Below are 53666 nucleotides of genomic sequence, written 5' to 3'. Positions count from 1 at the left end.
AGCCCGAAGCCCACCCACCCGACCTGCAGGAGCGCGACGCCGCCGGCGTAGCGCAGCGCGGTGGTGCGGGAGCCGCCGCGCTCGCCGCGCGCCGCTCGGAGCCACTGGGTGGTCAGCGCCAGCCGCATGACCACGTAGCCGACCAAGACGATGGAGTAGTCCGCGCGGTCGAAGGCCCGTGGCACGCCGGCCGCCAGGATGAGCGCGCCGACGATCTGGACCAGCGTGACGAGCCGGTAGGGCACGTCGTCGGTGTCGTAGGCCGTGGCGAACCAGGTGAAGTTCATCCAGGCCCACCAGATGGCGAAGAAGATCATGGCGTAGCCGAGGATCCCGTGCCCGGCATCCCCCTGCGCCACCGCGTGCACCAGCCTGCCGCCGACCTGCGCGACGGCGACCACGAAGCACAGATCGAACAGGAGCTCCAGCGGTGTGGACGCGCGGTGCGCCTCCCCGGGATCGCGTCTGGCCATGACCTGCGACAACGGTCCCGGCAGCCCGCGGTCCGTGGGACCGCCATCGCGTTCGGTCATGGTCCCTGCTCCTTTCCTGCGGCGGGCCGATGGGTTTCCGGCACCAGCCCGCGCCCGCGCCTGCCGCTGCCTCAGGTGCGACGTTCCGGCGGCACGTACTCGAACGTCAGACCGGCGGTCATGCCGTCGCCGTCGGGCATCTTCACGAGCTTCTGCGCCTGGGCCCGAAGCTGGTACATCACGCCGACGGAGTCCTTGAGCTGGCTCGGGTCGCCGTTGAAGGCCTGCTCCAGCAGGTAAAGGAGCAGACAGTAGGTCTGGTCGAACTCCTGCTGGGCCACCCGGATCGGGCTGCCCTCCGGGTGGTCGGCGGACCGGGGATCGCGCCGCATCGGCTGCACCGCGTCGAAGTCCACCACGATCGCCTCGCCGGTGGGACCGGACTGCGGCGTGTCCCCGGCCTGGAAGCGGTGGCCGAAGCGGAGCTCCTGGAAGCGGTAGAAGTGCGCGACCTCGTCACGCTCGGGATGGAAGACGTCGACGTCGCCGTCCCACACGTCGGTGCGCGCCGCGCCCTCGCCCTGCTCGATGATCTCAGCGAGCGCGACCTGGGCGGACTTCAGATCGTGGACCGGGATGACCTCCCCGCCTCCGCCAGACAGATGCATCTGGCCGATCTGCCGCCGGGGATCGCCGCAGAAGACGGCCTCCTCCCCCAGCTGGTCGCACAGGGTACGGAGGCCGGCGTCGATGGCGGCGTAGAACTGCCCGATCGTCCCGTACCGGTCGGCCTGGGGTGGGGCGTCCGCTGAGGCGGGCTGCTCGATCCGCAGGAACAGGTCGAGGGCTTCGGGTCCGAAGGGGACCAGGTGGATCTCCACCGATCCGTCGCTGTACGGCAGCGGATGCGGGTAAGGCGGCAACAGCTCGGGGGTGTCCAGCTTCGGCGTGCCGCCGACCGCGTTGAGCAGGTTCGCGGCCAGCGCCAGATGCAGCATCTCCTCGGTGAGCACGGTGCTGATCACCTGCGCGGCCTCGGCATTCTGCCCGGGGTCCAGCGAATACAGCGCGCACATGTAGGGCGGGATGGTCGAGTGCTCCAGCTCGATCGCCCACTGCAGGTGGCGTCGCAGATCGTCCAACGTGTCGATGACGTGGGCGTCCCTGTTCTCCATGGTGATACCTCGGTTCGGCGGGGCGGTTTACATCAGCTGAGACCGGGACCCGCCGCGTTTTGTGACACGCCCGGCCACCTGACCGGAGACCAGAGGCCGAGCGAGCGCGGGAGTGGTGTCACAGACCCCGGTGTCATCCGGTCCTTGATCGTGGCGGCCCGTCTGGCCGCCAGGTCCGGCCGAGTCGCGAGATAAGAGCGGGAGCACCGGGTTTCAGACGGCCGTTAGCGGTATGCGTCAAGCAGAGCGTGGCTGGTCCCACCCGCCGCCGGACCTACGTCAAGGACAGCATCTCGGGTCGCCTCTGCGATCCGCTTCCCTGAGGAACCGCGCGCGGCGACGCGAGGGCGACGAAGCACCTTGATGCGCTCCCGGTCGGTCATGCCGCCCCAGAACCCGTGTTCCTCACCGATCGACAGTGCGAACCGGGCACATTCGACGCGCACGGGGCAGCCGTCGCAGATCTCGCGAGCGCGGTTCTCTCGCCTTCTGCGCGCTTCGCCGCGCTCGCCCGGCGGCGAGTAGAACACTGAGGGGTTCGCGTGGCGGCATGCCGCAGACTCCTGCCATACCCACAAGGCGGCGATGGGCCGTGGTTCTGATCCGTTCACAGTCGTCAGCTCCTCAGCTACCGTCGATCGGGAATCCCCTCAGCCGACCGGCCGGGGAGCCCGCAGGTGGGACCGCTTCTCCAGCTCGTCCTCGTCGACCAGCTCGAGCATGGGTTTCCCGGGCGCGCACAGCATGGTGACCGTGAACCGCGTCCGGGCATCCGTCAGCGCGTTGCCGTCCTGGTAGTGGATGACATCGCCGCCCGGCTCCCAGAACGTCCCGCCGGCCTCGACCACCCGCTCCGGCTCCCCCTCCAGCTCGAAGCGGACAGCTCCCTCGATGACGTAGCCGAACGCCGGACCCGAGTGCCGGTGCGGCGGCGAACCGGGGTCCCCGGGCTCCCACTCCACGAGAATGGTCATGGCCGAGGCCCCTGGCGGAACGACGATCGGCGAGGCGTCCTGCAGCAGCTTCGCCGCCTTCGTCCAGCTCGGGGAACCGTCGTCCGGACCGGCCCCGTGCGCGTGCGCCGAGTTGTGGTGTGTCATGGTGATCCGCCTTCCGTGTGTCAACTGTCCGACACTGTTGACCGGAAGCCCCGCGGTTCTGTGACAGTCTCGGGCCTCGCGTAGTCTCGAAATGGAGACACGATGACAAGCAGCCGAGCGCCGGAACTCCTCATCGGACGGCGAACCGAGTGCGAAGCCCTGAACGACCTCCTGGCCGGGGTCCGGGGCGGTCGAAGCGCGGCGCTCCTGGTGCACGGCGAGGCCGGCATCGGCAAGACGGCGCTGCTGGAGTACGTGCTGCGCAACGCGGACGACTGCCAGGTCAGGCGGGTCACCGGCGTCGAGTCCGAGATGGAGATCGCCTTTGGCGGACTGCACCAGCTGTGCGCGCCGTTCCTCGATCGTGTTGACCGGCTGCCTGTCCCCCAGCGCGACGCCCTCGGGACGGTGTTCGGCATGAACGCGGCGCCGCCGCCGGACCGGTTCCTGGTCGGGCTGGCGACGCTGAGCCTGCTCGCCGAGGCGTCCGCGGAACGGCCGCTCATCTGCCTCGTCGACGACGCCCAGTGGCTGGACGAGGTCACGGCACAGATCCTGGTCTTCGTCGCACGACGCCTCCTCGCCGAACGGATGGCACTGGTGTTCGCGATGCGCGATACGAGCACCGACCACGGGTTGATGTCACTGCCGCGGCTCGAAGTGGCAGGCCTGAACGGCCATGACTCCGGCGAGCTCCTGGACTCGGCGGCGCAAGGACCGCTCGACGAACGGATCCGGGGCCGGATCCTCGCCGAGGCCCATGGCAACCCCCTCGCCCTGTTGGAACTGCCGCGGACGCTGACAGCGGCGGAGCTGGCCGGCGGGTTCGGCAGGCCCGACGCCCGCCCGCTCGCCAGCCAAATGGAGGAGGGGTTCCTCCGCCGGATCCAGTCGTTGCCACCGGCGACCCAACGCCTGTTGCTCATCGCCGCCGCCGAGCCGGTGGGCGACGTGACGGTGGTGCGGCAGGCCGCGCGACGCCTGGGAATCGCGGCGGACGACGCGGTGGCCCCGGCCGAAGCCGCTGGGCTGCTCGCCTTGGACACCTGGGTGCGATTCCGGCACCCGCTGGTCCGTTCGGCGGCCTACCGCGCGGCGCCCCCACGCGACCGGCAGATCGTGCACCAGGCCCTTTCGGAGGCGACCGACGCCGCGTCCGACCCGGACCGTCGAGCCTGGCACCTGGCCTGCGCGACGGTCGGACTCGACGAGTCCGTCGCCTCCGCGCTGGAGCGCTCCGCAGACCGAGCGCGGGCGCGCGGCGGTGCCGCGGCCGCCGCGGCATTCCTGGAGCGCGCCGCACAGCTCACCCCCGACCCGGCCCGCCGCGGCGCCCGCTCCCTGGCGGCGGCGCAGGCCAAGCATCAGGCCGGCGCGTTCAGCGAGGCGCTCGCGTTGCTGGACGCGGCCGACCTCAACCCGCTCGACGAGCTCGCCCGCGCCCAGTCGATCCTGCTGCGCGGCCGGGTCATGTTCGCCTCCCGCAGCGCCAGCGCCGGCCTGCCGGCCCTGCTCGACGCCGCGAAACTCCTCGAACCGCTCGACGCCGACCTGGCCCGCGCGACCTACCGCGACGCGATCTACGCGGCGCTCACCGCAGGCCGGATGCCAGGCGACGAAGCCATCGAGAAGGTCGCCAGGGCCACCCTCACCATGGCGCCCAGCCCGGACCCGAAACGAACGGGTCTGCTGCTCGAAGGCCTGGCGCGGGTGACGACCGAGGGGTACGAGACAGGCGTTCCGCTGCTGCGCGAGGCACTGACCGCTTTGCGGAACGCGGAGCTCACCAAGGACGAAGGGCTCGGCTGGCTCCCTCTCGCCTGCCGCATGGCGCACGACGTGTGGGAGTTCGACATCTGGTCCGTCCTCTCGGCCAGGCTGGTCGAGCTGGCACGCGATACCGGTGCCCTTTCCGTTCTGCCCTCGGCGCTGCTGTTGCGACTGTCCAACCGGGTCTACGCCGGCGATCTCGCTGAGGCGGCCGCGCTCGTTGCTGAGGCCACGACGATCGGTGAGGCCACCGGCAGCGGCTTCTTCGCCCACTACGGCGCGATGGTCCTCGAACCGTGGCGCGGCGCGGAGGCCGAGACGCGCCGGGTGATCGACGTCATCACCCACGACATGCTCTTGCGCGGAGAGGGAAAGGTACTCACCGCGACCGGGTGGGCGGCGGCAGTGCTCTACAACAGCCTGGGCCGCTACGAGGAGGCGTACGCCGCCGCCCTGCGCGGTTCGCAATACCCGCAGGAACTGGGGCTGTCGATAGGGTCGACAGTCGAGCTGGTCGAGGCCGCGATACGAACCGGCAGACCAGCGGAAGCGGCCGCGGCAGCAGACAGGATCAGCGCGATGGCGCGGACGAGCGGTACCGACTGGGCCCTGGGCACCGCAGCGGGAGTGGCCGCCGAGGCGAGCGAAGGGCACGAGGCGGACGAGTTGTACCGGGAGGCCGTCGAGCGGCTCGACCGTGCCGGTGTGCGGATGGAGGCTGCCCGGTTCCGGCTGCTCCACGGCGAGTGGCTGCGTCGCACAGATCGCCGCGACGACGCACGCGAACAGCTCGGCCTCGCCTACGAACTGCTGGCCGAGATCGGCGCTGCGGCGCTCGCCGAGCGTGCGCGGCGTGGGTACGAGGCGACCGGGGCGACGGTTCGCAGGCGGAACGTCGAGACGCCCGCGTCACTCACCCCTCAGGAGGCACAGATCGCACGGCTCGTCCGTGACGGGCTGACCAACCCGGAGATCGGTGCGCGGTTGTTCCTCAGCCCACGAACCGTCGAATGGCATCTGACCACCATCTTCGCCAAGCTGGGCATCACCTCGCGCAGACAGATACGCACCACGCTGACCGACTGAGGTCGGTCCGGTCGCGGTCGTGCCCCGCTCTCAGTGGTGCCCGCGACGTCGGCGCTCCTGACGTCGGCGCCCGTGACGTCGGCGCCCGTGACGTCGGCGCCCGTCAGTGATCGACCAGTGCGCGTCAGTGGTCGACCAGCGCAGCACGGAGTTTCCTGCGCGAGTCGATGCCGAGCTTGGTGTAGACCTTGCGCAGATGCCATTCGACGGTGCGCGGGCTGATGAACAACTCGGCGCCGATCTCGGGGTTCGTCCTCCCCTCCCCGGCGAGGCGGGCGATCTGTGCCTCCTGCGCGGTGAGGGCGTCACGCGCCTCGACCGTACGCCGCCGTACCGTCTCGCCGGTGGCCAGCAGCTCGCGGCGGGCACGATCGGCGAATGCGTCGGCGCCGAAGCGGTTCAGCATCTCGTAGGCGGTGCGCAGTTGCTCGCGCGCGTCGCGGCGCCGGTTCTCGCGGCGCAGCCATTCGCCGTAGACCAGGTGGGTGCGGGCGAGATGGACGGCGACGCGGCTGCGTGCGAGGTGCTCGATGGACTCGCGGTACAGCCGTTCCGTGGCCGGGCCGTCGCCGAGTAGCGCTCTTGATCGGGCCAGCACGCCGAGTGCCCAGTCCGTGCCGCTGGCGTTGGCTCGTTCCTCCAGTTGGCGAAGTGCCGCCGCGGCCGCATTGGCGGCGGCGGCGCGGGTACCGGCCTCCACAAGCTCGCCGAGAGCGAATCCGAAGAGCCCCGGATCGTCGTACTCGCACGCCTGCTGCGCGCTGGACAGCGCGGCCTGGTACTGGCCGGTGCCGTTGTACAGCACCGCGTTCAAGTAGTGGCGCCCGCCGATCGCGCGCCCCTCGTTCCAGCTGCTCGCCCACTCGGCGCCGGCCGCGACCGCCGCCGGTGTCGCGGCGTCGCCACGCCAGGCCTGGAGCAGCACTCTGGCATAGCCGAGATGCGAGTTGCCGGTGACCTTCAAAATCGCATTGGACTCCTCAACCAGAGCCGCAGCCTCCTCGAACTCGCCGCAATAGACGTGCACGACAGCACGGCAGGTGAGGGCCAGGGGAAGGAAGTTGAGCGCGCCGGCCTCGCGTGCCCCGCGGACGGCGTGGGTGGTCAGTTCAAGCCACGTCTCGTCGTCCCACATATCCGCCGCCGCCAGCCACGCCGGCCAGAACCAGCGCATGATGTCCTCGTTGGCTCCGGCCTGCTGCCGGATCGCCAGCAAAGCGTGCTTCAACAGCGGCGCACCTTGGACGTAGCCCTCGGCGAACGACGTCGCCAGGCCGTCGAGAAGAGTGTCCACCAAGCGGGGCGGCTGTGGTCCCGGCGGAACGGCGCGCGCCGCCACGGCCACCTTTCGGAGTGCGCCGCGTTCGCCCAGCCGACCGGCGGCAACCGCCGATCCGATCGCTTCGAGGTACGCCTCACGCGCCTGTCCGTCGTCGACCCCTGCCAGCCGGTCGGCCGCGTCGAACAGCAACGGCATGGCTTCGCCGCCGCGTCTGCGCGCGAACGCGATCCGGCCGCGGAGCCGGGCCAGCAAACCGTGCTGAAGCTCGTCCAGAGGCCCCATCTTCGCGGCGGCGATGAGCTCCATCGCCGCATCGGGGTCTCCGGCTTCGAAGGCGGCCCGGGCCGCGGCCACCGCTCTCGCGGCGCGTCGGGCGGGGTCAGGCGTCAGTTCCGTCGCGCGCCTCAGGAACGCGGCCGCCGCCGCGACACCCCCGCGGGCCTGGGCTTGATCAGCGCAGCGCGCCAGCTCCCCGGCCACGCCCTCGTCAGGTTCGGCTGCCGCGTGGGCGCGGTGCCAAGCTCTGCGTTCCGCGTCGGATTCGGGATCGGTCGCCTCGGCGAGTGCACGATGCACCTCCCGGCGCTCGAAGGGGTCCGCCGCGCGATAAACCGCTGAGCGCACCAGCGGATGACGGAACCGTACCCGCGTACCGAACTCGATCAGCCCTGCCGCTTCTGCTTCCGCTTCCGCCTTCGCGACGTCCGCTCCGTCGGCGAGTTGCCGGGCCGCTCTCCTCAACAACGACACGTCCCCCACCGGCTCGGCGGCGGCCACCAGCAGCAGCCGTCGTGTCGCGTCCGGAAGCGATGCGACGCGTCGCTGGAAGCTCTGCTCGATCCGGCTCGCCAGCGGCCGGGCGTCCGGACGCCCGAAGCCGCCTGCCAGCTCCACCGCGGTCAGCCCCCGCGGCAACTCCAGCAGAGCCAGCGGATTGCCGCGCGCCTCGGCGACGATCCGCTCCCTGACGCGCTCGTCGACGCGTCCGGGGACCACCGAGTCCAGAAGAGCACGCGCGTCGTCGTCGCGCAGACCTCCGATCACCAGCTCCCGCAACCCGACCAGCGGGTCCTCGCCCGGACCGAGCGCCTGCGCACGCACCGCGAAGACCAAGGTCACCCGCTCGGCCAACAGCCGGCGGGCGACGAAGGCCAGCGCCTGCGCGGACACGCGGTCGAGCCACTGGGCGTCGTCCACCACACACAGGAGCGGTTCATGCTCCGCCACCTCGGAAAGCAGGCTGAGCACCGCCAAGCCGACCATGAACCGGTCCGGCGTGCTCCCCGCGCTCACCCCGAACGCGACCGCCAGCGCATCACGCTGTGCGCCGGGAAGACGATCGGCATGCTCCATCATCGGTGCGCACAGTTGGTGCAGCCCGGCGAACGCCAGTTCCATCTGGGATTCGACGCCGGCCGCCCGCGCGATCCGGCATCCCGCGGCGCCACCCACCAGGTGTTCCACCAGCGCGGACTTGCCGATTCCCGCCTCGCCGCGCAGGACGAGCACCTGACTGCGGCCTGACCTCGCGTCCGCCAGCAACCGATCCAGCACGGCGCATTCGTCACGCCTGCCACGCAGCCTGCGCCCAGGATCGCTGTCGGACATCGTTCACCACCGGGCTGGCTCGGCGAGCCCGACGCCGACCGCGGTGGGCTCTGCTCATGATCTCACGGTGTGAGGCTGTCGGCGGAGGCAGCGAAGCTCACCCGATACAGGTCACCCAGGTCGACCATTCCGACGTATCCCCCGGTCGGGGACTCCCCCGGGGGTTTCGACTGGCGCGAACGCCACCCGGGCGGCGCGACCGTTGGCGTAATCCCTCCCGTGAGAACAGGAAGATCGCATGTACACGTCCGACGTCAGGGTCGATCCGCGGCAAGCGGCGGCCGAGGGCATAGAGGTTTTCCAGAGCGTCCGGCCACGCCTCTTCCGGATCGCGTATCGCATGCTGGGCCGGGTGGCCGACGCCGAGGACGTCGTCCAGGACGTCTGGGTGCGCTGGCAGGGAACCAACCGGGCGGGGGTGAACGACCGCGTCGCGTTCCTCGTGACGATCACGACGAACGCGGCTCTCAACGTCGCCGTCTCGGCCCGGTTCCGCCGGGAGATCCCCGTCGGGCGCCACGTGGCGGAACGGACTCCCGCCGACGAAGACCCGACACTGCGGGCCGAACGCTGGGAAGAAGTCGAGAACGCCGTCCGGCTCCTGGTCCAGCGTCTGTCGCCGGCCGAACGCGCGGTCTTCGTGCTCCGGGAGGCGTTCGGCTACCGCTTCGCGGAGATCGCAGAAATTCTCGTGCTCAACAACAGCAACGTGCGGCAACTGGCGCACCGAGCCCGGGCGCGACTCGCCGAACGACGGCGCGAACCGGCACCGGCGGTGACGTGCGATCGCCTGCTCAAAGCCTTCCTCGCCGCCGCACAGGACGGTGCCGTGGCCGACCTCGAGCAGGTCCTGATCGACGACGTCATCGCTCACTACAAACGAAAAGTAAGTCCAGCACCGGTGGCAGCCGGATGCCTCGACCGGGCTCGCGCTGCTTGAGCGCGCTGAACACCATGTGATGGAGGAGCAATGAGCACCCCGAACGAGTACGACTCCCTGCACGGGCTGGAGATCGAGATCGAGGCCGAATTGACCGTCGCCGAGTCGACCTACCCGCCGGACGTCACGGATGCGCCGGTCACCGAATGGCTCTCCGATCCTGCGGACGACGAGCGCTACGAGGTCGGCCTCCATGGGCTTCTCGACGCGGTCAAGGCGATGGAGGACGCCACATCCCACAACCCCGCGTCACAAACCGAGGGGCTGTCCGGTCTCAGCTGATGACGACGCCCCGGACCGACCGGGGCACCGACGGAAGGGCACATCATGAAGATCGTGGTCATCGGCGGCACCGGCCTGATCGGGTCGAAGCTCGTGGCGACGCTGCGGGAGCACGGCCACGAGGCGGTTCCGGCGGCGCCGAACACCGGAGTCGACACGCTCACCGGCGAGGGCCTGGCCGAGGTGCTGGCCGGCGCGGACGTGGTCGTGGACGTCTCCAACTCCCCCTCCTTCGCGGACGACCCGGTGATGGACTTCTTCCGCACCTCCACCACCAACATCCTGGCCGCCGAGAAGGAGGCTGGCGTGGGCCACCACGTGGCGCTGTCCGTGGTCGGCACCGACCGGCTCACCGACAGCGGGTACTTCCGCGCGAAGCAGGTGCAGGAGCAGCTCATCAAGGACTCGGGCCGGCCCTACTCGATCGTGCACGCCACGCAGTTCTTCGAGTTCGTCGGCGGCATCGCCGACGAGGCGACCCACGGCGACACCGTGCGCCTGTCGGACGCCCTCATCCAGCCCATGGCGTCCGGGGACGTGGCCGCCGGCGTCGCCCGGGTCGCGGTCGGCACGCCGGTGAACAGCACCGTCGAGATCGGCGGCCCCGAGCAGTTCGGCGTGGACGAGTTCGTCCGCAAGGCCCTGGCCTTCCGCGGCGACCCGCGCACGGTCGTGACCGACCCGCAGGCCCGCTACTGGGGCGTCCTGCTGGAGAGGGACACGCTCCTGCCCGGCGCGGACGCGCGACTCGGCACGACCGGCCTCGAGGAGTGGCTGCCGCTGAACCCGCCCCCGGCGAAGTAGCCGATCCGGCCCCGCAGACGAACTGAGACAAGGAGACCAAGGCAATGAAGATCGCTGTCATCGGCGGCACCGGACTGATCGGCTCGCAGGTCATCAAGATCCTGAACGACCAAGGACACGAGGCGGTACCGCACTCGAAGTCCTCCGGCGTGGACCTGGTGACCGGGCAGGGCCTGCCCGCGGCGTTGGCCGGGGCCGACGTCGTCGTCAACCTGACGAACTCGCCCACCTTCGACGAGGACTCGCCCACGTTCTTCGAGGAGTCGATGGACAACCTGCTCGCGGCCGCCGAGGAGGCCGGGGTCGGGCACGCGGTCATCCTGTCGATCCTGGGCGCCGAACTTGTGCCGGATCTGGTCTACTACCGTGCCAAGGTCCTGCAGGAGGACATGCTCAAGGTGGGCCCGGTGCCGTACTCGATCGTCCGCGCCACGCAGTTCTTCGAGTTCATGGAACCGGCGATGTCCTGGACGTCGGACGAGACCGCCGTCCGCCTGCCCGCCACGCTCATCCAGCCGATGGCCTCGGCCGACGTGGCGCAGGCGGTGGCCGAGGTCAGCATGGGCGCCCCGCTGCTGGGCACGCGCAACGTCGCCGGCCCCGACGTCTTCACGTTCGCCGAACTCGGCAGGATCACGCTCGCCGCGCACGACGATCCGCGTCCGGTCGTCCTCGACGAAACCGCCGGACTGTTCGCCGCCGCATCGGGCGAGGCCCTGATCGCCAAGGACGGCGACGACGCGGTCATCGCGAAAACCGCCTATCAGGACTGGCTCGCCAGCTGACGGACATCCGTTGACGGCTCGTTGACGGCCCGTGGACGAACCCCGACCGGACCCACGCATCGCAGCTCGCGTGGGCCCGGTCGTCAGTGATGCCATCCGCAGAGCTTGTCCGGGTTGAGCACGATCCACAGCGCGGTGATCTCAGCACCGGCAGCATCGATTCCGACCACTGCGAGGGCTCGGCCACCCCGGCGCAAAGCCAGGCCGGCCCGGCCGTTGACGGCCTCTATGCTCAGCTCCGTGTCGCCCGACCCGCACAGCAGTACCGCTGCGAGCCGGGCGACGTCCCGGGCCCCGTGGATCACGCCCAGCGTGGCGGGCAGCAGCCCCCCGCTGTCGGTCACGGCTTTGGCATCACCGCTCAGCGTGTCGCGGAGCGCGACAGTGTCCCCCGTCCGGCAGGCTTCTGCGAAGCCGCGTACGAGATCGTCATGCGGAACGTACATGATCACCTGGCGGCTCGCCTCCGGCGACGAACGCCCGGCGCGGATCCTGCACCGAGGCCAGCGAGACGATGTCGCGGCCGAACACCGCGGCGGTGAGCCAGATCGCGAACACCCGCACCTTCCGCTCCCAGCTCGGTACCGCCAGGACGTGGTACCCCCGGTGCATCAGCCACGCCGGGAGGCCCTTGATGACGATGCCACGGTACTGGAAGATCCCTCGTCCCAGCCCGAGTGTGGCGACCACGCCGAGGCTGTGGTGCACGTACGGCTTCGCCTCGCGTCCCCGCAAACTGGCCACGATGTTCCGCGCCAGCAGTTTCCCCTGCCGCACGGCGTGCTGGGCGTTGGGCACCGTCGTCGCACCCGGCCGGCCGGCGGCCAGGTCCGGGACGGCCGCGTCGTCGCCGGCGCCCCAGGCGTCCGGGACCGGCTCGTTCTCGGTGCCGACCCGCAGGTCGGACCGCACGATCAGCATCCCGCGCGCGTCGATGGGCAGATCGGTGTGGCTGCGGACCATGGGATTCGCGGCGTTGCCGACCGTCCACACGATCAGTTCGGAATCGAACTCCTCGCCGGTGGAAAGGACCACGTGGCCATCGAGCGCAGAGGTCATGGTGGCGCCCAGATGTACGTGTGCTCCCCGCTTCTCCAATGAACGCACCACCCACTGCCCGGGCCGGTCGGAGACCTCGGGAAGGATCCGATGTCCGGCTTCGATGAGGTGGAAGCTCAGCTCGGCGGGATCGAGCTCCGGATAGTCGCGGATCAGCGCGCCGGCCAGGGACAGCAGCTCGCCGAAGCCTTCGACGCCGGAGAACCCGCCGCCGACGAAGGTGACGGTGAGCAGCTTGCGCCGCCGCGGCCCGGCGGGGAGCGTCGAGGCCCGGTCGAAGGCGGTCAGCAGGCGGTCCCGGATGGCGACCGCCTCCTCGACGTGCTTCAGGCCGATCGCCTGCTCCGCCACGCCGGGAACGGCGAGCTTTCGGGTCACCGCACCGGCGGTCACGGCGACGATGTCGTATTCGACCGCGAATTCCGGACCCTCGGCGGGGCGGACCGTGACGGTGCGCCGGGCATGGTCGATCGCGACGACCGAGCCGGAGATGAGGGTGCTTCGGCGCAGATGCCGGCGCAGCGACACCGCGGCGTGGCGTGCCTCGACCGATCCGGCCAGTACTTCGGGGAGGAAGGGCTGATACGTCATGTACGGACGCGGATCGATCACGATGATCCTCGCCTCGTCCCGCCGAAGCTTCTTCTCCAGCTTCCAGGCCGTGTAGAAGCCCGCATAGCCGCCGCCGACAACCAGAATCGTACGCACCCGGTCCTGCCGTTCTCTCGTAGTCGCCAGCTATGACCGGGCAGCGGCCCGATTCGTGACGACGGAGAGTCAGACCGGAACGGCGACCTGCGCGTTCTTCTCCGGGTTGACCATCCACAGCACCTGCTCGATGCCGTCGGCCGAGGCGTCGATCGCGAGCAGGCCGTACACCGTCCCGTCGACCATGAGGACGACGCAGGGCTGCCCGTTCATGGTCGTGAACCGCGTCTCGACGCCCTCCCAGAACCAGGACATCGCGGCCAGGAACTTCGCCACCCACGCCGCGCCGACCACCACCCGGCGGGCGACCTTGTGCCGGCCGTTGCCATCGGCCAGGCTGGTGACGTCGGCCGCGAAGAGCTTCTCCAGCGCCGCCATCTCACCCGTACGGGCGGCATCGAGGAAGGCCGTCAGCAGCTCGCGCTGCGCGGCCGCGCTCACCGGCGTGTGCCGTTCGCGCGTCATGTGCTTGCGCGCCCGGCTGACCAGCTGCCGCACCGCGGGCTCGGTCGACTGCACGATGTCCGCGATCTGGGCGTACGAGTAGTCGAAGGCCTCCCGCAGGATGTACGCCGCGCGCTCGTTCGGCGTGAGCTTCTCCATCAGCAAAAGCGCCGCGAACTCCAGCGCCTCGCCCCGTTCGGCACCGAGGTAGGGATCGGCGCCGGTATCCACCGGCTCGGGCAACCACGGCCCGATGTACGTCTCACGCCGCACCCGTGCGGACTGGAGTTCGTTGATGGCCAGCCGGGTCGCCGCCGTGGCCAGGAACGCCGCGGGGTTGGCCACCTTGCTCCGGTCGTAGGTCTGCCAGCGCAGCCACACCTCCTGGACCAGGTCCTCGGCGTCGGTGGCGCTGCCGAGCATGCGGTACGCGATCCCGAACAGCCGCGGCCGCACGCTCGCGAACACGGCAACGGCCTGCTCAAGGTCGGTGGCGGCCGCCTCGGCGTCCACCTCGGAATCGGTCACCATCGGCCTCTGTCTGATCGCGTCGTCGCCTGCACTTCCTTCATCCTGAGCCAAGGTCGCCCTCTGCACCAACTTCAGGGCTTGGTGTCACAAACCCGGACGCTGTCCGGTCTCAGCTGGTGATCGATAGTCCCGACCAGCCGGGAGCGGCAGGAGTAGGCATGAAGAGCAACGAGCAGCAGATCGCGACGTCCGTCCTCGTCATCGGCACCGGCGGCGCCGGTCTGCGCGCCGCGATCGAACTGGCCGAACGGGGCGTCGACGTCCTGGCGGTGGGCAAGCGGCCGAAAGCCGACGCGCACACCAGCCTCGCCGCCGGCGGCATCAACGCCGCCCTGTCGACGATGGACCCGGAGGACTCGTGGCAGCAACACGCCGCGGACACCCTGAAGGAGAGCTACCTGCTCGCGGATCCGGAGACAGTGCGGATCGTCACGGAGAACGCCGCACGCGGCATCTCAGACCTCGAACGCTACGGCATGCCCTTCGCTCGCGAAGCCGACGGCCGCATCTCTCAGCGGTTCTTCGGCGCCCACACCTACCGGCGCACCGCCTTCGCCGGCGACTACACCGGGCTGGAGATCCAGCGCACGCTGATCAACCGCGCCACGCAGCTGGACATCCCGATCCTGGACACGGTGTACATCACGCGGATCCTGGTGCGGGACAACGTCGTGTTCGGCGCCTACGGCTTCGATCTGGAGGACGGGACCCGGTACCTGATCCACGCCGACGCCGTCATCCTCGCCGCGGGCGGCCACACCCGCATCTGGCGCAGGACCTCCTCACGCCGGGATGAGAACACCGGGGACTCCTTCCGGCTGGCCCTGGAAGCCGGCGGCCGGATCCGCGACGCGGAGCTCGTGCAGTTTCACCCCTCCGGCCTGATCGCTCCCGAGAACGCAGCCGGCACGCTCGTCTCCGAAGCCGCGCGCGGGGAGGGCGGTGTGCTGCGCAACTCGCTCGGCGAGCGGTTCATGGCCAAGTACGACCCCGAACGCATGGAGCTTTCCACCCGCGACCGCGTCGCCCTGGCCGCCTACACCGAGATCAAGCAGGGGCGCGGCACCCCGGCCGGCGGCGTCTGGCTCGATGTCTCGCACCTGCCCCGCGAGACGATCATGCAGCGGCTGCCCCGCGTCTATCACACGCTGCTCGAACTCCAAATGCTCGACATCACCCGGGAACCCATCGAGATCGCACCCACCGCGCACTACTCGATGGGCGGCGTCTGGGTCCGCCCGGAAGACCACGGCACCGGCGTCGAGGGCCTGTACGCCCTCGGCGAAGCCGCCAGCGGCCTGCACGGCGCGAACCGGCTGGGCGGCAACTCCCTGATCGAGCTGCTGGTCTACGGCCGCATCGTCGGCGAAGCAGCCGCACGCTACTCACGGAGCCTGGCGGCGCAACAGCGGTCTTCGGAGGCGGCAGCGCAAGCACGCCACGAGATCGACGAACTGCTCGCGGCCGACGGCCGGGAGAACGTCCGAACACTGCAACGCACCCTGCGCAACACCATGACCGACCACGCCGGCGTCGTCCGCGACGAGAACGGCCTGCGCGAGGGCCTGTTCGAACTCGACGAACTGGAGCACCGCACCAAGGACGTCGGCATACACCCCGACATCGCCGGCTACCAGGACCTCGCCCACGCCTTCGACCTCAAGGCCGCCACCCTCGCCGCCCGCGCCACCCTCGAATCAGCCCTCGAACGCCGCGAAACCCGCGGCTGCCACAACCGCAGCGACTACCCGAACCCCGACACCGCGCTGCGCGTGAACCTCGTCTGGTCCGGCCCCGGACAGATCACGCACGAGGCGATCGCCGCCATCCCCGACGAGATCGCCACGCTCATGCGCGACGTGTCCACCGAGGGGAAACTCGTCGAGTGAACGCTGAAGCGCCACGGGTTCCGCCGCTGGTCGGAGTGACGCTCAGGCGTTGTGGAACGTCACGCGGACGCCTCCGAGCACGATCACGGCGCCGTCCCGCAGATCGGCCACGCCGACACGCCGGCCGTCGACAAAGGTTCCATTCGTGGAGCCGAGGTCTTGGATGGTCGCGGAGTCGCCGAGACGGATCACGGCATGCCGCGATGAGACCCCCGGGTCATACATCCGAACGTCTGCCTCCGGGCCGCGCCCGAGAGTGGTCTGGCTCGTGGACAACGGGATCCGAGCGCCGTTCATCTCAAGCCAAGGAGCCGTCACCCGCCGCGCACTCGGACCGGAGGGCTGGCTGGCCGGCAGGACGACACTACGGACGCGGCATACCCCGACGGCAAGATCCTCGGCGGCCTCAAGCCGCACCGCGAGCGGCCCGACCAGGACGTAACGCTGCTCCTGCACGTGCGCACGGACCGCTTCGTTCAGCTGCGCCGCCAGCTCCGCCGCTTGCGGGGCGAGCCGGGTGAAGTCGGCAGGGGCGACCTGCACGAGGTAGTCGTTGGCCGCCACCGAGCGCCCCCGCCCTCGGACCACCACCGTGCCGTCGCACTCGCGCCGCAGCTCCGCGGCGATATCCGCGGGCACCAGCTCGGCCTTGAAGGCACGCGCGAAGCCCCCGCTGATCAAGTTGTCCAGTCGCCGTTCGACGCGGTCGAACATTCCCATTCCGGCACCGTCCTCCTGCGTACACACCATACGCGTGGTCCGGCGCGCTGCCGACCGATCTACGATGTCCGGTCGGTCCGCGGTTGTGAGCAGGTACACGCCTGGATCGAGTGATCGCGCTGTCAGGACGCGACATCGCTGCGGTGCTCCGTCTGGAGACTGACCGATGACCTGACCGGCGACGACATACATGATCCTGGCCACCGCGGGATACCAAAGCAGCGGCAGCTCCTCCATCACGCTCAACGGCGCCACCGGCACCACCGGCACACCGACTCCGGTACCGACGACGGTCACGTCGACGGTCGCGCCTCCCGGTAGGACGCCGTCGAGCACCCCGGCGGCGACCCCGAGCGGTGGCGGCTCGCCGGACAGCTCAGCGACCGCGACGTCTACGCCGACACCGACACCGACGCCGACTTCCCGGGCCGGCACACGCTGCTCGTGTCGACCCTGGTGGTCATGCTGATGCCCGGCACGACGCTGGTCGTGCCGCTGTTCCTGGAGACCAGCGCCGTGCACCTGATCGGCTCGATGTGGTCGATCATCCTCCCCTTCTCGTTCTACCCCTTCGGGGTCTTCCTGGCGTACATCTACTTCAACACGGCGATCCCCAGGTCGCTGCTCGAAGCCGCACGCCTCGACGGCTGCACGGAATTCGGCACCTTCCGCCGGGTCGTGCTGCCGCTGGCGACGCCGGTCGTCGCACTCGTCGGGTTCTTCAGCTTCGTCGCCAACTGGACCAACTACTTCCTGCCCTACGTACTTCTGCCGCAGAGCACCCAGCTCCCGATCCAGGTCGGCCTCGGATCCATCGGCGTCGGACGCCCGGAACTCGCGCTCGCCGCCGTGCTGGCGACCACCCCGGTGCTGGCGGTGTTCCTCTTCTCCCAGCGGTTCCTGGTCATGGGCATGCTCGCCGGCGCCGCCAAAGAGTGATCCCGGCGCACCGGCGTCGCCGCGTTCCGCGAGGACCGCCGCGATCGCTCTTGCCCCTTTCTGCCGCCTGTTCACGGGTCGACAGCCCGCGACCAGGTCACGCCGCTCCTCGCGCACGCGCGCGGCTCTAGCCCGGTGCCCGGCGCTCCTTCCTACGTTTGTCGTGGTTCAGGCGCGGGTTCTACGCGCACGACACAGGGAGGGAACCTTGTTCAAGGAACGCCGCACGGCTGCGGCCGTCCATCGGCCGCGAACGCACCATCGCAGGCGCGCGCTGGGCACTCTGGCCGCAGTGGTTGTGGTGCTCGGGGCGGGGCTCGCCAGCGCTCCACAGTCCTCTGCGGCCACCGGTGCCGGTGCCGGTGCCGCCGGGAGCCTCATATCCGGCAGCCACACCAGCCTCGCCGCCACGAGTACACCCACGAAGACCAAGCCCAAGGGCATCAGCGACGCAGCCGTCATGGCCGCCCACGCCGCGGCGAAACCCGCGGTACAGAATGCCTGCGCCGCCCCCAAGCCGGGATCCGCGGCCTGCCTCGCGCAGCGGCGTACCGATCTCAGGCCGCTGGCTCGCGGAAGCGTCGCGCCCTTCAACACGCCCTGGGGCTACGGATACTTCCCCTCCGACCTGCAAAGCGCCTACGGGGTCGGGGCGACCGCGAACGGTCCGCAGACCACGGTGGCGATCGTCGACGCCTACGACGATCCCGCCATCGTCGCGGACGACGCGGCCTACCGGGCCCAGTTCGGCCTGGCCGCGTGCGACCCCACGACGCTGTCGGGCTGCGTGACCAAGGTCAACGAGCTCGGCGCCCCGGGCCCGCTGCCCGCCGCGGCGTCCGGCGCCACCATCGGCTGGGCCACCGAGGAGACGCTGGACGTGGACATGGTGTCCGCGCTGTGCCAGCAGTGCCACATCCTGCTGGTCGAGACGAACAGCGCCGGCTACGGGGACCTCGGTGTCGGCGTGAACTCGGCCGTCGCCCAGGGCGCCAAGTACGTCTCCAACAGCTACGGCGGGCCCGAGTTCAGCGGGGAGACCCAACTCGACACCGCCTACTACAACCACCCCGGCGTCGTCATCACCGCCTCCGCCGGCGACAGCGGCTACGGGGTCATGTACCCGGCTGCCTCCCCCGACGTGACCGCGGTCGGCGGCACCTCACTGTCGGCCGGCGGCAACGCCCGCGGCTGGACCGAGAGCGCCTGGTCCGGCACCGGCTCCGGCTGCTCCGCCTACGAGGCGAAGCCCGCCTGGCAGTCGGACACCGGCTGCTCCCGGCGCGCCGTGGCCGACGTCTCGGCGGACGCCGACCCGAACACCGGCGTGGCCGTCTACGACAGCTACAACGCGGGCGGGTGGACGCAGGTGGGAGGTACCAGCGAGTCCGCTCCGATCATCGCCGCCGTATACGCCCAGGCGAACAACATCACCGGCGGTACGTACCCCGCGTCGTATCCGTACGCGCACACCGGCAACCTCAACGACGTCACGAGCGGCAGCAACGGCAGCTGCAGCCCGACCTACCTGTGCACCGCCCGGACGGGTTACGACGGGCCCACGGGCAGCGGCACGCCGCAGGGAACAGCCGGGTTCGTGCCGGACACCGTGTTCTCGAACCCGAACCTGGTGCTCGGCGCCAGAAGCACGGACGGCAACACCTACGCCTCCCAAGGCGCGCTGAGCGGTGCGCCGTGGAACCTTGAGACGTCCGGTGCGGCGCACCAGGCCGTGGCGAGCGATTCCACGAACGGTCCGCTGCTCGTCGCCTCCACCGGCAACGGCGAGGTGTACGCGAAGGAGGGCGGCCTGTCCGCCGGCTGGGTCGACGAAGGCGGCCCGGCGACGCAGGTCGCGGCCGCGAGCGACCCGACGAACGGTCCTCTGGTGGCGTACGTCGCCTTCGGCGGGGAGCTGTACGTGAAGGAGGGCAGCCTGTCCGCCGGCTGGGTGGACGAGGCCGGCGACGTCGCCCAGGTCGCCGTCGCCAGCGACCCGGTCCACGGCCCGCTGCTGGTGATCGTGCAGTCCAACGGCGAGGTCTGGGCCAAGGAGGGCGGCCTGTCGACCGCCTGGGTGGACGAAGCCGGCAGCATGACCCACGTCGCGGCGGCCAGCGACGCCGCGAACGGCCCGCTGATCACGGCCCTGAGTTCGACCGGCGAGGTCTGGTCGAAGGAGGGCGGCCTCTCGACGAACTGGGTGGACGAGGCCGGCGGCATGACCCAGATCGCGGTCGCCAGCGACCCGCTCGACGGCCCGCTGATCACCGCGATCCGCGCCGACGGCGAGGTCCTCGCCAAGGAAGGCGGGCTCTCGACGAACTGGGTCGACGAGCACACCCAGGCCGCTTCGATCGCCGTGGGCAGCGATCCCGGCAACGGTCCGCTCATCTTCACCCTGAACAGCAGCGGTGCGGCTTACGTCAAGGCCGGCGCGCTGTGGACGACCTGGGTGTACGTGGGCAAGAACGTCCTGGACATCGCCGCCACGGGGTGATCCGTGGAAACCGGCGAACGAGCCGTCGGCGGTCGCACGTGGATCCCACGTGCGACCGTCGGCGGCTCTTACCGTCCGACTACAGGTTCCGCACGGGACATATCAGAGGCCTACCAGCGGTGCGAGAATCGTCCCCGGGGTCCACGACAGGGATCCCGGGGAGCGATGGCACAACCATGGTCGGCAAGGCACATACCGTCCGGGACGACGACAGTCCGCTGCGCCGTGCGCGCGAGGCGGCGGGTATCAGCCAGAAGGAGCTCGCCGGACGCGCCGGAATGAGCGTCCGTGCCCTGCGATACCTCGAAGACGGCCAGGTCGCCAAGCCCAGGGCGGTCTCGATCCACCGCCTGGCCCGGGCCCTGGACCTCACCGCCGAGGAACTGGCCGAGCGCCTTGCCCAGCGCCTTGCCGAGCCCGCCCCCGCGCGTCCGCGTCCAGGGCCCGGCGGTGTCGGCGTCCGGCAGCGTCCGGTCCCCGCCCCGGCCGGCCGGATCCGGATCCGGGTCCTCGGCCGGTTCACGATCCTGCGCGGCGACGTGGTCGTCGAGATGAATTCGCCCCTGCAGCAGGCGGTGCTGGGCCTGCTGGCGGTACGGCACGGCCGGGTCGTCACCGTGCAGGATCTCGTGGACGCGTTGTGGTACGAAGATCCTCCCCGCACCTGCCGGGAACTCGTCCACACCTACATCGGCCAGGTGCGCCGGGTCCTGGAGCCCGAATCACAGGCGGGCGAACGCGGCCGGCTGCTGCGCAGCACCGGCGGCGGATACCTGCTCACGGTGGATCCGGAGCAACTCGACCTGGCCGCGTTCGACCGCCTGGCCGAGCAGGGCCGGCGCGCCTGGGAACGGGGCGCGGCGACCTCGGCGTGCCAGTTGTTCGGCGAGTCGTGGGCGTGCTGGCAGGGAACACAGGTGCTGGCGGGCGACACGCGGCTCAGCAGGCATCCGGACGTCGCCGGGGTACAGGCGCGCCGGACCTCGCTGCTGCTCGACTGGTCGGACGCGGCGTTCTCGGTCGGCCGCTACGCGCAGGTCGCCGAGCCGCTGCGGGACGCCCACGGCTCCGAACCGCTGCACGAGGATGTGGCCGCGCGGCTGATGCTGGCCCTGACGGGCACCGGACGGCAGGCCGCGGCCCTGGCGCTGTTCGAGGAAGTCCGTGCCCTGCTGGACGCCGAACTCGGCGTGTCGCCGGGCGCCGGGCTGCGGGCCGCGCAGCTGAGGATCCTGCGCGACCGGCTCCCGGGACCGGTCGAACGGCCGGCCCCGGCGGTACCGACTCCGGCGCAACTGCCCGCCGAGCCGGTCGGGTTCGTCGGCCGCCGGGAGCACCTGGACCGGCTGGACGCGATCATGACCGAACACCGGTCCGGACAAGCGGCGACCGGGCTGATCGTGCTGACCGGGATGGGGGGACTCGGCAAGACGATGCTGGCGCTGCGCTGGGCGCACCGCGTGCTCGACCGGTTCCCCGACGGGCAACTGCACGTCGATCTCCGCGGCCACAGCGGCTCCGAATCAGTCCGGCCGCACGCCGCCCTGAGCGGCTTCCTGACTGCTCTCGGCGTCCCGCCGGCCCAGGTTCCCGAAGGAGTGGAACAGGCCGCCGCCCTGTATCGCAGCCTCCTGGCGGGAAAACGCGTCCTGGTCCTGCTGGACAACGCCGGGCGGGCTGATCAGATCCGCCCGCTGGTGCCCGCGGGCGGATCGCTCGTGCTCGCCACGTCGCGACATCGCATGACAGGACTGGTCGCGCGGGACGGAGCGCGGATGATCTCGCTCGACGCGCTCGCGCCCCGAGAAGCCCTGGCTCTGTTGGAAGGCATGATCGGCACACCGCGTATCGTGCGGGAGCCCCAGGCGGCCGCGGAACTGGTCCAGCTGTGCGCCCGACTGCCGCTGGCCCTGAGCATCGCCGCGGCGAACCTGGCCGCCCGGCCGCATCTGAGCCTGGCCGATTACGCGAGGACTTTGAAGACGGACAACCGGCTCGACGCCCTGGAGACGGCCGACGACCCGGACGCCGCCGTGCGAGCCGCGTTCGCGCTGTCCGTGGATGCCCTGCCGCCCGCGGAGGGCCGCATGTTCCGCCTGCTCGGCGCAGTCCCGGGATTCGACGTGGCGACCGGGACGGCGGCGGCGGTCGCGGGAGTCAGCCGCCGCTCCGCGGCACAGGCGCTGATCGGGCTGGCCGACCGGCACCTGGTGCAGGAACGCGGTGCCGACCGCTTCGCCATGCACGACCTCGTCCGGCTGTTCGCTTCGGAACTGGCCGACGGCGACGCCGAGAGCGCCGAGGCCACCGCGCGGCTGGCGCAGCACCACCTGGCCCGTCTGGAATCGGTCGCGGACGCCCTGTATCCACATCTGCTTCATCTGCCCGACCACGGTGGCTCGAACAGGCGGAAAGGCCTGAGCGGCCTGAACGACCCGACCGGCCCGAGTGCCGACGACGTGCCCGCCTTCCCCGATCCGGCCGCGGCGTTGGCCTGGATCAACGCCGAGCGGGCCAATCTCGTCGCGCTGGTCCCCCACCTGGTCGGCCAAGGCAGCGCCGCATCCGCGTCGGCCATGGCCGACCTGATGACCGGCTACTTCATGATGCGTTCGGGGACGGCCGACTGGGCCGCGGTGGCCCAGGCCGCGCGCGGCGCGGCGCGTCTGGGCGACGACCCCCGGGCCGTGGCCGCGGCGGAGTTGTCCATCGCGATGGTGGATGTGGCCCAGGGACGTCACGCTTCGGCGGCAAGGCGCTTCGGCCGGACGGCGGTGGTGGCCGAACGAGCCGGATGGACGGAGTGCCAGGCGGTCGCGCTGAACAACCTCGGCAGCGCGTTGTGGACAGCCGGACGTGTCGAGGAAGCACTGGCCGCCCTCGAACAAGCTCTGCAGCTGCACCGCGCCTGCGGCCGGGCGGCCGGCGAGGCGGTGAGTCTGGCGAACCTCGGCGCGGCCCACCTGGACCGCGGCGCCCTGCTCGACGCGGCCGAGCCCGATGACGTCCGAGCGGCGCGGCTGGCCACCGCCGAGGCCTTTCTCACCGCGGCTCTGACGATGCACCGGCAGATCGGCGACCACCGCAATGAAGCGGACACGTTGACGAGGCTTGCCCAGGCCAGTCGCGAGCGCGACGACCTCCGCGCGGCACTGGAGCTGGCCCAAGCGGCGATCGACACAGCCCGTTCCGCCGGAGATCTGCGTTTCGAGGCGGCGGCCGAAGGCACCGCGGCCACCGTGTCATCCCGTTTAAGAGACGACCGATCCGCCCTAGAGCACATCGCGCGCGCGAACGCCCTGGTGGACTCCATCGACCACCCCCCGCTGGCGGCGCGCATCTACCTCCTGGGCGCCGACACCTGCCTCTCACTCGGCCGCTGGGAGGACGCCTCGTTGTACGTCGAAGACGCGCAGCGCGTAGCCCGCCTGGTCACCTCGCCCATGCTGGAGCGGCAATGCCTTATATGGACGAACCGCATCCAGCGATACCACGAGACCGCCATGGCCGACATGCGCTGACCGCCGCTGACGCGGCTAAGATGACGAAGCTCAGCGGTATCAGGGTTCTGGAATGAGAAGGGCGGAGCATGGGCGCGTCGTCTACCTGTGCCGCGAACATGTACGTACCCTGTGATTCCCCTACGCGGATTGAGGTCATCAGGATCCTGACGCCATGGCACACGTTGCCCGGGGGCCTCGGCCTACGGGTTCGACGCTATGGTGTCGAGCTGGGCGGATACCGGCGAGCGGGTGCGATCAGAACGTCCGCCGTCAGGCCGAGCACCAGCCACAGCCGCACCTCGCCGAGCAACGCCGCGTTCGAGGTCAGTAGTGGTGCGATGCCCAGTGCCAGGCCGGACAGCAGGGTCCAGACGGGGATCGGCCACCGCGTGCGCAGCAGGTCCCACAGCAATGCGCCGAGCAGCAGGCCGACCGTGTAGTAGTTGTAGACGCCGGGGTCCAGCACCAGGCGTGCTCCGACGCCCAACACGATGACGGCAGGCCAGCGGTGCCGTTTGATCGCGACGGCGCCCAGGAGGCACCCCAGGATGATCTGCGCTGGCCGATCCCAGGCGGGCGTCGTCGGCGAGCTGACGCCCAGGGCGCGCAGCGCCGAGGAGGGCTGGTTGGTGATGGCGTACTGGGCCGCGGTGAGCGTGTGCGGGTCCGCCAGGACGAACGGGAGCCAGGCCAGCAGCACGCCGGTCGCCGTGCAGATCGCGACGTGTTTCCGGGCCGCTCGGGGTGCGGCGAACACCAGCGGCAGGAAGACCAGCGCCCAGGGCTTGGAGTCCACCGACAGCGCCAAGCAGATCCCTGCGACGGCCGGCAGGTCCGAGACCAGGGCCCACGCCGCGAGCGTCACGAACAGCAAGGCCAGTACGTCGTCGAGGTGCCCGTACCCGGCCGCCAGGTTCAGCCAGCCGATGAGGAACACGCCGCCGCCGACCAGCATGGCGAGGCGCAGCCGGGTGTCGTCGGCCAGTTCCGGACGCAAGGTGACGGTGATCCGCCGGATCGCGTACAGAACGAACAACCCCACGGCGGTCATGATCGCCTCGGCAGGGATGACGCCAGCGGGGTCCAGCAGCCGCAGGCCTTGGGCCGCGACGGACGTGACCGGCCCGAATTGCAGCTGGGGATAGTTCGCGTACACATGCAGCCCACCTGCCGGGGCGCCCGCGGCCGCGCCGTCGAACAGCAGCGCGCCGGCCTGGCGGAAGTAGTGCCAGGAGTAGCCGCCGTGGCGGGCGACGACGACGAACCACAACACCGCCCAACAGCCGAGCAGGGCCCACATCCGCGCGTCGTCCAGCACGCGCCGGGGACGGCCTTGGACGAGTGTCCGATCGATTGCACCCCCGACGGTCTCGTCGGATTGCAGCGGCCAAGCCCGTGGGGCAGCGCGCCAATCATCGGGGCCGCCACTGGTGGTCTGCCATTCCGACAGTTCGGGCGACGTGGCCATGGGAACCTCCTGCGAATGGAGGGAACAGCGGGGTTGCCCTCGCTCAGGACAACGTTGCCACCCGCCATTACAGCTCCTGAACCGGCGTGATACACGGCAAACGGAGACATGGTTGAGAGCAAACAGAGAACTTGGCCATCGCCGAAGTGAAGCACCCCGGGTTCCGGGGACAGCGACAGCTTTGACACCAGTTCAGGGTCCGTTGTTCGATCGCCTACTCCGGTCCCGCATGCTCTGGCGTCCGTCTCGCGCAACGCGTCGCAGACCTCTTGCCTTCCGAGCATCGCCTCGGCGCCCGCGCGCCTGCGATCCGGCAGCCTGACCTTCTGGCCCTTAACCCTTGATGCACCCCTGCAACGTTGACGTTCCGCAATTGGGCCACTACTTTCCTCCAAAACGTCAGGGTTCTTAGAACACTCTTAGCAAATCCTGCGCAAAACCTTGACGTCATGCGCTGGGCCATGCCACCAGGCATCGGCGCGCGCTCTCCCCGCACGCCCTTCGCACCACTCCCGCGAGAGGAAGCCCGTGAGATCGCAACACCCCCACACCAAGCGCGGCCGTACGCGACTGCTCGCCGTCGGCCTGGCCGTCGGCACCGCCGTCGCGGCCGGCGTCACCGCGCTGACCGCCGGAGCCGCCACGGCGACCGCCGCCGGACCGGCTGTCACCCCGAACGCGCAGACCCTGGCCGCCCAGAGCGCCGACACGCTCGTCGCCGCCAGGCCCGCGTTCCTGCACGCCGGCACGAACGACCAGTTCGTGCGCCAGCAAGTCATCTCGTCCAACGGCGCGCAGTACGTGCCGTATCTGCGCACGTACTCAGGTCTGCCCGTGGTCGGCGGCGACTTCGTCATCGCCACCAACAGCGCCGGCCAGGTCGTGTTCCAGTCGGTCGCCCAGGACCACGCGATCGGCGCACTGTCCACCACCCCGACGCTCAGCAGCGCTCAGGCCGTCTCGGCGGCCTCCGGGCAGCTGAAGTCGGTCTCGAAGGTCGAGGGCACGCAGCTCGTCGTGTACGCGCTGGGTTCCGGCCCGGCCGCCCTGGCCTGGGAGACCACCCTGGACGGCGTCGGCGGCGACGGCCCCAGCCGGCTGAGCGTGGACGTCGACGCCAGGACCGCCGCGGTCCTGCACACGCAGGAGCACGTCGAGCACGGCAGCGGCACCAGCGCGTGGAACGGCCCCAACCCGGTCCACATCGACACCTCGGGCTCCGGCAGCTCGTTCTCGATGAACACCCCGAACATCACGAACATGCCCTGCCAGGACGCGGCGAGCAACACCACGTTCACCAAGTCCACCGACGTCTGGGGCAGCACCGACAAGACCAGCCGGGAGACCGGCTGCGTGGACGCCCTGTTCGGGGCGCAGACCGAGTTCAAGATGCTCGCCCAGTGGGACGGGCGCAACGGCATGGACGGCAACGGCGGCGCCTGGCCGATCCGCGTCGGCGACCAGGAGGAGAACGCCTACTACGACGGCACCCAGGTCCAGATCGGCTACAACTCCCAGGGCCAGTGGATCGGCGCGATCGACGTCATCGCGCACGAGATGGGCCACGGCATCGACGACCACACCCCCGGCGGCATATCCGGCAACGGCACCCAGGAGTTCGTCGCCGACACCTTCGGCGCGTCCACCGAGTGGTTCGCCAACGAGCCCGCGCCGTACGACGTGCCGGACTTCACCGTCGGCGAGCAGATCAACCTCCAGGGCACCGGGCCGATCCGCAACATGTACAACCCGTCGCTGATCAACAACGACCCGAACTGCTACTCCAGCTCCATCCCCAGTGACGAGGTGCACGCCGCGGCCGGCCCCGGCAACCACTGGTTCTACCTGGTGGCCGAGGGAACCAACCCGACCAACGGCCAGCCGACCAGCCCCACCTGCAACAACTCCACCGTCACCGGCGTGGGCATCCAGAACGCCGAGAAGATCATGTACAACGCGATGCTGCTGAAGAACTCGGGAGCCTCGTACCTGACCTACCGTGTCTGGACCCTGCAGGCGGCCAAGACCCTGGACCCGACCTGCGCGGAGTTCAACACGGTGAAGGCGGCCTGGACCGCGGTCAGCGTCCCGGCCCAGTCCGGCGAGCCGACCTGCACCGCCAGCACCAACGACTTCTCGATGGCGGTCTCCCCCACCTCCGGCTCGGTCAACCCCGGCAGCTCCCTGACGGCGACCGTGTCCACCACCCTGACCAGCGGCTCAGCCCAGTCGGTCGCCCTGACCGCCTCCGGCCTGCCGTCCGGTGCCACCGCCTCGTTCAGCCCGTCGTCGGTCACCACCGGCTCGACCTCGACGCTGACTCTGAGCACGGCGAGCACCACGCCGGCCGGCAGCTACTCGGTGACCATCACGGGTACCGGCGCTTCCGCGACGCACACCGCCACGTTCACGCTGACGGTCAACGGTTCCGGCAGCGAGACGGTCTCGGTCACCAGCCCCGGCAACCAGACCTCGACTCAGGGCACTGCTATCAGCACCCTGCAGATCTCCGGTTCCGACTCCGCCGGCAAGTCGCTGACCTACTCCGCCACCGGCCTCCCGGCCGGCCTGTCGATCAGCAGCTCCGGCGCCATCACCGGCACCCCCACCGGCACCGGCACCTCGTCCGTGACCGTCACAGCCTCCTCGGGCACCGCCTCCGGCTCCACGACCTTCTCCTGGACGGTCAACCCCTCCGGTGGCGGCGGCTGCACCGCGACGCAACTGCTGGGCAACCCCGGCTTCGAGACCGGTAGCGCCACCCCGTGGACCGCGACCTCCGGTGTCATCAACAGCGACACCACCTCCGAGCCGGCCCACTCCGGCAGCTACGACGCCTGGCTCGACGGCTACGGCACCACCCACACCGACACCCTCGCCCAGAGTGTGGCGATCCCCTCCACCTGCAAGACGGCGAACTTCTCGTTCTTCGTCCACATCGACACCGCCGAGACCACGACCAGCACCGCCTACGACAAGCTGTCGGTCCAGGTCCTGAACTCCTCCGGCACCGTCGTGGGCACCCTGGCCACCTACAGCAACCTCAACGCCGCCAGCGGCTACGTGTCCCACTCCTTCAACCTGGCCAGCTACATCGGGCAGACCATCACCCTGAAGTTCACCGGCACCGAGGACGCCTCCCTGCAGACGTCCTTCGTGCTCGACGACACCGCGCTGAACGTCAACTGACACCGCGAGCCGCCGTAGCGCGATGACGCGTTCACGGTGACAGACAGGACCAGCGGCCGCCTGGCGATCCCTCAAGATCGTCAGGCGGCCGCTGCCATGCCGCGGCCTGGGCGGCGTGCAGGCATTGGCACGAGCATCCGGACCCGTCCGCGCCCGAATGCGCCGAGACCGCCGTAGTTGGCATTGCGTCGTCGATTCCTTGACGCCTGGTCTACTGGCCGAACCGCAGCGGCGTGGGATGCCACGCTGATCCCGCACTGAAACGCGGTTCCACTCCGTGCGGCCCGGTCACGGCAGTAGAACCCGACCACGACCAGGCTGGCGTCCCCTGCCGGGGACGCACCGAAAGGGGAAAGACTCTCATGACCACGCGCAAGCGTCTGCGCACGGCCGCCCTGCTGACCGGCCTCGCCCTCACCACCACGCTCGGGATCCCGACCGTCGGCGCGACTACCGGAGCCGGCGGTATCACGATCCTCTACGCCTCGGAGTTTCAGAGGACCCACAACTGCGAGGTCATCGGTAGCGATCAGTACGGCAACCAGGCCGTCGTCTGCGTCGACCTCGTCACGTCCCCCATGTGGGATACCGTTAACGTCTTCTACCCGTACTACGTTTGGGCCGAGGCTGAGGCCTACTGCCAGACCAGCGCCGGGGTTGTGGAGCAGTGCGCGAACATCATTGTGACCGCCGAAGTGGCCCAAGAGCCGTCGGGCGCCGCGGGCAGCTCCGCCCAGGTATGCGGGCACGCCGCCGGCGCCTGCCCGGTCGGACGGCTGACGGCGGGCACAAACCAACTCTCCTACAACAGCTCGGTGGGGTGCTCAGGTGATCCGAACTCGGGCTTCGACGCGTGGGGCATCGCGCTCGGAGGCGCCGCGACGGTGATCGAACTTCCCAAGTCCGGCAAGAACGTCACCTTGAGCAGCAACTACGGCAGCGGCCACTACTACATCTGCATGTAAGCACAAACAGGCCGCCGCGAGCGCTACGCGACACGAACGGCTCGGAACGTGGCCCAGCCCCGATGCGGACAGCGATGGTCGGCCCGCGATGGATCCAACGCGGTGCCGGCCACTACCCTCAGGTGCGAAGCGAAGGACCGCGGCCTGCACGGCCGCAGCCTCGGCGTCGACCACAGCTCGATAGGCCCGCCAGGCAAGGAAGTCGGTGCGGTCAAGGGCAGCGGTACGCGGCATCGGGCTCCTTCCGCAGGCTGCTTCGGAATCCCCGAAGTAGAATCCAGCACGGTGAAGGAGTGACCTCGACATGACCGAGCCCGTCCCCGGGTCGCCGGCGGCCACGTCGGCTGATGTAGAGCGCGCTCAGGCCGAGGTTGGGCGGCACCTTCCGGCTCCGCTGGTCGCGCTGTGGAAGGTGACAGACGGCCTGATCACCGATGCCGGGGTGACCGTGTACTCGGCTGGGTGCATCGGCGAACGCAACACCACCTACGAAGTCGCGCAGTACGCACCAGGTTTCGTTCTCATCGGTGATGACAGTGGTGGCCGCGGGTTTCTCCTGCGTGCCGACGATCCGCACTCTGCCGTGTTCTCGTCAGACCTGGGCGATCTGGGTCCTGAGGACTTCGAGGTCGAGTCCGTGGACTTCGCGTCCTGGATCGAATCGCTCTGACCTGACCCCATCTCCCAGCACGTCCCTTGTGCGCCGTGGATGGCCTCTCGCCATACATTTGATGTTTGGCGAAGGCGTCCGTCGATAAACCAGGATCCTGCCAGCAGGCAGCCACGAATTCTCGCCAAACATCAGGCCTTTCCCTTGACGCCCGGGAGCCCGAGTGGAACGTTCCTCTTCGAGGCTTGAGAACGTTCACATCGCCCTCACCGTTTCGAGTCGAGGAGATCCGATGAACCTCCTGCACCGAACGCCGCGTGGGAAGAGCCCTGGCAGGAGACCTGGCCGCCGGTCACCCGCGCGGCTGCTCGCTCTGATGGGGCTGCTCGCCGCCTCCCTCCTGGGGCCGGCGACGTCGGCCCACGCGTCCGACTACACCTCCTCCAACCTGCCGGACTGGGCCATCGGCCCGTTCACGCGGCAGGCGCAGCCCACCCCGGCGCCGGTCCTGAGCCCCACCGGCACCGGCTGGGAGTCCCAGCACGTGCTCAACCCCGGCGTCGTGTACCGCGGCGGCGCCTACCAGATGCTCTACCGCGCCGACGGCGGCGGCCCGGACCAGATCGGGCACGCCACCAGCACCGACGGACTGCACTTCACCCGGGACGCGGCCAACCCCGTGATCCAGGACAACGTGCTGCCGTACGAAAGCGGCGGGGTCACCGACCCGCGGCTCTACGAGCTCAACGGCACCTACTACAGCTTCGTGGCCGCTTACGACTGGTCCAACAGCCCGCCGCAGACGATCATGGAGACCACCTCGACGGACCTGGTGCACTGGACTACAGCGGTGCCGATCGTGCACACCAACTACGACCCCGCCGTGGTCACCGACGGCAATGACACGCCGGTGCTGATGAACACCCAATACGGGCCCCGGTACGTCATGTACTACGGCGACGCCGACCCGGCCAAGGGCAGGTTCATCGCCTACTCCACCGATATGAAGACGTGGACCAACAACACACCCTTCGACATGCACTTCCCGGCGAACTACACGCCGTGGGAAATCTGCGTGACGGTGACCGACTACCAGGCCGTCGCCGGCGGCCCGGTGAACCACAACATCGTGATGTTCGTGGCCGGGACACTGATGGCGCACGGCCGCTGGTACTACGGCGTCAGCGAGGTCGAGTTCTCCGGCACCGACCTGACACAGCAGGTCGGGCAGCTCACCGAGCCGGTGCTCAGCCCCGCGACACCGTACGAGATCAACGGCCGCACCCAGAACACGATCTTCATGAACTCGATCCTGTTCCACAACGGCCAGTGGTCCATGTACTACGGCGCCGCGGACACCGTCATCGGCCTGGCGACCGCGCCACTGCGCCCGAGCGCGCAGGCCCCGTTCAGCAGCACCGGCTTCGAAAACGGCGACCGCTACCCGGACTGGGCCGACCAGGCCGACACCGGCGGCGGCCAAAGCGGCGGAATCAGCAACGTCGTCGGCTACCCCGGCTTCGGACTGGCCGGACCGGAGGCCGGCATGCGCCAGGAGACCACACACAGCGGCTCCACGGCGCTGATGTACTCGGGGGCGGCCAGCGGCGCCGCGACGAACTACGCGTACATGCAACTGTTCGACACCTCGGCACATCCACCGACCGTGGACGCCAACACGACGCTGTCGTACTGGATCTACCCACAGAACTCTGCGAACAGCGAGTGTGTGGCGCTGGACATTGTGTTCAGCGACGGCTCGGCGCTGCGCAACCTCGGAGCCACCGACCAGAACGGCAACAGACTGCATCCAGCCGGCCAGTGCGGCCACTTGACGCTGAACCAGTGGAACCTGGTGACGGCCAAAATCGGCGCGGCCGCCGCGGGACGAACACCCGTCCGCATCGACCTGGGCTATGACCAACCCGGCGGCAACGGCGGCTATCGAGGCTACGTCGACGACATCAGCCTGACCGGCTGAACGGCACAGCCAAGGCTGCGCCTGACACCGTGAAAACGTCGTCAGGCACAGCCACGCCTTCGATTCGGTGGCCGTCAGTCGATGATCGAGATCCCGCCGTGCGGCTTCCTCACGTTCGCGAAGTCATGCTGTCGGTCCAGTCTCGCGCTTCGCGTGTGTAGTGGCGGCATTGACCATCGCGGCGACGGCCGTCACCACGGATTGGCGATAGGCGGCGCGGCGCCGGCCGTCGCCGTCATCGCCGTCGTCGTCACTGAGCGGGTTGCGGATACTCGGCGAGGTCGTATTCCAGGCCTGCGCGGCGCCGAGGGCGATCATCATGAGGTCGGTGGCGACGGTGAGGTCCACGTCGTGGTGCCGGGCGATCCGGGTGGCCTTGTCGACATGGGATTCGACCTCGGCGTCGGAGGCGTCGGGAATCTCGAGCGTGCGCCACTGGCTGAGCCGTTGCAGACCCTGGTCGGCGACCAGCGCGTCGAACAGGGCCTCTTTCGAGCCGACGTTTTCCACCCGGTCCCGCGGTTCGAGGACATCGGCGGTGTAGGACGGGTCGAACGCGTCGAGCTGCCCGCGACCGAACTGGCCGTCGTCGAGCACGTCCGGGCCCACGACGACATCGACGTGACCTACGGCCGGAGGTGCCCCGGCACCAGCGGCGATGAGGCAGCCCACATGCGCTTTTGAGTGCTTCGGCCACCAGGTACCCGAGCTTTCTGTTTTCTGGACGCGGGACGAGCCGTCTCCTGGTTGATCGCGAGAATCGCCGGTGGAGGTAGGGAGCACGCATGCAGAGCGGAAGACGGGACGCGCTGGCCGATGAGGCCCTGGTCGTGGCGGCGCAGGGCGGTGACCGGCGGGCCTTGGACGATCTGGTCGCCGCCTACCTGCCGCTGGTCTACAACATCGTCGGCCGCGCGCTCGACGGCCACACCGATGTCGACGACGTCGTACAGGAGACGCTGGTCCGTGCCGTCGAGCGGTTGGCGGACCTGCGCGACCCGGTCGCGTTCCGGTCCTGGCTCGCGGCCATCGCGATCCGGTGCGTCCGCGACCGGTGGCGGGTGGCGCAGGTACGGCCGGTCGCCGGAGCCGATGACGGTTGGGGCGTCCCGCCGGACACCGCCGATCCGGGGGCGGACTTCGTCGATCTGACGATCCTCCGGCTGGAGCTGTCCGGCCAGCGGCGGGAGACCGCGCTGGCGACCCGGTGGCTCGACCCGGACGATCGGGAGCTATTGGCGTTGTGGTGGTTGGAGGCCGCCGGCGAGATGAGCCGGGCCGAGCTCGTCGAGGCACTGGGGCTGACCGCCGGGCACACTTCGGTGCGGGTGCAGCGGATGAAGCAGCAGCTTGAGACGGCGCGGACCGTGGTGCGCGCGCTCGCGGCGGTGCCCCGGTGTGGGGAGTTGTCCGAGCTGGCTCGTCGATGGGACGGGCGCCCTTCTTCGGCGTGGCGTAAGCAGTTCGCCCGGCACACGCGGGAATGCGTGCAGTGCAGTGTCCATGCACAGGGCCTGGTTCCCACCGAGCGCCTGCTGGCCGGGCTCGCGCTGGTGCCGGTACCGGTGCTGATCGCCGCCAGGTGGGCGGCGCTGACGGCGGCACACTCGTCGGCGGGAACGGCGCTGGGAGGCGCGCGGCATGCGGGAGGCCACGCCAACCGGTCGGGGTGGCTGGCGACTCACGGCTCGGCGAAGCTCGTCGCCGTCGTCGCGGGGGTGGTCGCTGTCGCCGGTGCGGGGATCGTCTACGCGTCGGCTGGCACGTCGACCGGCACATCGGCTCGGCGGCAGGTCGTCGCCGCACCGGCAGTCGCCCCGAGCACGCATCCGCCCGCGAGCACCACGTCGCCGATGCCGACTCCCCCACCTACCTTGCGATCAACGTCTGCGACCACCCCCTCAGCGCCGCATCCCACAAGCACGTCGTCCCCCTCTCCCGGGCTGACGACCTCCAAGCTCGGCCTGCCTTCGCCGTTGTCCTACCTGTCCTCCGGCTACAACGAGATGCCGGAGTGGACACGCATCGACACCGAGACCGCTCCTGACGGATCCGTACAGGTGGCCTGGCCCGCCGCCGACGGGGTCCACGTCACACCGCTGACGGCCGCCTTGCAGCGCCGCGGCCCGGATGTCGTAGTCACCGGAGCACGCGAAGTCGGCGGTCTGGTGGCCCAGAACGACGGCTTCGCCCTGCTGACCAGGGTCCCGGACAGCAACAAGTGGGGCGACACCGCCGCCACGCTCGTCCGGTACCGCAACGGCGCGCAGGTGTTCATCAGAAGGCTGACCGGCACCGCGAGCAACGACACCGCGCCCGTCCTGGACGGCGCGCTGAAATGGAACGGGACCGAATACGGCGCGTACTTCGTCGTCCACGGCGCGGGCGGCTTCGCCGACGGCCACTACGGCGACAAGCTCGTCTATGTGAACGGTAACGGCGCCGTGGTGTCAGGGGGCTGGGACTGGGGATGCAGCCACAACGAAGGCATCGCGCTGTATCCCGAGGCCTCGGGGCCGTTCACCTCGCTGTGCTTCGACGACTGGCGATCAGGGCTCTTCGTCAGCACCGGCATCGGCGCCCCCGACGAGGCCCCGGTCGTGCAGCGCGAGCAGTGCTGGGCCGGCTACTGCGGCGGCGACTTCCCCGGGAACGCCGGCGCCATCGTGAAGTCGCCCTCGGGACGCTACGCCACAGCCTTCGCCTCCCGCGGCAGCGCCTCCGCCGCCAAGAACCCCGCCGACACCAGCGGCCGCGGCTGGACGGTGACCCCGCGCACAGACACCCACCAGGTGGCGGTGGCGTTCCTGAAGGACGGCTCGACTCCGGCCGGAAGCCCGGTGCCGCTCACCGACGAACCGGGCACCGACCACGTGAACGTACACATCGCACCGCTCCCGAACGGCCGGCTGCTCGTCTCGTGGGAAGACGTCCTCAGCGCCTCCTGCAACGCCGGGACCTGCACCGGCAAGTTCAGCGGCACGCACCTGCGCATCATCGACTGGTCCGGCAAGGCACAGGGCACGGACCAGGTGGTCGACTCGCGGATCGCCGGAGACATCGCGATCCTGCCGGATGGGAGCCTGGTCTGGGCATACGTCCAGGCCACCCCCGACTACAGCGGCCCCTTGTCTTCGTCTCCCGCATCGAGCACTCTGACGATCGCGAGGCTGGCCGAATGATATGGGCACGACGACTCCCCGACGGCCGGGGCCGCAATGCCGGCAGCCGCGCTCCGTGATGCGCTGCACGATCGGCCCGGGTCGGCGGTTCAATCGTCGCCGGACACCGGCGTGACGTACGCCCCGGAGATCCCTCCGTCCACCAGGAACGTCGACGCGGTGATGAACGAGGAGTCGTCGCTGGCGAGGAAGGCCACCGCGGCGGCGATCTCCTCGGGCTGCGCGAAGCGGCCCATCGGGATGTGCACGAGGCGGCGCTGGGCGCGCGCCGGGTCCTTGGCGAACAGGTCGCGCAACAGCGGGGTGTCGACGGGGCCGGGACACAGGGCGTTGACGCGGATGCCACGCGCAGCGAGTCGCCGTGCCCGACGACGCGCAGCGCGCAGGTCCGGTCCTCGCCCCAGGCGATCGCGGTCAGGGCGAAGCTGCCGGGGACGAAACGCTTGTAGGAGTTGATGTTCGGGGCGAAGAAGCAGGTCAGCTCCTCCTGGCAGGCGAGCAGTACGGCGATGAAGTGCTCCATCGTCGGAGAGAAGCCGTGCGCCCCGGTGCCGGCCAGCACCGGCTCGCCGTCGCGACTCCGGAGGCTGATGTGGATGTGGCAGGAGTTGCCTTCGCGTTCGTCGTACTTGGCCAGGAACGTCAGGCTCATGCCGAGCTGGTCGGCGATCTCCTTGGCGCCGGTCTTGTAGACGCTGTGGTTGTCGCAGGTGGCCAGCGCCTCGGCGTAGCGGAAGGCGGTCTCGTGCTGGCCGAGATTGCACTCGCCCTTGGCCGACTCCAGCTCCGTGCCGACGTAGGGCACCAGGTCGTGCGCGGCCAGCCGGTCGATCTGGCGTTGCAGGATCTGCCGCGGCGAGGCGGTCACCGGACGGCCGTCGGCCGGCCCTGCATGTCGGTGATCGCGACCAGCACCGTGTCCACCCGGCCGTCGGCGACGAGCGCGCGCAGCTCGTCCAGGGACAGCGGGCCTTCGGCGCGGGCGCTCACGCGCCGATCCGATCGAAGCTGAACGGCGCCAGGGCTTCGGGCCGGGAGCCGCCGAGTACATAATCCGTCAGGTACCGCCCGGTCGCCGGGCCCAGCGTGACGCCGAGCATGCCGTGGCCGGTGGCGAGGTAGACGTTCTCGCGGCCCGGAACGCGGTCGATCACCGGGAGTCCGTCGGGCAGGAACGGCCGCCCGCCGACCCACGGGTCGCGGATGGCCGACATCAAATCGTCCGGTTCGGAGAACCACGGCCCCAGATACCGGCGGCTGGCGCGGGCCACGGCCGTGAGCCGCCGCCAATCCAGCCGGTTGTTGTTGCCGGACAGCTCCATGGTCCCGGCGATCCGCGTCGTCGACCCGATCGGCGAGGCCACCACCCGGCGCTCGCCGAAGTACAGCGCGTGCTTCGGCGGCGTGGGCAGATCCACCCCGAAGCTGTAGCCCTTGCCCGCCTGCATCGGCAGCCGCAGACCCAACGCGGCGAGCAGCTGCGCCGAGCGGACTCCGGAGGCGACGACGACGCCGGAGCACGGGATCTCGCCGGCGTTGGTCAGTACCTTGTCGATCCGGCCGGAGGGACCTGCGAACCCTGAGACGTCGATGTTCTCGTGCACCTTCGCTCCCAGCTGTCCGAGCCGATCGCGCAGCGCCCGCACGAACGCCGCCGAGTCCACCACGCCCTCGCCCTCCACCAGATAGGCCGCCGTGACATCGGCCGACAGCGCCGGGTCGAGGGCGCGCGCCGTCGGCCCGACGACCGGTTCCTCGGGCATCACGTACCGGCCGGCGGACATCTGACGCTGCACCGCCAAGTGGTGCCGCGCCTCGTCGGCGCTCAGGAACGCGTGCACCATGCCCGGCCGGTGCAGCGTGGTCTCCACGCCGTCGGCGGCCAGCCCGTCGTAGAGCTCGAAGGTGCGCCGGTTCAGGTCGGCGACGGCCTGGTAGCCGGTGCGGAACCGGGACGCGCTGCTGCTGCGCCAGAACCGCACCAGCCAGGCCAGGAACCGGGGGTCCAGGCGGGGCCGCAGATACAGCGGCGAGTCCGGGCGGCCCAGCGAGCGCGCGGCGTAGCCGATGACGCCGGGCGAAGGCACCGGCGCCGAATGGCTCATGCACACCCATCCGGCGTTGCCCCACGAGGCCCCGGAGCCGATGCCCTGGCGTTCCACCACCTCGACGGGGACACCCGCACCGGCCAGGTAGTACGCCGTGCACATCCCGATGACGCCGCCGCCGACCACCACGATCGGCGCGCTGTCTGTGTCTTTCACAGTGTTCTTCCCCTAGTCGAGGGTGTCGAGGGAGGTCAGGAACCGCCGGGTCCGCTCGTGCGCGGGCCGGTCCAGCACCTCGCTCGGCGGGCCCTGCTCGACGACGACGCCGTCGTCGACGTAGACCGTCCAGTCGGCGACCTCGCGGGCGAAGGAGATCTCGTGCGTGACCAGGACCATGGTCATGCCCTCGGCGGCCAGCTCCCGCATCACCCGCAGCACCTCGCGGGTGGCCTCGGGGTCGAGCGAGGACGTCGGCTCGTCGAACAGCAGCACCTCGGGGCGCAGGGCCAGGGCCCGGGCGATCGCCACCCGCTGCTGCTCGCCGCCGGACATCTGGTCGGGGTAGGCCAGCCCGCGGTGCGCCAGACCGACCCGCTTGAGCAGGGCCGCGGCCCGCTCCAGCGCCTCGCGCTCGGCGACCTTGGCGCAGCGCTGGCCGATGACCACGTTCTCGATCGCGGTCAGGTGCGGGAACAGGTTGAACCGCTGGAACACCATGCCGACGCGCTGCCGCAGCCGCGCCAGGTCGCCATGGACCTGCCGGCCGTCGGCGAACACCGGCTCGCCGGAGATCGAGATCGTCCCGCCGTCCGGCCGCTCCAGCAGGTTCATACAGCGCAGCAGCGTGGTCTTGCCGCCGCCGCTGCGCCCGATCACCGAGACGATCGAGCCGCGGTCGACGCGCAGGTCGATACCACGCAGGACCGGCCGGCCCTCGAAGGACTTGGTCAGGTTCCCGACGCGGATGACGGCCGGGTCGTCCTGGTCGGCGCTCACGGTGATCCCGTCCTGGGGTTTGGTCGCGGTCATGAGGCCGGCTCCAATGCGGCGTCGGTTTCGGAATCGGAATCGGAATCGGCGAGCAGGGCGCGGGCCTGCGCGAGGCGGCGCCGGCGGGCCGGAGTCAGCGGCCTGCCGGCGCGGATCCGCCGCTCCAGCCACAGCAGCAGTTGGGACAGGGGATAGCAGAGCGCGAAGTACACCACCGAGATCACCAGGTAGACCTCCAGCGCGCGGAACGTCTCGGAGGTGATCAGCCGGGCCTCGGACATCAGCTCGGCGGCGGAGATCGTCACCAGGAGCGAGGTGGACTTCAGCAGGTCGACCAGCATGGTGTTGGTGCCGGGCAAGGCCAGACGTAGCGCCTGGGGCAGCACCACCCGGACGTACACCGTCGCGCGGCCCATGCCTAGCGCCGCGCCGGCCTCGCGTTGGCCGTCGTGCACACCGGCGATTGCTGCCCGGAAGATCTCCGAGAGGTACGCGGCGTAGAACACGATCAGGCTCAGACAGCCGGCCTGAAAGACGCTCAGCGTGACGCCGGCCGACGCCAGGCCGAAGTAGGTCAGGAAGATGATGGCCAGCAGCGGGACGTTCTTGAAGATCTCGGTGTAGATCGCCGCCGGGAACCGCGCGAGCCGCGACGAGCTCAGCCGCAGCACGGCGATCCCCAGTCCGGCCGCAGCGGCACCGACGAAGCTGATGGCGGTGTACTCCAGGGTGTTGCCGAGGGCGCTTTCCAGGGCCGGCATGTAGTCCGACCACGGGACCTGGATGAGGCTCATGACCTTCTCTCCTCTCGTCGTGTCTCGCCGTGTCTTGCCGTGTCTCGTAGTGGTCAGCGTTCAGACGGACGGCGGGGTCCAGTCCGCCGGGCGGTCCAGGCCCCGGCGGTCGGTCGCGAAGTCCGGGGCCGGCTTGAGGAACTGCTGCGGGTCGCCGCCGTACTTCGTGATCAGCGCGGTCAGCTCGCCGTCGGCGTACATGGCGCGGATCTGCGCGTCCAGCGCGGCTTCGAGCTTCGGTTCCTGCTTGGGGAGGTAGAAGCCGGTCATGTACGGCGCGAAGTACGAGTAGTCCGGGTGCGCCTTGATCTGGTCGGCCGTCGGCGGGGTCAGGTACTGGGTCTGGATCTTCTGGCCGTGCTTCTGCGCGTCGATGATGATCAGCGGGTCCAGGAACGCTGCGCTGATCCGGCCGGCGGACAGGTCGCTGAAGACGCTGGTGGCGTCGGGGTAGGCGTGGAGTGTGGCACCGGGGACCGCCTTGATGGACTTGATCCAGACGTAGCCCTCGACCGTGCCCAGCTGCTGGTTCTGCAGGTCGTCCACGGTGTGGAAGGTCTTGCCCGAGGCCACCGCCATCGCCGGCGGCGAGTAGTACGGCGGGTCGGTAAACAGCCCCTGCTTCTGCCGCTCGGCGGTCCACGCCACGCCGCCGATCGTGATGTCCACCCGGCGGGCCTGCACCGAGGCCAGCATCCCGGCGAAGTCCGTCACCACCGGCTCGACGGTCAGGCCCAGTTTGGCCGCGGCCGCGTTGAGGATGTCGGCGTCCAGGCCGGTGATCTGTGTTTGCTGTGAAATGCCCCCGTTGTTCTCCGAGGTGTAGGGCGCGTAGGCCTCTACGGCCACCTTGATGGCGCCCGGCTTGATGGTGTCCAGGGCGGCCGCGGCGACCGAGACCGTCTTCGGACTGCCGCCGCCGGAGGAGCAGGCGGCCAGGGCCAGCGCCCCGGCGGCCAGGACACACGCGACGAGGTTGTTCCGTCGGGCGACAGTGCGGCCGGTGGTGGAGCGAGTGGTCGAGCGAGTGGTGGAGCGGGTGCGGAACATGGGGCCAGTCCTTCCTGCAGGGATCAGGATGTTGATGGCGCTTCACGCGAGGTGCGAGATCAAGGGGACGGCCCGCGATCAAGATAGACGACCCGTGATCAGGGGGACGGCCCGTGCCACCGCGGTGTGGCTCCCGCACGGCTTCGCGATCTTGGCCCCGCCCGTGGAGTTCATCGTAGGTGCGCCCCCGGGCCCGGTCATTGGGCAAAGTGCAACAACCTGTGGCCGGATCAGCAGATCAGCTTGTACAGTGTGCCCAACCGAGAGGGGCCGAACCCGTGCTGTCGCCATCGCTCGCCCAGGAGATCGCCGCCGACACCACCGCGGTCATCGGCCACAACGTCCTGATCACCGACCGGGACGGCATCGTCATCGGCAGCGGCGACCCGGCGCGGGTCGGCAGCTTCCACGAGGCCTCGGTCGCGGTGATCCGGGACCTGGAACCGGCGGCGCACGACGCCGGGCAGGCGAGCTTGCTGCGCGGGGTGCGTCCGGGCATCACGCTGCCGCTGGTGCTGGAGGGCGCCGGCGTCGGCACCGTCGGCATCACCGGCTCCCCCGGCCAGGTGAGCCGGTTCGGCCTGGTGGTGAAGCGGCAGATCGAGATCCTGCTGCGGGAGGCGGTGACCACCCGCTCGCGGGCGCTGCGCGAGCGCGCACTGGAGGACCTGCTCGCCGACCTGGCCTCATACGACCCGAACCTGGTCGAGCCCGGCCTGATCCTGTTCCGCGGCGCCGAACTCGGCTGCAACCTGGCGCTGCGCCGCGTCGTCGTGGTTCTGGAACTCGGTACGCTGCCGGCTTCCGAGGCTGGCCACCGCGACCGCCACGGCCCGGCGCAGCACGGTCCGGCGCACCGCATCCCGGTGCTGCGCCCGGAGATCCTGCGCACCCTCCGCGAGGTGTTCAGCGACCCGCAGGACCTGGTCACCAGCCTGGTCGCGTCCGGCCGTTTCGCCGTGCTGCACCGGATCAAGCCGGACGCCGCCCGGCACGACGCCGAAGCCGCCACCATCGCCCTGTGCAACCGGCTGGCCGACCTGCTGCGCTCGCAGCTGGGCCTGGCCGCACAGGTCGCGCTGGCCGGCCCCGCCGCGTCGGTCGCCGACCTGCACGACGCGTATCAGGACGCGTGCGACGTGCTCCGCCTCGGTCCCCGGGTCTCGCCGGACAAGCGCGTGCACACCGTCAGCGACCTGCGCGCGCACCAGCTCCTGGCCACCGTCAGCCACCGCACCCGCGCGCACCTGATCGACACCGTCACCGGCGAACTGCGCGACCACAACGACTGGCCCACCCTGCGCACCACGATCATCGCCTGGTGCGACAACGGCTTCAACCAGGTGCGCACCGCCGAAGCCCTGCACATCCACCGCAACACCCTGGTCTACCGCCTGAACCGCATCGAACAGCTCAGCGGCCGACCACTGCGCTCACCCCGCGCCGGCGTGACGCTGTACCTGGCCGCACTGGCCGATCAGCTGGAGGCGCTGCGCTGAGGGGAACCGCAACACACCGAAGGCGTTGGTCGCGGCGAGATGGGGCAGACGCAGCAGCACAACCGGCCATCATGCCCGAGACGTTGCCGAGACCACAGCACGAGATTCGATGCCGGGTCGACAGCCTCCATACCAAGCCTGCATATGCGGTTGACCTGCACGGACGAGGTATTCGGCAGGCGCCGGGCCAGCGACCAGCTCGTCAAGGCGCCGGCGGCAGCAGCACCCCGGTCGGCGGCGTAGCGCTCCCGAAGTCGAGCTCGCTGACGATCTTGGCCTTGGAGAAGTCCATTACCGTGCCCTTGAACTGCGCCCCCTGGAACCAGAACCGCTCCGGCTCCACCACCGCGTCATCGAAGCGCACCACGCCCTTGGTCAGCTTGGCCTCCCGCAAGTCGATGCTCCCGCGCAGGACGGCCTCCGAGAGTTCGACCTCGGTGCCGCTGAAGCTCGCGCGGCACAGATAGAACCAGCCTTCGATGATGGTCGAGCTGATGTCCACGCGGCCGTCCTCGAAGAGGGTGTCGCTGCAGTTCACCGTCGCCTTCGGCCCGACCACGACCTTGCTCAGGTCGAGCCCGCCGGATTCGAACCGCGCGCCGCGCACGTCCAGCAGGCTTTTGCCGAGGAACTTGCTGCCGCGCAGCACCAGCGGTGCGTCGGCGACGAACCTGGCGCCGGCGAAGACCAGCTGGCCGTCGGTCAGCTCGATGCCGTCGAGGTCGCCGCCGTCGACCAGCGCCCCGGTGAAGTCGAAGTTGCCCCCTTGCCACGACACGACGGGGCGGTACGGCACGTGGTCATCGGCCTGCCCAGCCCCTTCGGGGCGCAGATGGGCCGCGACGACGCGCATGATGGCGTGCCGGAACTGGCGGTCGTCGTCCCACGCCAGCCGGTCCTCGATCGGCGCGTCCGGCGGCGGTTCCAGGACGTGGCCGCGCCGGGCGAGCGCGCACAGGACGTCGATACACCTCTGGCGGCCGGCGGGCCAGTCGTCGGCCAGGCCCTCCATCGAGTAGATGCCGGCTTGGCGGACCCCGGCGCGGTCCGAGCCGAGCTGCTCGGCGGCCGCGCTGAAGCGTTCGTTGAACAGGCGGGTGCGGTCGCGGTCGTCGGTGGACTCGGCCACCAACTGCCGCCGGTAGGCGATGACCAGGCCCATCAGCGCGCCTACGCCGGCGACCGCGCCCAGGACGACTTTGACGACGTTCAGGGCCGTCCCGGACGAGGACCGGAACGCCGACCGCGACAGCAGCCCCAGCCAGCCCAGCACCGCCACGAGCGCACCCGCCGCCAGGGCCAGCGCCGCCAAGAAGGCGCACAGCGCCACCACCCAGAGCGGCCACCGGGCCAGCACGGAGGCAGACCGGCGGCGAGAGGTGCCAGCGGTATCAGAGTTCTGCGACAAACGCGCCACAGTCGCATGATAGGAAGCACAAACCGCCCTCGGCCAGTGGCCGGGACAGTCGGGACCGCCGCACCGGGCCCATACTGCATGATCGGTGGAGTCTGAATCAACACCGGCACCAGTCGGCGACACCGTGCCAGTGCACTGACAGACCGAAACGGGTACTCCGTCGGTATGGCCGATGCGAACGGGCACTTCGAATCCGGAGCGTCGTGGCAGATCGACGACGTGCCACCGCAACAGGACCGGATACCACCGCAGTTCGACCACGTGCCCCAGCAAGCGCAGCCGCCACCCGAACCGCGTCTGCGGCACGGGCGCACGCTGCCGCGCCGCACGCGCCGCACCCGCCGCGCCGCCAGGTTCGGAGCCGCCGCCGCGCTCCTCGTCACCACCGCCACCCTCGGTCTCGTGGAGCCGCTGCGCCTGTGGAACCACGGCTGGAGCACCGCCCAACACCTGCGGGGCGCCGGCGCCGGCCGGGGCGTGTTCACCGTCGCCTCCTGCGGAGCATCCCACCAGGACGAGAACCAGATCACCTACTGGGACTGCACCGGCACCTTCGCCCAGCCCGGCTTCGATCCGGTGCAGGCCGATGTGTACGACAAACAACACGACCACGCCGGCGTCACCAGGAAGGCGTACAGCGAGGGCGACGGCTCGATCGGTCTGGCCAACTACGCCGGCGCCGGCGGACTGCTCGGTTGGTGGGCCGCCCTGGCGCTGGGCGTCTTCTTCACCGAGGCCGTCGTGTGTTTCTGCCTGACGGGATGGATCCTCGGCCACTACGACCTCAGTAGAGCGGCATCGCTCGCCACCAGAATCGTGGCGTTCGGCACGATGGGCTTGACGGTGGTCAGCTACATCCTGATTGTCACGCTGGCCATCGTGTTCGACGTCCGGCAGGGCTGAGCCGGGACGAGATCAGCCAGCGATCGCAGCTTGGACCGCGACTCGTGATGTCCACACCGCGGGACGCCGCGAAAGCACCACCGACACCGCCTCGTCTAGTTCGGTTGCCGTCCACACAGCTGCCATGGCGCCTCCACCTGGGGAACACCTGCCTGCCGCAACCTGATTGCGCAGGGCCGATATTGATCGCCGGTCGGTGGAACGCCGCGAAGCGACCCTTCCTGCCATCAGAAGAAACGGAAGAACGCCGTGGAGTTTCCGGCAGGCGTGCGTCACTACACTTCGGCCGACGAGCCCGAGGTCGCGAGAATCTTCCGCGAAACGCTCTGCCTGGGCCGGCCCCTCGACTTCCCCCTGCTCGGCATGGACCGCTACCAGCGGCTCTGCCTGAACTGGTTCCTCCGGCACGGCAGCGACGACGTCGGCGTCTACGAAGAGGACAGCCGCGTGCACGGCTACGTACTCGTCTGCACTGACCTCGCCTCGTATCACCGATGGGCCGCGCGCACGGCGCTCGCCTGGACGACACAGGTGGTCTTCGGCCTCGCGTTCGGGCGACTCCGCGACCAGGACGCGCGCTTCCACCGCTTGCGCCTCCGCGACGGCTGGACCACGGCCCGGCACGCGCCCTCCGCCCCGATGCCCGCCCTGGTCCACGTCAACCTCGACCGCTCCGCCCGCAACACCGGCGCCGCCCAAGCACTCCTGCGCTTCGCGGACCAACGCTGCGCGGCAGCCGGCCGCGAGGGCTGGTTCGCGGAGATCAACACCCGCAACCACCGAGCCTCGGCGCTTGCCGCCATCGGCCTGCACTCGATTCACAGCCAGCCCAGCCACACCCTGAGTTGGTTGCTGAACGAACAAGTGAACCGCCTCACCGTCGTCCACACCGTCGGCGAGCCCATCGGCCGTGCCACATCGGCCCCAGCCGTGCCCGAGGCCGTGGCTGTGCCGGAAGCCGTGGCTGTGCCGGAAGCCGTGTCCGAAACTGAGGCGGGCAGTCCGAGCAGCACGGCGACGGAGGCCAGCCAGACTCGAGAGCTCCTGGCGCATCAGGGCACCGACACCATCACCACGAGCTGACCGGCGATTCCCTCGCGATGCGGGACACCGGGACCACGGACGTTCGACAAGGGCGCTCATTCCAGCCCCGAGTGGCGCCGCGCGATCGGTACTACCATGGTCGTCGGTGTCAACGGACGCATCACAACGCCGTAGCCGTCGCCGTCGTAGCGGTAGCCGGACGGTTTCGCCCGAGACAGGGACAAGCGGAAGTGAAACGGCCCCCGTGACGAACCGACAGCTCGCGCCGGCCGCACCCAGCCACGGTCGGCGGGTGATCGGGGTGCTTTCCCAGCGAGCGGGTCGCGGGTGGCTGCTCGCCGCGATCGCGATGGCGTTGTGCTCATACGGCGGGCTGATCGCCCTGCCCAGCCTCCTGGGACCGCACCCCGGCCTGCTGCTCGCCCTCCGGCCGACGCCAGAGGTGCTGCTACTCGTCGGACACCGTGTCAATCCTCTGATGAGCTTCGCCATAGCGCTGCCGGTACGCCTGCTGGTCCACATCATCTACTTCCGCCTGGGCCGGTTCTACGGCGAACCGATCCTGCAGCTGCTCCGGCCGGGCCGTGCCGGACTCAGGCTCCTGAGACACGCTTGGTCCAAGGCGATCCTCCTGGCATCGGTCCTGCTGTACCAGACGACCCCTGCCGACGTATCGCTGGGCATCCTCAGGACCCGCCCGCGGATATTCCTCCCCGTGCTGATCCTGGGAGCGGCAGCCTCCACGGCAGTGCTGATCGCCGCCGGCCGAGGGCTGACCGACCTCGCCGCCCCGGCCACCCGCTGGGTGACCGGCCACGGTCCGGCGGTCACCGTGACCCTCGCCGTTCTGGTGGCGGTCCAGGCACCGCTGATCGGGCGGTCGTGGTATCGGAGGTCACGAGACCTCGCCGCGCCGCCTCCGGACCGGGATTGACCGGGATCGACCGGGATCGACCGGGATCGACGAGGAGCATGCGAGGCGGCGCCGTGCCACCTGCGCCGCCCTACACGATCACCGCCGGCTACCCCGCCAAACCCGACTCTATGACCAGGCCAATCTCAGCCAGAGACTCCTAATCCGCGGGTTCGGGGTTCAAGTCCCTGGCGGCGCACCCGTAGTGAGACCGTGCGCCGAGGGCGCCGTCCTTAGCATTGCGTCGCCGATTCCTTGACGCTTGGTCTACTGGCCGAACCGGAGCGGCGTGGGATGCCACGCTGATCCCGCACTGAAATGCGGTTCCACTCCGGGCGCACAGCGGGACCCCTATTTCGATCCCATCCCGTCGCGTGCCGCCGCCAACGGCAAAGGCCGACGTGCGGCCCGGCCACGGCAGTAGAACCCGACCACGACCACCGCTGGCGTCCCCTGCCGGGGATGCGCCGAAAGGGGAAAGACTCCATGACCACGCGCCCGCGTCTGCGCACGGCCGCCCTGCTGACCGGCCTCGCCCTCACCGCCACGCTCGGGATCCCGACCGCCGGCGCGGCTAGCGGAACCGGCGGAATCCCGGCCCACTACGCCGTCGGCTCAGCCCACGGGCTGCCGCCTGCCAACGCCGGCGGCGGCAACGGGGCCAGTAGCCTTCCGATCCTGTATGCCATCGCCCCGAGCGAGAACCAGGCGCACTCGTGCAAGGTCATCGGCAAAGACCAGTACGGCAACCAAGCTGTGGTGTGCGTGAACCTCACCGTAATCATCGTCGGTGGCCCCGGCGCCGCTCTGCCCTACGGCGTGAACGCGCAGGCTGTTCTCCTCTGCGAGAACAGCTCGAATGTCAAAGTGCAGTGTGCGAACATCTCCGAGAGAGTGGAAATGGCCGATGCGGTGAATGGTGTCGACGTAACTCAAAACAACATCTGCGGTCACCAGTACGGCGCCTGTCCGGTAGCCGGGCTGAGCGCCCAGACCGGAACGATGGACTACACCTCCATCAATTCCCAGTGCGCATCGAACCCCAGCTCCGTCTACGACGTCTGGGCCTTCGCCGTGGGCGGAGTCACCGTCATCGAGCTGCCCGGCTCGGGCCAGAATGTGACGCTGGACAGCAGCAACGCCAACGACGGCAGCAACTACTCAACCGGGCACTATTACGCCTGCTACGAGTGAAGCCCCGGGTCCGGCGCCACGACGACAGCAAAGGTGTTCTCGCCCATAGCGAGCACAGCCTGGAAGACCAACCACTGAAAGCCGCCTGATCTCGCCCGGACGAACAAGCCGCACCAACGCACAAGGCGAGCGGCGACCCACAAGTCTCAACGAACACGACACCGAATCCCAGATAGGCAGGGGGCACAGATCACCCAGGTCCGAACGCCGTCTCATGGGCAGTGGCTCACAAATCCGCTGCCCAGAGGTTCCATCCACCCTGGACCACCCCGGACCACCCCGATCCGCTATCAACAGACTGCCGGTGCCCCTACCAGCGGACTTCGAAAGTTCTCCTCTTAATCCGCGGGTTCGGGCTCCAAATCCCCGGCGGCACACCCGCAGCGAAACCCTAGCTCACCTATCGTGAGCTAGGGTTTCACGCTTTTGCACTTGAAGCGTCGGAACCTTTCGCCGACTCGTCAGCACGACCCCGACCCAGCGGACTTCGATCCGCTGACCCCCGTTCTCGCCGTTCCGCTGCCCGTTCCTGCGGATTGCGATCCGCTGGTCGATCGACTCCAGCTGAACGCGCCGTTGTGTATTACGGCAGGAGCGGCGCCGTCCGGTTGATGAAGTAGCTCCGGTGCCCGGGCACCGAGACCAGGTCGCTCACCGCGAACGCTGCTGCGTCCGGGACCACGTCGGTCCCGCCGAACACCAGGACCTCGTCCACCGCCGGCGCGGTCGGCGCCGTGTAGTCGCCCTCGACGCCGGGCAGGCTCGGGCCGGCGGCCAGCAGGAGCGGTCCGGTGTGCGCACCGAGCAGGGCGCCGCCGGCCAGGGCGTCCGGCCAGTTGCCGCCGACCGCCAGGCCGATGGTGTGCGGTGTGGTCGGGCCGGTGAAGAAGGTGCGGGCGACGGCCGCGGCCGTGGCGTAGCGGTCCGGGCCGGCGACCGCGCCGACGCGGCTGGCTGAGAAGGCCGTGCGCAGCGCGGCCACCCCCTGGTCGCCGATGCCGTAGAGCTCGGTGTTGCTCGTGACGTGCGCGGCCAGGTAGGCCGCGGTCGCCGGGGGCAGCACGCGGTCGTTCGACAGGAGGACGACGGTGCTCTTGCCGGCGATCGCGCTGGTGCCGGTCGCGGCGCCGGCCGCGAGGGCGTCGGGGAAGTTGTTGCCGGTGGCGACCAGGATCCGGGTAGGACTCTGGGTGATGGCGTCGGCGATGGCGGTCGCGGTGGCGTAGCGGTCCGGGCCGGCCAGCCGCCGTGTGCTGAATCCGAGGGCTCGGACTTGGTTCGCAGTGTTCGCCGACAGTACGTCTTCACCGCCCAGCAGGGTCACCTGGCTGCCCGGCGTCAGGACCCGCTTCAGCTCGGCGGCGACCCGCGGGTCGAGCGCGCCGGTGCCGGTGAGCAGCAGCGGCGAGTGTGTCTTGGCGGCCAGCGCGCTGCCGGCCAGGGCATCGGCGAAGCTGTCGCTGCGGGTCAGGACCGCGCCGCCGGCCTGGCGTCCGCCGGAGCCGGCGGCGTCGTAGCCGAGGCGGGAGGTCGCGACCGCGGTGTCGATCCGGTCGTTGCCGCCGACCCGGTCGACGGTGGCGTTGCGCATCGGCTGCCAGGACGGGGCGGACTCGGACTGGCCGACCGGCACGCCGGTTTTCACGCCTGTGACCGTGTCGCTGTTGACGTCCACGGTCTGCAGGTGGATCCCGGCGTTCGCGGGCGAGACCTGGTAGGCGATCTTGAAGCCGTCCGGGGACCAGGACGGGTGCGAGCCGAACCCGGTGCCGTTGAGGAAGGTCTCCGAGCCGCCGTTGGTGGGCTTGTAGTAGATGCCGACGCCCGCGAAGACCACCGGCGCGTCGTAGGCGAGCAGCGTGCCCGACGGGCTGTAGGAGGGATGGTTGCCGTTGGCCGCGAACAGATTCGTCGTGCCGTTCGCCGAGCGCACGTACACCCCCGGGCTCGGGCCGTCCGAGCGGGCGAAGGCGACGTCGCCGTTGGCGGCGGCGTCCGGGGCGCTGTCGAGGAATCCCGTCGGGGCACCGGACAGCGACGCGGTGCCGCCGCTGCCGTCGGCGTAGGCGGAGAAGATCTGCGACGACGCCGGTGCGCTCGCGACGCGGGTGAAGTAGACCTTGGTGCCGTCCGGTGACCAGGCCGGCTGGCTGTCGGAGCCCGACGGCGGCGGCGCGGTGATCCGGACCACGTGTGTGCCGTCGGCGTGCGCGGTCCACACGGCGTTCGAGCCGCCGCTCTCGGCGAAGGCGATCCGGCTGCCGTCCGGTGACATGGCCGGCTGGACCAGGATCGGCGGCAGCGCCATGCCCGGCCCGTTCACGTTCAGGACGTGGTAGCCGCTGCCGTCGGCGTGGGCCAGCGCGATGTGGAAGTGGTTGTCGACCGGAGTCTGGAAGACGATGAACCCGTTGTCGCCCTGGGCTGTCGCGTGAGCGGGTGCGACGAACACACCGGTCGCCACGACAGCGGTGACGGCGCCGAGGAAAGCTGCGCCAGCTGTGCGGAACATGGAACCCCCTGATGATTGGTCGTGCGCTTGGTTCGTGCCGTGTGCTGTGTGCTGTGGTTCATGCGGTTGTTCATAGCGGTCGTTCATGGCAGTGGTTCACGGCAGCCGGAGCCCCTCGTCTGCCAGGTCCAGGAGCACACGCGTCATCCGCAGCCGTTCGGTCCAGAACGCGACCAGTTCGTCGGTGGGCGGACCAGCCAGTGTTTCCAGCGGGATCGCGCTGAAGGCCGAGCGCAGGACGAGCCCGGAGAGGTAGCCGCCGCGAATCTGGTCTCTCGTCGCGTCGTGGCCCTCCGCGGCCAGTCCGTCGGCGTGGGCGGCGAGGATGATCGAGGAGATCACCGGCAGCCGGTCGGCGGCCAGGATCCCGGCATGGCAGAGCCCTACCAGCAACTGGCCCAGGTCGTGGCCGACCGGCAGCGGACAGTCCAGGCCGAAGTCGATGGCGACGAATCCGTCGGGGTCGTCGGCGGAGACCAGCAGGTTCTGGGGACTGGCGTCGCCGTGCGCGTAGGTCATGGGCAGGGTGTCCGAGTACGCCAGCAGCCGGTCCAGCCGAGTCGTCCATTCGCGCAGGTCGGCGATGAGCCCGGGATCCCGGACGGCGGCCAGCGCGGCGGCGGTGACCGGGTGGGCCCACAGGTCGTCCCCGACGATCGCCGGGATGAACATGTTCCTGATCCGTCCGGCCACCAGGTAGCGCAACGTGGAATCCGGTTCGGCGAAACGCGCGGCCGCCGCGAGGATCGGGGCGACTTCGCCATGACGCCGGCGCGCGGACATCCGGCCGAGCAGGTACGCGGCGCGGGCGAATCGGGCGGTGTCCCACTCCAGGACCTCAGGCTGGTCCACGTCCTCCAGCCACATCGCCGCCCGGCCCGGGCCGAGTTCGTCCACGGCGTACAGCTCCGGCAGGCGCATTCCAGTCGGCATCTGCTCGCGGAGCGGGCCGGTGTAGGCGGCGATCTCCAGCCGCCACGGGAAGCCGTCGACGAAGTCGGCGCGCAGCTCCGGGGGAACGACGCCGAGCATCGGCCAGTTCTCGGCGGATCGCAGCTCCTTGACGAACAGCCGGGCCTCCACTCGGGCCCCGTCCGGGGCGGCCAGCTCCAGGCGGGCCCGGGTGAGGGCTTCGGTGGCGATGGTGTGCGTGGGGTAGTCCACCGCCGTGTACGTCACGGACCGCAGCACCAGATCGTCGCGGCCGGCGACCGCACGGCCGATGGCGGCCAGCCGCTCGGCGACCGGCGCGGCCCGCCCGATGTGAGTGGCGCCAGTCACGGTGATCACCGGCACGGTTCCCATAGCCTCACTCCCTTCATCATAGTGCTACTATGATTCATAGAGTGATACCGTGACGACGTGGTTGTCAACAGAGAAGGCCCGACTCACCGCCAACGCCAGGCCCTCGCCACCAAGCAGCAGATCGCCGAGGCCGCCCGGGCCCTGTTCGCCGAACGCGGATACGTCGCGACCACGATCACCGCGATCGCCGAAACCGCGGACATCCCCGTGCCGACCATCTACTCGGCGTTCGGGAACAAAGCAGCGATCCTGAAGGACATCCTCAAGCGGGTCGTCGCGACCCTGAACGTCAGCCGCCAACACGAACAGGCCCGCGACGACCCGGACCCGGCTCGGGGGCTGCGCCGACTGGCGGGATTGCAGCGAGAGCAGTTCGAGGCCATGTACGACGTCATGACCGTCACGACGGAAGCCGTCCGTGTCGACCCCGAGATCGCCGAAGAACTGCGCCGCATCATGGCCAGCCGCGAACGGGGGTTCCGCCGCCACATCGAAGCCATCGCCCCGCACCTGGCACCCGGCACGACCGTCGACGACGCCCTCGACGTCTACATCACCCTGGTGCTGCCCGAGATCTACCACAGCCTCGTCCTGGAACGCGGCTGGAGCCCCGACCGCTACGAAGCCTGGCTGGCCGACAACTTCGTCCACCAGCTCCTCGGGTAGGATCCCAACCGCAGGTGGAAGCCCCATCTCCGTATTTTGATTCCAATGCTCACGCGTCCGCGGCCGCGGCATGATCTACTCGCCTGGAAGATCCCGGCGTTGCGGACTCCAGACGGGCTACCCGCGCGTCAGTCGGAGTCCGACTTCAGATCTGCCCCCACCGCCGGGTTCCAGCCACGCCGCGCCGCGGCGCAGGTCGTGGAGCCGCACCGGCGGCAGCCCAGTGGCCTCGGCCGCGTCGGTGAACACGTAGCCGGAGCACGGGTGAACTTCACGATCGCCGCCGGGGTGACCGGCGCGAAGCTCCCGCGCGCGTCGGTCAGCCGCGCGGCCGCTCGTGCAGGCGAAGCGCCGCCCGGCAATCGAACCAGCCTTGGCGCTGTGGTCTCCATATTGGTCGGAGACGAGGCGCCGACGACGGCGGTCCTTCTCGCCGGCGCGCGACGATAGTCGCGCACCGGACAGGCAGGACTCACGTCGTCGTCGATGGGCGGCCCCCGAGTTCGTCGCGCACCGCGTGCTCGACCAGCAACGGCACGTAGGTGCGAACCCGGCTGCTGTCGAAGTTGTGGTAGGCACGCCGGACCGAGGTCTCCAGACCGTCCCGGGGGACGTCGCCGAAGACTGCGGCGAGGCGCGCCGTCACCGAGTCGACCGCGTCCTTCTCTAATTTATCGTCCAACGCCGACATGACGCCTCCACTCCCTCTGCGCTCACACCGGCGTGGATCGCCGCGTTGGTACCCATGCTGCTCCTGTGACTCTGCTTGTGCCACGGCGGAGCTCAACCGGTTTTACGGGAAAGCAGCATCCGCCGCGTGTCGCGGCGGCGTCCCTGTGCCGCTACGACGGATCGGGTCGCCCCTTCCCGGCCTGGGAGGAGTCCACATGTCGCAGCGGCCCGGCCTCGACCAGCACCCGGCCCGAGGCGGCGTGGGCAGCTCCACGCCGGCGAGGTAGAGCACTACCACGCCTCGCTCATCGCGTGCCAGCGTGCCCCCGGACCACATCCGAGGGCACGTTTCACATTCCACCTGCTTGGCCGCGGCGTGATCTATGCCGCCTGGTCGACGCCCATCTGGCGCAGGACACCGCGGTTGTCGACGCGGACCCACTCTTCGACGATGCGTCCTTGGTCATCGAACCGGAAGATGTTGATGAGGTCGAACACGACGCGTCCACCGTTGGGCGGCAGCGGGCCGACCGGTGAATGGGTGAACTCGCGGACGAACGTGCCCTCGATCCACGTCTGGCAGGCCAGGTAGCCGTCTTCGGCCACCACGATCCCCCGCCGGATCGACCGGTCGTCGAAGGCGGCACACACCGCATCGAAGTAGTCGGTGAGACCGGCGAAGTCGGAGTCGAAGCCGTCCGGCCCGTGGAAGCGGAACCGCTCCGGGTCGAAGTAGGTCGCGGTCTCGGCCGGGTCCTCGCCGGACACCTCCAGCTCACCGGCCCTGACCAGACGCGCTATGAGTTCTTCACGAGTGAATTGCTGGGTCATGCCATCCAGCCTGCCCGCCGCCATGCATGCGGTCAAACGATGGTTTCGCACCAGATGCATGATGAAAACGCATGCTACGGTCGACCCGTGGCCGAATTCACGCTGACCGGCCTGCGCATCGTGCAGCAGGTCGCCGAAACGGGATCGTTTACCAGAGCAGCCGAAACAATGGGCTACACGCAGTCCGCCGTGTCCCGCCAGATCGCCGCGATGGAAGCGGCAGCCGGGGCCGTGATCTTCGAGCGCAGCCGCCGGGGCGTGGCGCTGACCCCGGCAGGCCAGGTGGTCCTACGGCGTGCGACGGAGATCCTGGCCGACCTGGCCGCCACCGAGGTGGAGCTGGCGGGCCTGCGTGACCGGCTCGCCGGCCGGCTCACGATCGGCGCCTACCCCACCGCCGCCATGGCGCTGGTCCCACGAGCGATGGCGCAGATCACCTCGGGCCATCCGGGCCTGGCCGTCGTCCTGGAGGAGGCCTCGACGCCCGCCCTGCTCCGGCGCCTGCGTGCGGGCCGGCTGGATGTGGCCGTCATCGGCGTCGGACACGGCCTGCCGGACTACGACCTCAGCCGACTCCGGCAGACCACACTGCGGCACAGCGGCCTGATGGTGGCCGTCAAGGACACCCACCGCCTCGCCGACCGCGCCGACGTCACCGCGGCGGATCTGGCCCAGGAGCACTGGATCGCCGGAGCGGGCACGCCGGGCGAACCGCAGTTCGGCGCGTGGCCGACCCTGCCGGAACCGCTCATCGCCCACACCTCGCGCAGCTGGTCGACCCGCCTCGGCCTGGTCGCAGCCGGCCTGGGCATCACCGTCATCCCCGGCGTGGCCC

At 69.9% G+C, this 53666-nt stretch carries 41 protein-coding genes and 3 pseudogenes; 22 read left to right on the top strand and 22 right to left on the bottom strand.

All coding sequences use genetic code 11. From position 1 onward, the window contains the following. From GWK61_RS16835 to GWK61_RS16820, 4 genes are all read right to left on the bottom strand, one after another. Positions 1-533: low temperature requirement protein A (locus GWK61_RS16835; RefSeq protein ID WP_194909326.1), on the bottom strand; the 533-nt coding region annotated here is incomplete at its 3' end. Between the two features lie 71 nt (positions 534-604). Beyond that, a complete protein-coding gene (locus GWK61_RS16830) occupies positions 605-1648 on the bottom strand; it encodes a ferritin-like domain-containing protein (protein WP_194909325.1) in 1044 nt (347 codons plus the stop codon). A 224-nt stretch (positions 1649-1872) separates the two neighbouring features. Beyond that, positions 1873-2259 carry a WhiB family transcriptional regulator gene (locus tag GWK61_RS16825; RefSeq protein WP_194909324.1) on the bottom strand — a complete coding sequence of 129 codons (387 nt, stop codon included), beginning with the start codon at positions 2257-2259 and terminating at the stop codon, positions 1873-1875. Positions 2260-2298: 39 nt separating this feature from the next. Beyond that, on the bottom strand, positions 2299-2748 hold the full coding sequence (locus tag GWK61_RS16820) for a cupin domain-containing protein (protein WP_194909323.1): 450 nt from the start codon (positions 2746-2748) through the stop codon (positions 2299-2301). A 102-nt stretch (positions 2749-2850) separates the two neighbouring features. Between GWK61_RS16820 and GWK61_RS16815 the strand changes: the two genes are divergently transcribed. Continuing rightward, a complete protein-coding gene (locus GWK61_RS16815) occupies positions 2851-5604 on the top strand; it encodes a helix-turn-helix transcriptional regulator (RefSeq protein WP_194909322.1) in 2754 nt (917 codons plus the stop codon). Between the two features lie 124 nt (positions 5605-5728). Here GWK61_RS16815 and GWK61_RS16810 read toward each other — a convergent pair whose 3' ends face one another. Beyond that, complete coding sequence (locus tag GWK61_RS16810) at positions 5729-8494, bottom strand: ATP-binding protein (RefSeq protein ID WP_194909321.1); 2766 nt, start codon at positions 8492-8494, stop codon at positions 5729-5731. A gap of 238 nt (positions 8495-8732) precedes the next feature. Between GWK61_RS16810 and GWK61_RS16805 the strand changes: the two genes are divergently transcribed. From GWK61_RS16805 to GWK61_RS16790, 4 genes are read left to right on the top strand one after another with little or no spacing between them, the layout of a single operon-like run. Next, positions 8733-9434 (top strand): sigma-70 family RNA polymerase sigma factor, encoded by a 702-nt coding sequence (locus GWK61_RS16805; RefSeq protein WP_194909320.1) that lies wholly within the window; start codon positions 8733-8735, stop codon positions 9432-9434. 30 nt (positions 9435-9464) lie between these two features. Next, the gene (locus GWK61_RS16800; RefSeq protein ID WP_194909319.1) at positions 9465-9716 is read left to right on the top strand and encodes a hypothetical protein; all 252 of its coding nucleotides are present in this window, start codon (positions 9465-9467) and stop codon (positions 9714-9716) included. A gap of 45 nt (positions 9717-9761) precedes the next feature. Then, positions 9762-10520, top strand: coding sequence for an SDR family oxidoreductase (locus GWK61_RS16795; RefSeq protein WP_194909318.1), 759 nt, complete (start codon positions 9762-9764; stop codon positions 10518-10520). A 44-nt stretch (positions 10521-10564) separates the two neighbouring features. Further along, positions 10565-11305: an SDR family oxidoreductase gene (locus GWK61_RS16790; protein ID WP_194909317.1), complete on the top strand. Its 741-nt coding sequence runs from the start codon at positions 10565-10567 to the stop codon at positions 11303-11305. Between the two features lie 83 nt (positions 11306-11388). Here the strand turns inward: GWK61_RS16790 and GWK61_RS16785 are convergent, their stop codons facing one another. The 3 genes from GWK61_RS16785 to GWK61_RS16775 all read right to left on the bottom strand — a co-directional run bounded on the left by GWK61_RS16785 (position 11389) and on the right by GWK61_RS16775 (position 14047). Then, the gene (locus tag GWK61_RS16785; protein ID WP_194909316.1) at positions 11389-11751 is read right to left on the bottom strand and encodes a sigma-70 family RNA polymerase sigma factor family protein; all 363 of its coding nucleotides are present in this window, start codon (positions 11749-11751) and stop codon (positions 11389-11391) included. Beyond that, positions 11735-13072: an NAD(P)/FAD-dependent oxidoreductase gene (locus GWK61_RS16780; RefSeq protein WP_194909315.1), complete on the bottom strand. Its 1338-nt coding sequence runs from the start codon at positions 13070-13072 to the stop codon at positions 11735-11737. The genes GWK61_RS16785 and GWK61_RS16780 overlap by 17 nt, the downstream gene beginning before the upstream one ends. A 69-nt stretch (positions 13073-13141) precedes the next feature. Next, entirely contained in the window at positions 13142-14047 is a 906-nt protein-coding gene (locus tag GWK61_RS16775; protein WP_194909314.1) for an RNA polymerase sigma-70 factor, read from the bottom strand. A gap of 158 nt (positions 14048-14205) precedes the next feature. Here GWK61_RS16775 and GWK61_RS16770 point away from each other — a divergent pair, with 158 nt between their 5' ends. Beyond that, positions 14206-15936 carry an FAD-dependent oxidoreductase gene (locus GWK61_RS16770; RefSeq protein ID WP_194909313.1) on the top strand — a complete coding sequence of 577 codons (1731 nt, stop codon included), beginning with the start codon at positions 14206-14208 and terminating at the stop codon, positions 15934-15936. 42 nt (positions 15937-15978) lie between these two features. Here GWK61_RS16770 and GWK61_RS60775 read toward each other — a convergent pair whose 3' ends face one another. After that, on the bottom strand, positions 15979-16650 hold the full coding sequence (locus GWK61_RS60775) for an FHA domain-containing protein (RefSeq protein WP_228562437.1): 672 nt from the start codon (positions 16648-16650) through the stop codon (positions 15979-15981). 423 nt (positions 16651-17073) lie between these two features. On the opposite strand from GWK61_RS60775, the pseudogene GWK61_RS16760 reads away from it, so the two are divergent. The 3 genes and pseudogenes from GWK61_RS16760 to GWK61_RS16750 form a co-directional block, all read left to right on the top strand. Then, positions 17074-17595, top strand: a pseudogene (locus GWK61_RS16760) (carbohydrate ABC transporter permease); the annotation flags it as partial. Positions 17596-17803: 208 nt separating this feature from the next. Next, a complete protein-coding gene (locus tag GWK61_RS16755; protein WP_194909311.1) occupies positions 17804-20095 on the top strand; it encodes a S53 family peptidase in 2292 nt (763 codons plus the stop codon). 176 nt (positions 20096-20271) lie between these two features. Beyond that, complete coding sequence (locus GWK61_RS16750; RefSeq protein WP_194909310.1) at positions 20272-23616, top strand: BTAD domain-containing putative transcriptional regulator; 3345 nt, start codon at positions 20272-20274, stop codon at positions 23614-23616. A gap of 196 nt (positions 23617-23812) precedes the next feature. Here GWK61_RS16750 and GWK61_RS16745 read toward each other — a convergent pair whose 3' ends face one another. After that, the gene (locus GWK61_RS16745; RefSeq protein WP_194909309.1) at positions 23813-25066 is read right to left on the bottom strand and encodes a hypothetical protein; all 1254 of its coding nucleotides are present in this window, start codon (positions 25064-25066) and stop codon (positions 23813-23815) included. Positions 25067-25594: 528 nt separating this feature from the next. Here GWK61_RS16745 and GWK61_RS16740 point away from each other — a divergent pair. The 4 genes from GWK61_RS16740 (at position 25595) to GWK61_RS16725 (ending at position 31811) form a co-directional block, all read left to right on the top strand. Further along, on the top strand, positions 25595-28255 hold the full coding sequence (locus tag GWK61_RS16740) for a M4 family metallopeptidase (protein WP_323747599.1): 2661 nt from the start codon (positions 25595-25597) through the stop codon (positions 28253-28255). A 362-nt stretch (positions 28256-28617) separates the two neighbouring features. Then, complete coding sequence (locus GWK61_RS16735) at positions 28618-29220, top strand: hypothetical protein (protein WP_194909308.1); 603 nt, start codon at positions 28618-28620, stop codon at positions 29218-29220. 304 nt (positions 29221-29524) lie between these two features. Then, a complete protein-coding gene (locus GWK61_RS16730) occupies positions 29525-29890 on the top strand; it encodes an SMI1/KNR4 family protein (RefSeq protein ID WP_228562431.1) in 366 nt (121 codons plus the stop codon). A 316-nt stretch (positions 29891-30206) separates the two neighbouring features. Further along, complete coding sequence (locus tag GWK61_RS16725) at positions 30207-31811, top strand: glycoside hydrolase family 130 protein (RefSeq protein WP_194909307.1); 1605 nt, start codon at positions 30207-30209, stop codon at positions 31809-31811. 123 nt (positions 31812-31934) lie between these two features. Here GWK61_RS16725 and GWK61_RS61540 read toward each other — a convergent pair whose 3' ends face one another. Beyond that, complete coding sequence (locus GWK61_RS61540) at positions 31935-32420, bottom strand: hypothetical protein (RefSeq protein ID WP_194909306.1); 486 nt, start codon at positions 32418-32420, stop codon at positions 31935-31937. A 176-nt stretch (positions 32421-32596) separates the two neighbouring features. Here GWK61_RS61540 and GWK61_RS56460 point away from each other — a divergent pair, with 176 nt between their 5' ends. Next, positions 32597-34993, top strand: coding sequence for an RNA polymerase sigma factor (locus GWK61_RS56460; protein WP_228562430.1), 2397 nt, complete (start codon positions 32597-32599; stop codon positions 34991-34993). 89 nt (positions 34994-35082) lie between these two features. Here GWK61_RS56460 and GWK61_RS16710 read toward each other — a convergent pair. From GWK61_RS16710 to GWK61_RS16685, 6 genes and pseudogenes are all read right to left on the bottom strand, one after another. Further along, positions 35083-35346, bottom strand: a pseudogene (locus tag GWK61_RS16710) (SDR family oxidoreductase); the annotation flags it as partial. Further along, positions 35337-35983, bottom strand: a pseudogene (locus GWK61_RS60765) (type I glutamate--ammonia ligase); the annotation flags it as partial. The pseudogenes GWK61_RS16710 and GWK61_RS60765, both read right to left, overlap by 10 nt. Beyond that, on the bottom strand, positions 35980-37257 hold the full coding sequence (locus GWK61_RS16700) for an NAD(P)/FAD-dependent oxidoreductase (RefSeq protein WP_323747598.1): 1278 nt from the start codon (positions 37255-37257) through the stop codon (positions 35980-35982). The gene GWK61_RS16700 and the pseudogene GWK61_RS60765, both read right to left, overlap by 4 nt. Positions 37258-37269: 12 nt before the next feature. Beyond that, positions 37270-38070: an amino acid ABC transporter ATP-binding protein gene (locus GWK61_RS16695; RefSeq protein ID WP_194909305.1), complete on the bottom strand. Its 801-nt coding sequence runs from the start codon at positions 38068-38070 to the stop codon at positions 37270-37272. Continuing rightward, on the bottom strand, positions 38067-38825 hold the full coding sequence (locus GWK61_RS16690) for an amino acid ABC transporter permease (protein WP_194909304.1): 759 nt from the start codon (positions 38823-38825) through the stop codon (positions 38067-38069). The genes GWK61_RS16695 and GWK61_RS16690 overlap by 4 nt, the downstream gene beginning before the upstream one ends. A gap of 60 nt (positions 38826-38885) precedes the next feature. After that, positions 38886-39875, bottom strand: a complete 990-nt coding sequence (locus GWK61_RS16685) for a substrate-binding periplasmic protein (protein WP_194909303.1) — start codon at positions 39873-39875, stop codon at positions 38886-38888. A 278-nt stretch (positions 39876-40153) separates the two neighbouring features. Here GWK61_RS16685 and GWK61_RS16680 point away from each other — a divergent pair, with 278 nt between their 5' ends. Continuing rightward, positions 40154-41374, top strand: a complete 1221-nt coding sequence (locus GWK61_RS16680) for a CdaR family transcriptional regulator (RefSeq protein ID WP_194909302.1) — start codon at positions 40154-40156, stop codon at positions 41372-41374. 202 nt (positions 41375-41576) lie between these two features. On the opposite strand, the gene GWK61_RS16675 is transcribed toward GWK61_RS16680, so the two are convergent. Next, entirely contained in the window at positions 41577-42791 is a 1215-nt protein-coding gene (locus tag GWK61_RS16675; RefSeq protein ID WP_194909301.1) for a pentapeptide repeat-containing protein, read from the bottom strand. A 165-nt stretch (positions 42792-42956) separates the two neighbouring features. Here GWK61_RS16675 and GWK61_RS16670 point away from each other — a divergent pair, with 165 nt between their 5' ends. The 4 genes from GWK61_RS16670 to GWK61_RS16655 all read left to right on the top strand — a co-directional run bounded on the left by GWK61_RS16670 (position 42957) and on the right by GWK61_RS16655 (position 46845). After that, positions 42957-43694: a hypothetical protein gene (locus GWK61_RS16670; RefSeq protein WP_194909300.1), complete on the top strand. Its 738-nt coding sequence runs from the start codon at positions 42957-42959 to the stop codon at positions 43692-43694. Positions 43695-43961: 267 nt separating this feature from the next. Beyond that, positions 43962-44777 carry a hypothetical protein gene (locus GWK61_RS16665; protein ID WP_194909299.1) on the top strand — a complete coding sequence of 272 codons (816 nt, stop codon included), beginning with the start codon at positions 43962-43964 and terminating at the stop codon, positions 44775-44777. A 205-nt stretch (positions 44778-44982) separates the two neighbouring features. Next, positions 44983-45672, top strand: coding sequence for a hypothetical protein (locus GWK61_RS16660; protein ID WP_194909298.1), 690 nt, complete (start codon positions 44983-44985; stop codon positions 45670-45672). Between the two features lie 465 nt (positions 45673-46137). Continuing rightward, complete coding sequence (locus GWK61_RS16655; RefSeq protein WP_194909297.1) at positions 46138-46845, top strand: hypothetical protein; 708 nt, start codon at positions 46138-46140, stop codon at positions 46843-46845. 583 nt (positions 46846-47428) lie between these two features. Here the strand turns inward: GWK61_RS16655 and GWK61_RS16650 are convergent. Both GWK61_RS16650 and GWK61_RS16645 read right to left on the bottom strand, forming a co-directional pair. After that, positions 47429-49357 carry a cell wall-binding repeat-containing protein gene (locus tag GWK61_RS16650; protein ID WP_194909296.1) on the bottom strand — a complete coding sequence of 643 codons (1929 nt, stop codon included), beginning with the start codon at positions 49355-49357 and terminating at the stop codon, positions 47429-47431. 96 nt (positions 49358-49453) lie between these two features. After that, positions 49454-50662 carry an aminoglycoside phosphotransferase/kinase family protein gene (locus GWK61_RS16645; RefSeq protein ID WP_194909295.1) on the bottom strand — a complete coding sequence of 403 codons (1209 nt, stop codon included), beginning with the start codon at positions 50660-50662 and terminating at the stop codon, positions 49454-49456. Positions 50663-50719: 57 nt separating this feature from the next. On the opposite strand from GWK61_RS16645, the gene GWK61_RS16640 reads away from it, so the two are divergent. Next, positions 50720-51328, top strand: coding sequence for a TetR/AcrR family transcriptional regulator (locus GWK61_RS16640; protein WP_194909294.1), 609 nt, complete (start codon positions 50720-50722; stop codon positions 51326-51328). Between the two features lie 264 nt (positions 51329-51592). After that, positions 51593-51778 carry a hypothetical protein gene (locus tag GWK61_RS16635; protein ID WP_194909293.1) on the top strand — a complete coding sequence of 62 codons (186 nt, stop codon included), beginning with the start codon at positions 51593-51595 and terminating at the stop codon, positions 51776-51778. Between the two features lie 22 nt (positions 51779-51800). Here GWK61_RS16635 and GWK61_RS16630 read toward each other — a convergent pair whose 3' ends face one another. Together GWK61_RS16630 and GWK61_RS16625 are read right to left on the bottom strand one after the other, a co-directional pair. Then, positions 51801-52019 carry a three-helix bundle dimerization domain-containing protein gene (locus GWK61_RS16630; protein ID WP_194909292.1) on the bottom strand — a complete coding sequence of 73 codons (219 nt, stop codon included), beginning with the start codon at positions 52017-52019 and terminating at the stop codon, positions 51801-51803. A 362-nt stretch (positions 52020-52381) separates the two neighbouring features. Continuing rightward, positions 52382-52831, bottom strand: a complete 450-nt coding sequence (locus tag GWK61_RS16625; protein WP_228562428.1) for an ester cyclase — start codon at positions 52829-52831, stop codon at positions 52382-52384. Between the two features lie 87 nt (positions 52832-52918). On the opposite strand from GWK61_RS16625, the gene GWK61_RS16620 reads away from it, so the two are divergent. Next, positions 52919-53666: LysR family transcriptional regulator (locus GWK61_RS16620; protein ID WP_194909290.1), on the top strand; the 748-nt coding region annotated here is incomplete at its 3' end.

Origin of the sequence: Catenulispora rubra, from assembly GCF_015356825.1 — a bacterium.
GTDB lineage: Bacteria > Actinomycetota > Actinomycetes > Streptomycetales > Catenulisporaceae > Catenulispora > Catenulispora rubra.
The sequence above is the reverse complement of the archived record's forward strand: the minus strand, read 5'-3'. Positions and strand labels throughout refer to the sequence as shown.

Coding starts and splice junctions, on each gene's coding strand:
- GWK61_RS16725 (WP_194909307.1), top strand. CDS start 30,207: ATGGGGCTGCTCGCCGCCTCCCTCCTGGGGCCGGCGACGTCGGCCCAC.
- GWK61_RS16775 (WP_194909314.1), bottom strand. CDS start 14,047: ATGGTGACCGATTCCGAGGTGGACGCCGAGGCGGCCGCCACCGACCTT.
- GWK61_RS16630 (WP_194909292.1), bottom strand. CDS start 52,019: ATGTCGGCGTTGGACGATAAATTAGAGAAGGACGCGGTCGACTCGGTG.
- GWK61_RS16695 (WP_194909305.1), bottom strand. CDS start 38,070: ATGACCGCGACCAAACCCCAGGACGGGATCACCGTGAGCGCCGACCAG.
- GWK61_RS16735 (WP_194909308.1), top strand. CDS start 28,618: ATGACCACGCGCAAGCGTCTGCGCACGGCCGCCCTGCTGACCGGCCTC.
- GWK61_RS16655 (WP_194909297.1), top strand. CDS start 46,138: ATGACCACGCGCCCGCGTCTGCGCACGGCCGCCCTGCTGACCGGCCTC.
- GWK61_RS16810 (WP_194909321.1), bottom strand. CDS start 8,494: ATGTCCGACAGCGATCCTGGGCGCAGGCTGCGTGGCAGGCGTGACGAA.
- GWK61_RS16750 (WP_194909310.1), top strand. CDS start 20,272: ATGGTCGGCAAGGCACATACCGTCCGGGACGACGACAGTCCGCTGCGC.
- GWK61_RS16625 (WP_228562428.1), bottom strand. CDS start 52,831: ATGACCCAGCAATTCACTCGTGAAGAACTCATAGCGCGTCTGGTCAGG.
- GWK61_RS16790 (WP_194909317.1), top strand. CDS start 10,565: ATGAAGATCGCTGTCATCGGCGGCACCGGACTGATCGGCTCGCAGGTC.
- GWK61_RS16645 (WP_194909295.1), bottom strand. CDS start 50,662: ATGGGAACCGTGCCGGTGATCACCGTGACTGGCGCCACTCACATCGGG.
- GWK61_RS16745 (WP_194909309.1), bottom strand. CDS start 25,066: ATGGCCACGTCGCCCGAACTGTCGGAATGGCAGACCACCAGTGGCGGC.
- GWK61_RS16770 (WP_194909313.1), top strand. CDS start 14,206: ATGAAGAGCAACGAGCAGCAGATCGCGACGTCCGTCCTCGTCATCGGC.
- GWK61_RS16690 (WP_194909304.1), bottom strand. CDS start 38,825: ATGAGCCTCATCCAGGTCCCGTGGTCGGACTACATGCCGGCCCTGGAA.
- GWK61_RS16815 (WP_194909322.1), top strand. CDS start 2,851: ATGACAAGCAGCCGAGCGCCGGAACTCCTCATCGGACGGCGAACCGAG.
- GWK61_RS16820 (WP_194909323.1), bottom strand. CDS start 2,748: ATGACACACCACAACTCGGCGCACGCGCACGGGGCCGGTCCGGACGAC.
- GWK61_RS60775 (WP_228562437.1), bottom strand. CDS start 16,650: ATGTTCGACCGCGTCGAACGGCGACTGGACAACTTGATCAGCGGGGGC.
- GWK61_RS16670 (WP_194909300.1), top strand. CDS start 42,957: ATGGCCGATGCGAACGGGCACTTCGAATCCGGAGCGTCGTGGCAGATC.
- GWK61_RS16795 (WP_194909318.1), top strand. CDS start 9,762: ATGAAGATCGTGGTCATCGGCGGCACCGGCCTGATCGGGTCGAAGCTC.
- GWK61_RS56460 (WP_228562430.1), top strand. CDS start 32,597: ATGCAGAGCGGAAGACGGGACGCGCTGGCCGATGAGGCCCTGGTCGTG.
- GWK61_RS16830 (WP_194909325.1), bottom strand. CDS start 1,648: ATGGAGAACAGGGACGCCCACGTCATCGACACGTTGGACGATCTGCGA.
- GWK61_RS16730 (WP_228562431.1), top strand. CDS start 29,525: ATGACCGAGCCCGTCCCCGGGTCGCCGGCGGCCACGTCGGCTGATGTA.
- GWK61_RS16805 (WP_194909320.1), top strand. CDS start 8,733: ATGTACACGTCCGACGTCAGGGTCGATCCGCGGCAAGCGGCGGCCGAG.
- GWK61_RS16800 (WP_194909319.1), top strand. CDS start 9,465: ATGAGCACCCCGAACGAGTACGACTCCCTGCACGGGCTGGAGATCGAG.
- GWK61_RS16650 (WP_194909296.1), bottom strand. CDS start 49,357: ATGTTCCGCACAGCTGGCGCAGCTTTCCTCGGCGCCGTCACCGCTGTC.
- GWK61_RS16785 (WP_194909316.1), bottom strand. CDS start 11,751: ATGTACGTTCCGCATGACGATCTCGTACGCGGCTTCGCAGAAGCCTGC.
- GWK61_RS16685 (WP_194909303.1), bottom strand. CDS start 39,875: ATGTTCCGCACCCGCTCCACCACTCGCTCGACCACTCGCTCCACCACC.